Source organism: Helicobacteraceae bacterium (assembly GCA_031258155.1).
Taxonomy (GTDB): Bacteria; Campylobacterota; Campylobacteria; order Campylobacterales; family SZUA-545; genus JAIRNH01.
Genome location: JAIRNH010000003.1, coordinates 1 through 56190, shown reverse-complemented (window position 1 = coordinate 56190; position 56190 = coordinate 1). Strand labels below are relative to the sequence as shown.

General features: G+C 50.6%; 60 protein-coding genes and 4 tRNA genes (1 of these 64 only partly in view). 38 read left to right on the top strand and 26 right to left on the bottom strand.

The window, feature by feature from the left end:
* The 15 genes from LBF86_00670 to rpsB form a co-directional block, all read right to left on the bottom strand.
* On the bottom strand, positions 1–300 hold the 5' portion of the coding sequence (locus LBF86_00670; protein ID MDR0664026.1) for an SPFH domain-containing protein. 846 nt of this gene lie to the left of the window's left edge; only the first 300 of its 1146 coding nucleotides appear in the window; its start codon is at positions 298–300; the stop codon falls past the left edge of the window.
* 256 nt (positions 301–556) lie between these two features.
* Positions 557–2839: a DUF87 domain-containing protein gene (locus tag LBF86_00665; protein ID MDR0664025.1), complete on the bottom strand. Its 2283-nt coding sequence runs from the start codon at positions 2837–2839 to the stop codon at positions 557–559.
* A 287-nt stretch (positions 2840–3126) separates the two neighbouring features.
* On the bottom strand, positions 3127–4215 hold the full coding sequence (locus LBF86_00660) for an MBL fold metallo-hydrolase (protein ID MDR0664024.1): 1089 nt from the start codon (positions 4213–4215) through the stop codon (positions 3127–3129).
* A gap of 4 nt (positions 4216–4219) precedes the next feature.
* Positions 4220–5068: a flagellar motor switch protein FliY gene (fliY, locus tag LBF86_00655; GenBank protein MDR0664023.1), complete on the bottom strand. Its 849-nt coding sequence runs from the start codon at positions 5066–5068 to the stop codon at positions 4220–4222.
* Positions 5068–6132, bottom strand: coding sequence for a flagellar motor switch protein FliM (gene fliM, locus LBF86_00650; GenBank protein ID MDR0664022.1), 1065 nt, complete (start codon positions 6130–6132; stop codon positions 5068–5070). The genes fliY and fliM overlap by 1 nt, the downstream gene beginning before the upstream one ends.
* Positions 6133–6831, bottom strand: a complete 699-nt coding sequence (locus LBF86_00645; GenBank protein MDR0664021.1) for an RNA polymerase sigma factor FliA — start codon at positions 6829–6831, stop codon at positions 6133–6135.
* A complete protein-coding gene (locus LBF86_00640) occupies positions 6828–7166 on the bottom strand; it encodes a hypothetical protein (GenBank protein ID MDR0664020.1) in 339 nt (112 codons plus the stop codon). Before LBF86_00640 ends, LBF86_00645 begins: the two co-directional genes overlap by 4 nt.
* A 14-nt stretch (positions 7167–7180) precedes the next feature.
* Positions 7181–8050 carry a MinD/ParA family protein gene (locus LBF86_00635; protein MDR0664019.1) on the bottom strand — a complete coding sequence of 290 codons (870 nt, stop codon included), beginning with the start codon at positions 8048–8050 and terminating at the stop codon, positions 7181–7183.
* Positions 8047–9384 carry a flagellar biosynthesis protein FlhF gene (gene flhF, locus LBF86_00630; protein MDR0664018.1) on the bottom strand — a complete coding sequence of 446 codons (1338 nt, stop codon included), beginning with the start codon at positions 9382–9384 and terminating at the stop codon, positions 8047–8049. The genes LBF86_00635 and flhF overlap by 4 nt, the downstream gene beginning before the upstream one ends.
* Positions 9381–9866, bottom strand: a complete 486-nt coding sequence (folK, locus tag LBF86_00625; GenBank protein ID MDR0664017.1) for a 2-amino-4-hydroxy-6-hydroxymethyldihydropteridine diphosphokinase — start codon at positions 9864–9866, stop codon at positions 9381–9383. The genes flhF and folK overlap by 4 nt, the downstream gene beginning before the upstream one ends.
* Positions 9863–10897: a M24 family metallopeptidase gene (locus LBF86_00620; GenBank protein ID MDR0664016.1), complete on the bottom strand. Its 1035-nt coding sequence runs from the start codon at positions 10895–10897 to the stop codon at positions 9863–9865. Before LBF86_00620 ends, folK begins: the two co-directional genes overlap by 4 nt.
* 79 nt (positions 10898–10976) lie before the next feature.
* On the bottom strand, positions 10977–11774 hold the full coding sequence (locus tag LBF86_00615) for a bacteriocin family protein (GenBank protein ID MDR0664015.1): 798 nt from the start codon (positions 11772–11774) through the stop codon (positions 10977–10979).
* A gap of 12 nt (positions 11775–11786) precedes the next feature.
* Complete coding sequence (locus LBF86_00610) at positions 11787–12143, bottom strand: ferritin (protein MDR0664014.1); 357 nt, start codon at positions 12141–12143, stop codon at positions 11787–11789.
* A 121-nt stretch (positions 12144–12264) separates the two neighbouring features.
* Positions 12265–13170, bottom strand: coding sequence for a translation elongation factor Ts (tsf, locus tag LBF86_00605; protein ID MDR0664013.1), 906 nt, complete (start codon positions 13168–13170; stop codon positions 12265–12267).
* Complete coding sequence (gene rpsB / locus LBF86_00600) at positions 13170–13964, bottom strand: 30S ribosomal protein S2 (protein MDR0664012.1); 795 nt, start codon at positions 13962–13964, stop codon at positions 13170–13172. The genes tsf and rpsB overlap by 1 nt, the downstream gene beginning before the upstream one ends.
* A 190-nt stretch (positions 13965–14154) precedes the next feature.
* On the opposite strand from rpsB, the gene LBF86_00595 reads away from it, so the two are divergent.
* The 4 genes from LBF86_00595 to LBF86_00580 all read left to right on the top strand — a co-directional run bounded on the left by LBF86_00595 (position 14155) and on the right by LBF86_00580 (position 17773).
* Complete coding sequence (locus tag LBF86_00595; protein ID MDR0664011.1) at positions 14155–14604, top strand: hypothetical protein; 450 nt, start codon at positions 14155–14157, stop codon at positions 14602–14604.
* A gap of 54 nt (positions 14605–14658) precedes the next feature.
* Entirely contained in the window at positions 14659–15957 is a 1299-nt protein-coding gene (hisD, locus tag LBF86_00590) for a histidinol dehydrogenase (GenBank protein ID MDR0664010.1), read from the top strand.
* Between the two features lie 77 nt (positions 15958–16034).
* Positions 16035–16199 carry a histidinol dehydrogenase gene (locus tag LBF86_00585; GenBank protein ID MDR0664009.1) on the top strand — a complete coding sequence of 55 codons (165 nt, stop codon included), beginning with the start codon at positions 16035–16037 and terminating at the stop codon, positions 16197–16199.
* 188 nt (positions 16200–16387) lie between these two features.
* Positions 16388–17773, top strand: a complete 1386-nt coding sequence (locus LBF86_00580) for a hypothetical protein (protein MDR0664008.1) — start codon at positions 16388–16390, stop codon at positions 17771–17773.
* Positions 17774–18346: 573 nt separating this feature from the next.
* Here the strand turns inward: LBF86_00580 and fusA are convergent.
* Genes fusA through rpsL form a run of 3 tightly spaced genes read right to left on the bottom strand, consistent with a single transcriptional unit; the run spans position 18347 to position 21322 of the window.
* Positions 18347–20428 (bottom strand): elongation factor G, encoded by a 2082-nt coding sequence (gene fusA, locus LBF86_00575; GenBank protein MDR0664007.1) that lies wholly within the window; start codon positions 20426–20428, stop codon positions 18347–18349.
* A 9-nt stretch (positions 20429–20437) separates the two neighbouring features.
* Positions 20438–20905 (bottom strand): 30S ribosomal protein S7, encoded by a 468-nt coding sequence (gene rpsG / locus LBF86_00570; GenBank protein MDR0664006.1) that lies wholly within the window; start codon positions 20903–20905, stop codon positions 20438–20440.
* Positions 20906–20917: 12 nt separating this feature from the next.
* On the bottom strand, positions 20918–21322 hold the full coding sequence (gene rpsL, locus LBF86_00565) for a 30S ribosomal protein S12 (GenBank protein MDR0664005.1): 405 nt from the start codon (positions 21320–21322) through the stop codon (positions 20918–20920).
* Positions 21323–21662: 340 nt separating this feature from the next.
* Between rpsL and LBF86_00560 the strand changes: the two genes are divergently transcribed.
* The 17 genes from LBF86_00560 (at position 21663) to LBF86_00480 (ending at position 35990) form a co-directional block, all read left to right on the top strand.
* The gene (locus tag LBF86_00560; GenBank protein ID MDR0664004.1) at positions 21663–23174 is read left to right on the top strand and encodes a hypothetical protein; all 1512 of its coding nucleotides are present in this window, start codon (positions 21663–21665) and stop codon (positions 23172–23174) included.
* A gap of 2 nt (positions 23175–23176) precedes the next feature.
* Positions 23177–23722, top strand: coding sequence for a hypothetical protein (locus LBF86_00555; GenBank protein MDR0664003.1), 546 nt, complete (start codon positions 23177–23179; stop codon positions 23720–23722).
* 8 nt (positions 23723–23730) lie between these two features.
* A complete protein-coding gene (locus LBF86_00550; GenBank protein MDR0664002.1) occupies positions 23731–24273 on the top strand; it encodes a hypothetical protein in 543 nt (180 codons plus the stop codon).
* A 124-nt stretch (positions 24274–24397) separates the two neighbouring features.
* The gene (locus LBF86_00545) at positions 24398–25246 is read left to right on the top strand and encodes an amidohydrolase family protein (GenBank protein MDR0664001.1); all 849 of its coding nucleotides are present in this window, start codon (positions 24398–24400) and stop codon (positions 25244–25246) included.
* An 80-nt stretch (positions 25247–25326) separates the two neighbouring features.
* A complete protein-coding gene (locus tag LBF86_00540) occupies positions 25327–25749 on the top strand; it encodes an ABZJ_00895 family protein (protein ID MDR0664000.1) in 423 nt (140 codons plus the stop codon).
* A gap of 74 nt (positions 25750–25823) precedes the next feature.
* Positions 25824–26060: a hypothetical protein gene (locus LBF86_00535; protein MDR0663999.1), complete on the top strand. Its 237-nt coding sequence runs from the start codon at positions 25824–25826 to the stop codon at positions 26058–26060.
* A gap of 127 nt (positions 26061–26187) precedes the next feature.
* Positions 26188–27324: an FMNH2-dependent alkanesulfonate monooxygenase gene (ssuD, locus tag LBF86_00530; protein MDR0663998.1), complete on the top strand. Its 1137-nt coding sequence runs from the start codon at positions 26188–26190 to the stop codon at positions 27322–27324.
* Between the two features lie 13 nt (positions 27325–27337).
* The gene (locus LBF86_00525; GenBank protein MDR0663997.1) at positions 27338–28294 is read left to right on the top strand and encodes an aliphatic sulfonate ABC transporter substrate-binding protein; all 957 of its coding nucleotides are present in this window, start codon (positions 27338–27340) and stop codon (positions 28292–28294) included.
* The gene (locus tag LBF86_00520) at positions 28291–29247 is read left to right on the top strand and encodes an aliphatic sulfonate ABC transporter substrate-binding protein (protein MDR0663996.1); all 957 of its coding nucleotides are present in this window, start codon (positions 28291–28293) and stop codon (positions 29245–29247) included. The genes LBF86_00525 and LBF86_00520 overlap by 4 nt, the downstream gene beginning before the upstream one ends.
* Complete coding sequence (locus tag LBF86_00515) at positions 29244–30200, top strand: ABC transporter substrate-binding protein (protein MDR0663995.1); 957 nt, start codon at positions 29244–29246, stop codon at positions 30198–30200. Before LBF86_00520 ends, LBF86_00515 begins: the two co-directional genes overlap by 4 nt.
* Positions 30201–30221: 21 nt before the next feature.
* Complete coding sequence (locus LBF86_00510; GenBank protein MDR0663994.1) at positions 30222–30956, top strand: ABC transporter permease; 735 nt, start codon at positions 30222–30224, stop codon at positions 30954–30956.
* The gene (locus LBF86_00505) at positions 30947–31714 is read left to right on the top strand and encodes an ABC transporter ATP-binding protein (GenBank protein MDR0663993.1); all 768 of its coding nucleotides are present in this window, start codon (positions 30947–30949) and stop codon (positions 31712–31714) included. The genes LBF86_00510 and LBF86_00505 overlap by 10 nt, the downstream gene beginning before the upstream one ends.
* 79 nt (positions 31715–31793) lie before the next feature.
* Complete coding sequence (locus LBF86_00500; GenBank protein ID MDR0663992.1) at positions 31794–32018, top strand: hypothetical protein; 225 nt, start codon at positions 31794–31796, stop codon at positions 32016–32018.
* Positions 32019–32115: 97 nt separating this feature from the next.
* The gene (locus LBF86_00495; protein MDR0663991.1) at positions 32116–32583 is read left to right on the top strand and encodes a hypothetical protein; all 468 of its coding nucleotides are present in this window, start codon (positions 32116–32118) and stop codon (positions 32581–32583) included.
* 405 nt (positions 32584–32988) lie between these two features.
* Positions 32989–33477 (top strand): hypothetical protein, encoded by a 489-nt coding sequence (locus tag LBF86_00490; protein ID MDR0663990.1) that lies wholly within the window; start codon positions 32989–32991, stop codon positions 33475–33477.
* Positions 33474–34721, top strand: a complete 1248-nt coding sequence (locus LBF86_00485; protein ID MDR0663989.1) for a hypothetical protein — start codon at positions 33474–33476, stop codon at positions 34719–34721. Before LBF86_00490 ends, LBF86_00485 begins: the two co-directional genes overlap by 4 nt.
* Positions 34722–34730: 9 nt before the next feature.
* Positions 34731–35990, top strand: coding sequence for a hypothetical protein (locus LBF86_00480; GenBank protein ID MDR0663988.1), 1260 nt, complete (start codon positions 34731–34733; stop codon positions 35988–35990).
* A gap of 462 nt (positions 35991–36452) precedes the next feature.
* On the opposite strand, the gene LBF86_00475 is transcribed toward LBF86_00480, so the two are convergent.
* The gene (locus LBF86_00475; GenBank protein MDR0663987.1) at positions 36453–37730 is read right to left on the bottom strand and encodes a PLP-dependent transferase; all 1278 of its coding nucleotides are present in this window, start codon (positions 37728–37730) and stop codon (positions 36453–36455) included.
* A 242-nt stretch (positions 37731–37972) separates the two neighbouring features.
* Between LBF86_00475 and LBF86_00470 the strand changes: the two genes are divergently transcribed.
* From LBF86_00470 to LBF86_00445, 6 genes are all read left to right on the top strand, one after another.
* Positions 37973–38380 carry a DUF805 domain-containing protein gene (locus LBF86_00470; GenBank protein ID MDR0663986.1) on the top strand — a complete coding sequence of 136 codons (408 nt, stop codon included), beginning with the start codon at positions 37973–37975 and terminating at the stop codon, positions 38378–38380.
* Positions 38381–38557: 177 nt separating this feature from the next.
* On the top strand, positions 38558–39223 hold the full coding sequence (locus tag LBF86_00465; GenBank protein ID MDR0663985.1) for a metallophosphoesterase: 666 nt from the start codon (positions 38558–38560) through the stop codon (positions 39221–39223).
* A 126-nt stretch (positions 39224–39349) separates the two neighbouring features.
* Positions 39350–39425: transfer RNA gene (locus LBF86_00460), tRNA-Lys, on the top strand.
* A 21-nt stretch (positions 39426–39446) separates the two neighbouring features.
* Positions 39447–39522, top strand: a tRNA-Glu gene (locus LBF86_00455).
* Positions 39523–39550: 28 nt separating this feature from the next.
* Positions 39551–39626, top strand: a tRNA-Val gene (locus LBF86_00450).
* 15 nt (positions 39627–39641) lie between these two features.
* Positions 39642–39718, top strand: a tRNA-Asp gene (locus tag LBF86_00445).
* 663 nt (positions 39719–40381) lie between these two features.
* On the opposite strand, the gene LBF86_00440 is transcribed toward LBF86_00445, so the two are convergent.
* Complete coding sequence (locus tag LBF86_00440) at positions 40382–41302, bottom strand: methylenetetrahydrofolate reductase (protein ID MDR0663984.1); 921 nt, start codon at positions 41300–41302, stop codon at positions 40382–40384.
* 108 nt (positions 41303–41410) lie between these two features.
* Between LBF86_00440 and serB the strand changes: the two genes are divergently transcribed.
* Positions 41411–42037: a phosphoserine phosphatase SerB gene (serB, locus tag LBF86_00435; protein MDR0663983.1), complete on the top strand. Its 627-nt coding sequence runs from the start codon at positions 41411–41413 to the stop codon at positions 42035–42037.
* A gap of 39 nt (positions 42038–42076) precedes the next feature.
* On the opposite strand, the gene miaA is transcribed toward serB, so the two are convergent.
* Positions 42077–42973 (bottom strand): tRNA (adenosine(37)-N6)-dimethylallyltransferase MiaA, encoded by an 897-nt coding sequence (miaA, locus tag LBF86_00430; GenBank protein MDR0663982.1) that lies wholly within the window; start codon positions 42971–42973, stop codon positions 42077–42079.
* A gap of 114 nt (positions 42974–43087) precedes the next feature.
* On the opposite strand from miaA, the gene LBF86_00425 reads away from it, so the two are divergent.
* Positions 43088–43708, top strand: coding sequence for a tetratricopeptide repeat protein (locus LBF86_00425; GenBank protein MDR0663981.1), 621 nt, complete (start codon positions 43088–43090; stop codon positions 43706–43708).
* 179 nt (positions 43709–43887) lie between these two features.
* Here LBF86_00425 and LBF86_00420 read toward each other — a convergent pair whose 3' ends face one another.
* Positions 43888–44208 carry a cytochrome c gene (locus tag LBF86_00420; GenBank protein ID MDR0663980.1) on the bottom strand — a complete coding sequence of 107 codons (321 nt, stop codon included), beginning with the start codon at positions 44206–44208 and terminating at the stop codon, positions 43888–43890.
* A gap of 50 nt (positions 44209–44258) precedes the next feature.
* Here LBF86_00420 and folD point away from each other — a divergent pair, with 50 nt between their 5' ends.
* From folD to LBF86_00395, 5 genes are all read left to right on the top strand, one after another.
* Positions 44259–45107 (top strand): bifunctional methylenetetrahydrofolate dehydrogenase/methenyltetrahydrofolate cyclohydrolase FolD, encoded by an 849-nt coding sequence (folD, locus tag LBF86_00415; protein ID MDR0663979.1) that lies wholly within the window; start codon positions 44259–44261, stop codon positions 45105–45107.
* 20 nt (positions 45108–45127) lie between these two features.
* Positions 45128–46009 carry a signal peptidase I gene (gene lepB, locus LBF86_00410; protein MDR0663978.1) on the top strand — a complete coding sequence of 294 codons (882 nt, stop codon included), beginning with the start codon at positions 45128–45130 and terminating at the stop codon, positions 46007–46009.
* The gene (locus LBF86_00405) at positions 46006–46659 is read left to right on the top strand and encodes a site-2 protease family protein (GenBank protein MDR0663977.1); all 654 of its coding nucleotides are present in this window, start codon (positions 46006–46008) and stop codon (positions 46657–46659) included. Before lepB ends, LBF86_00405 begins: the two co-directional genes overlap by 4 nt.
* Positions 46660–46661: 2 nt before the next feature.
* Positions 46662–47633, top strand: a complete 972-nt coding sequence (rsmH, locus tag LBF86_00400) for a 16S rRNA (cytosine(1402)-N(4))-methyltransferase RsmH (GenBank protein ID MDR0663976.1) — start codon at positions 46662–46664, stop codon at positions 47631–47633.
* Between the two features lie 93 nt (positions 47634–47726).
* Positions 47727–48554 carry an NAD(+)/NADH kinase gene (locus LBF86_00395; GenBank protein MDR0663975.1) on the top strand — a complete coding sequence of 276 codons (828 nt, stop codon included), beginning with the start codon at positions 47727–47729 and terminating at the stop codon, positions 48552–48554.
* A gap of 344 nt (positions 48555–48898) precedes the next feature.
* Here LBF86_00395 and LBF86_00390 read toward each other — a convergent pair whose 3' ends face one another.
* From LBF86_00390 to LBF86_00380, 3 genes are all read right to left on the bottom strand, one after another.
* Positions 48899–50173, bottom strand: coding sequence for a hypothetical protein (locus LBF86_00390; GenBank protein ID MDR0663974.1), 1275 nt, complete (start codon positions 50171–50173; stop codon positions 48899–48901).
* Positions 50174–50377: 204 nt separating this feature from the next.
* Positions 50378–51817 carry a type I glutamate--ammonia ligase gene (gene glnA, locus LBF86_00385; protein ID MDR0663973.1) on the bottom strand — a complete coding sequence of 480 codons (1440 nt, stop codon included), beginning with the start codon at positions 51815–51817 and terminating at the stop codon, positions 50378–50380.
* Between the two features lie 67 nt (positions 51818–51884).
* Positions 51885–52682: a histidinol-phosphatase gene (locus LBF86_00380; protein MDR0663972.1), complete on the bottom strand. Its 798-nt coding sequence runs from the start codon at positions 52680–52682 to the stop codon at positions 51885–51887.
* A 71-nt stretch (positions 52683–52753) separates the two neighbouring features.
* On the opposite strand from LBF86_00380, the gene LBF86_00375 reads away from it, so the two are divergent.
* The 4 genes from LBF86_00375 to LBF86_00360 all read left to right on the top strand — a co-directional run bounded on the left by LBF86_00375 (position 52754) and on the right by LBF86_00360 (position 55594).
* Positions 52754–53422, top strand: coding sequence for a chemotaxis protein (locus LBF86_00375; GenBank protein ID MDR0663971.1), 669 nt, complete (start codon positions 52754–52756; stop codon positions 53420–53422).
* A gap of 109 nt (positions 53423–53531) precedes the next feature.
* Positions 53532–54146, top strand: a complete 615-nt coding sequence (locus LBF86_00370) for a hypothetical protein (protein ID MDR0663970.1) — start codon at positions 53532–53534, stop codon at positions 54144–54146.
* 5 nt (positions 54147–54151) lie between these two features.
* Positions 54152–55165, top strand: coding sequence for a DNA-protecting protein DprA (locus LBF86_00365; GenBank protein ID MDR0663969.1), 1014 nt, complete (start codon positions 54152–54154; stop codon positions 55163–55165).
* Between the two features lie 135 nt (positions 55166–55300).
* Positions 55301–55594, top strand: a complete 294-nt coding sequence (locus LBF86_00360) for a hypothetical protein (protein MDR0663968.1) — start codon at positions 55301–55303, stop codon at positions 55592–55594.
* Between the two features lie 347 nt (positions 55595–55941).
* Here LBF86_00360 and LBF86_00355 read toward each other — a convergent pair.
* Positions 55942–56190 (bottom strand): PepSY domain-containing protein (locus LBF86_00355; GenBank protein ID MDR0663967.1); only part of this gene is annotated, 249 nt, incomplete at its 5' end.

The following is a 56190-nucleotide window of genomic DNA, read 5'->3' as shown; positions in this document are numbered from 1 at the left end:
GCGATAGGTAATCTGCCCTTGTATCGTGATCTCTTGAAAATCGGCGGAGGTATCCGAAAGCATAAAAGGCGCGTCCTCGCTACTGATAGGCACCGCGACGAGCGAGGTCGATGGAGCGAAATAGAAAAACGCCAGTCCCGCTCCCTCCGAAACGATCTTTTTGCCTTTATAGCGAAAGACGTAACGATTTGGCGCGAATTTCGCAAAACGCACGAAATTGCGGATCAACGCCTTAATAAACCAAAGCGCCAGCAAACCGCCGATTAGCGCCGCCGCCGTTTTCCATATTACCTCTACCATCGTTCTTTCCTCTCGTCAAAAATAAGTGTCGCAAAGTCTGCCATTGTAGCGCCAACGCAATAAAAAGAGCTAACAGGCGCGGAGAGAGGAGGGCGTTAAATTAAAAAGTTAAGGAAGCGCGTTTTCGGTTTTTTGCCCAAAATACCGTATTTGTAAATTGACTTCCTTATCGAAAACGCAGATCATCTTGAATATTCTAGATTGGTTAACATAATAGTTATTCTCTTGAATTTTCAAGAGAGCGCTCGCCCCAGCTTTATTTCTCTTTCCATAGCACAAACAAATCCTCGTCGTATATATCAGTATTTTTAGGATATAACGCAATCTCTTCAAAATCTACTTTTGATATGTCGTACTTCTCTTTCAACTCTTGAATTTTTATCTCTAATTCGTTTGACGCGTTATTCGTTTCTCGCTCAAGCTCGAAAAGCTCTCGCTCTACCAATCTAACGTCATTCTGCTCTTTGATCGTTTTGCCAGCGCTTTTAATACCGCTTGCCGCTTTAGCGACGCTTCCCAACTTGCCCTTTGAAAACAGCGCGCTCAAAATACCGCCGCCAATCGATACGACGGTATCCAGCGTTTTGTTGCGCGCGTCGGCTTTTTCTTTATCGAGTTTTAGCGCCAAGCGCGATCGCCGATCCTCAAGCGTTTTTCGCTTCTTCTCGTAGATCGATTTAAGCCCTTTACTTTCTTGTTCAAACAATTCGTCCAGTTTCCGCTTAATTCTCCACCTAAACTCGTCTTCGTTTTCTTCTTGGCGCGCTTCCATTTTCAGCGCCGGCGCGCTTAAAACGCAAAGTTTTTTCGCGCGTCCAGTATATGCGATAGCCTCTTTTTTAAGCGCGTTCAATCTTTTTTGATCGTCGATGAAAACGGATATTTTGTCAAAGCTACTATTTTTGCGCGCGACGGCTTCAAGCGGCGCCGGCGCTTCCATTAAGCGCCACTCTGTTTGTTCGCCCTTAGCAAACGCCGTTTCCGCCCAAACTGCCGTCTTAAGATCGATAGATAGTTTTGCGTTAATAAATATAGCTTTCGCGCTACAAACCAAATACGGGGTTAAACGATAAGAGTCGCTTTCGGTTTTATAATAAAAACGTTGTTCCATATACGGTATAAGCGGCGTATCAACTTTGTTAACAAGCGGCGTTTTATTTTTCGATAGATTACTTTGCGTAAGCGATTTTATCTGATCTCGCGAAAGCGGACCTTTAAGATACGACAGCGTCCATCGGGTTTGAAATACTACAAGTCCGTCTTGATTGACGTTTTTTAATAAAAAATTACGCTTTTTCAAGCCAGAAATAGCTGCGCCGAGCTCACTTTTATTAACTGTCGCGCCATTTAAACCTATCAAACCGTCCAATACGCGATCTTTGTCTTGCGCCGTTTGCAACCTGCCTATAAACCAGGCGCCTATATTCGATAGCCCCTTATAATCGAGATCGACAGGATTTTGCGTAGCGAGAATTACGCCTAGCCCAAACGCGCGAGCCTGTTTTAGCAGGGTTAGCATAGGCGTTTTTGAGGGCGGATTTCCGTTCGGCGGGAAGAAACCGAAAATTTCGTCCATATATAATATAGCGCGAAGCGACGGCGATCCCTCTTGTAATCTCATCCAAGCGACGATATTGTTAAGCAATACGGTTACAAAAAACATGCGTTCGCTATCGTTTAGATGAGCGATATTAAATATCGAAACGCGCGCCTTTCTTTCTTCGGTAAATAACAATCGATCAATATCTATATCCTCGCCCTCAAGCCATGTCGAAAAAGATATATTAGCGACAATCGCGTTTAGCTTCATTGCCGTCTCCATTCGCTTATCTTTAGGCATAAACGCTTCCGTAGAGAATACCCCTACTTTTTCAAAAGGCGGATTGATGATCGCCGCTATTAACGCCTCCATTTCACAATCTTGAGCGCGCTTATAAAAATGAGCGATAATAGTAGATACAAGAATATGCTCTTTACTGGATAACGGATCAGAGTTTATGCCTATCAGATTTAGAATACTCGCCGTCGAAGAGGCGATCATAGAGTTTAGCGCGTCGGTATCGTTCGCCAGCTCCGACGAGGGCGCTTTAAGACCGCTTAATATATTGATCCGTCTGCCGTGCGACGCGCCCGGAGTATAAATAGAAAACTCCGCGCCGTTTTTCAGCGCCTTGATCCGCGAAACGTCTTGTCCCCACTCTTTCAAGCCGTCCGCCCACAGTTTTGCCTCGCTTTTTGCAGCCTCCTCTACGCTTTGATTCTTGCTCGCCGCTTCGGAGGGATCGATCCACGGCAAAAAATCTTCGGCGGCAAGATGCGGAAATGTCAGCAACAAATTGCCCATATCGCCTTTTGGATCGATAACAATAGCGGGTATAGCGTCTAGCGCCGCCTCCTCGATTAAGCCGATACCCAAGCCCGTTTTGCCGCTACCCGTCATTCCTATGATAAGCGCGTGCGTCGTTAAGTCCTTGCTTTTATAGAGCGTATCCGCGCCGCCCTCTCTTCCTAGATAAAACAGCTTATTTGACTCTTGCATCGCCGCCTCCGCCGCAGTGTTAAGCGTTGCCGTATTGTAGCGCGTCGAATAAAAAACTAGATCGCCCTACTCTATTTTCTATCTGTTTTGCTCGGTTTATCGCGCTTGATCGCCGCGTTTGGCGGCGGCTTTGAAGATGAGAATATGAATTTCCCGTATAAAACGCAACCTTTACAGCCAGGATCGCACTGTTTTTTTAATAATACGCACCGATCAGAACTATAATACCGACAAGAAAACGACAAGTTTTATCCTTTCAGCGCCAATTCGCCTCGATAACCGCGATCTTACTCGATTATAAAATATTCGCCTACCCTCATGACTTTTACTCGTTTAGACAACGCTTCGTCGTCTTTAACGCGAGAGGTAATATCGTGGAGCGGATACAGAGTGTGTTCGTCGCCAAGCCGTATAACGCCTAAGTGCATAGGTATCGCCACTTTCGCGTTAAGCTCTTTTGCCGCGAGAAAAAATTCATTTACATTAAGGTGTTGATAGTGCATAAACCATCTTGGCTCGTAAGCGCCTACGCCGATCAAAGCGTAGTCGATCAAATAGCACCTTCCAAACTCTTCAAAACCTCTAAAATATCCGGAATCGCCCGAAAAATATATCGTTTTGCTTCCCTCGATTAAAAACCCGCCCCAAAGCGTAGAGTCAACGCCCTGCCCCGCTCTTAACGACCAATGTTGCGCGGGTAAAAAAGTATATGTAACCTTGTCGATCGTTACGCTTTGAAACCAATCTAATTCGTATATCTTTTTGGCGCCTAAATCTTGGAAATAGCCGCCCATATTAAGACCCGCGATAAATACCGCCTTTTTTTTGATCAGCGCGTTTATGGTTTGCGTATCTAAATGATCGTAGTGATTGTGGCTTATTAAAACGACGGGATTTTGCGGGACTTTGTCGAAATTAAACGGTATTTTTACCTCTTTAAGCGCTAATCCGGCGCGATCGGAAAGCAAAGGGTCTAAAAAAATAGTCGCGCCGTCGAGCTTAATTATAAACGAGGCGTGTCCGACAAAAGAGATAGAGTTTGCGCTATCAGAAAGGTATTCGTAGCTATTTTCAATATGCCGATAATTTTCTATCGGAAAATCCGGAGTTTTATAGCTTTTCGCGAAAATTTTGCGAACGGCTAAAGTAAAAAGCGAAGGTCTAGCGAGCCAAGGATTAAAAAACTTGCCGTTTTCGTCCGCATGATCGGCGTAAAGCAGAGAAATATCGTAAGATTTTGTCTGTCTTAGCCACGTTTGCTCGTCAAATTCGGGCTGTGTCGCACGCCCTGCCAGTATAATCATTACCGCGAGCGCTCCCGCCGCTATAAATTTGAGACGCTTTCGTCCGCCGATTAAGCGCGAAAGGCGGCTCATAAAATCAGCTTTTGAGCTGCTCTAAACGCTCGCGCTTTGTGCCTATAGCGGTGATCTGCACGCCAAAGTTTCCATCGACGATCACCACCTCGCCTTCCGCGATTTTTTTACTGTCCACTAAAATATCCAACGGTTCGTTGGCAAGCTGATCAAGCTCTACGATCGAGCCTATATCCATATTGATCACGTCGCGCAAAAGCATCTGTTTTTTGCCTATGCGCACGCGCACGACCAAATGCACGTCCATTAGCAACTGAATGTTTTTATTCTCTTCGGGCGTAAGAGCCAAATGCTCGCGTTGAGAAGCGCTCGCGGAGCGCGGGGCGATAGCTTGCGGCGCGGCGGTTTTGTTTAGCGCCGCCGCGACGGCTTGATCGATCGCGAACATCATTACGCTTTCGATCGCGCCGATCGAGAAACTAAACGTATACATTTTGGCAAATTGACCCAACTCGGCTAAGCCGCCCGAATCAATAAACTTCGCTTCGCCGGTTTTGATAGTAAATTTCGCGATCTCGTTTTGCGCGGCAAGCGAGCTTGAGAGCGCTCCAAAAATCTGCGAAACAATCTCTTTCGTAGCGTCGAGATCGTCGTTTTCCATAGTTTCTTTGCTTTCGCCGGAGCCGCCAACCATCATATCCGCCAGCGCGGTAGCAAGTTGCGGCGGCATAATCGCGCGCCCAGCGCCGAACGACGCTCCAGAAAATTCCAAATCGATCGTCGCCGCCGGAAGAGCGACGACGGAATCGGCGCTAAGCGCGCTTTCCTCCTTTAGGCTAACCGTTGGCGTAGAGCCAAGCAAGCCGCTTACCGTAGCGATCGTCTCTTTTTGCAGTAGTTCGATAAAATTCATTACGCTTCGCCTTTGAACGCTTGTATTTTCTTGTGCCGTTCTTCTTCAAGACGGGTCAAAACCTCTTTCACGTCGTCGTGTTCCGTGCGTATAACCTCTTCAACTTTGACGGTTTTGCGAAATCTGCTCAATCCGAGTTTGGCGACAAACTTATCCTCGCCGTCCACGCACAGCACCGCCGTGTCGTCCGCCGGACGGTTTAAAATTAAAATATCGCCCCTTTGCAGTTCAAACAGCTCGCGTAATGTTAGCTTAGCGTCGCCTATAATCGCCTCCAAACCGACGCGCGCGCCGCCGAGCAACGTCTTAAGCTCCCTATTGCGCGATTTTCTCGAACTCGTGTCGCTGATCATAATATCTCGCGCCGCGAGTTTGGGCAAGATCGGTTCCAGAGCGATCACGGGATAGCACACGTTCATCATTCCGCTGGTATGCCCGATAATAATCTCCATCACCACCATCACTACAATCTCGTTTTGCGCCACGATCTGTATCACGTTTGGGCTAGATTCTTTGGCTTCAACCAGCGGATAGAGATCGGTTACGGGCGCCCACGCGTCCTTTAGGTTTTGCATGATAACGCGCAAAATGGTGTCTAAAAGGTTTAATTCTATATCGGTAAAGTCGCGGTTCGCGTCGTATGCCTCGCCTTTGCCGCCAAGCAACCGATCGACCATAGGAAAAGCGATCGCAGAGTTAATCTCCAAAACGCCGCTGCCCTCCAAAGGTTTCATGGAAAAGACGTTGAAACTGGTAGGAGAAGGCAGGCTCATCAAAAACTCGCCGTAGGTCATCTGATCGACCGAGTGCAGTTGAATCTCCACGATCGAGCGCATTACCGACGAAATTTGCGAAGATAAAGAGCGCACCATTTTATCGTGGATCGATCTAAAGGCGCGAAGCTGCTCTTTGCTAACGCGGTTTGGGCGCTTGAAATCATAAAGCGTAACCTGACGCTGCTCGACTCTTTTTTCTTTCGTGAGCAACCGATCCGGCGTGGTTTCGTCCTCGTCGACAGCCTCCAATAACGCGTCAATCTCTTCTTGACTTAGAATATCAGCCACTTACGTAACCCTTTCGCGAATTTTGCGCGTAACGTTTTTGATAATCTGCGAGATGCGCGATTCGGTTATATTCAAAACGTCGCTAATCTCTTTTAGATTTAGTTCGTCGTAAAAATATAGCTGGATAATCATCTGTTCGCGATCGTTCATTTGCGATAAAACAAACGTGATCTGCTCGATCGCCTCGTCCCTTAACACCTTTTTTTCCACGTCTTCCGCGCCAAACAGTTGTAGCTGCTCGTCAAGCGGCATTAGCGCCCCCACCTCTCCCGCGTCGCGCGCCTTTTGAATTTTCGATATATCCTCGTTCAAAGTTTGCGATAGGTATTCGTCGCTTGGCTCCTCGTCGTGTTCTCCAAAATACGCGACGATGATCTTTTCCACGTCTTTGATCAGTTTGCGATCGCCGCGGCTTAGCGTATCTAGGCTTCTTAGAAAATCCAGCATCGCGCCGTGAACGCGCTTTTTGGCGTAGCCCCAGAAGCTATCGTTTATCTCCGCGTCGTAGCGACGGGCGAGTTTAATTAACTCTTCGGCTCCGATCGATATTAAATCGCCCGCGTCAACGCTCGCCGGCAACCGTTCTTTCAGCCTATGCGCCATCGCTTTTACGGCGGGTAGATACCGCACGGCGAGATCGTTTAACGCCTCTTTATGCTGCGCGGCGTAAACGTCTATCGCGCCTTGACGGGGGATCATACGGGCTCCTCGTTTCTAACGGCGTTAGTTTCCTTTTCAAGCGCTCTGATAAAGCCGATGGAATCGCGGATATATATCTCTCGTTTCTCGATTTGCGAACGAGCTTTGTCAAGTTGAGTTTCGTAGTATTCGGAGCCTAATTTATAGGCGATTTTTATGTCGGCATAGCGGACAAAAAACGCGCTCGCGCCAAGACCTATCATATAAAAAATAAAGGTGATCGCCACGCAAACGCATACCAGCAAAAACGGCTCAAAATCGGCTAACAACGCGAAGATAAGCCCTATAAAAAAGCCGCTTACCGTAAGAAAAAAGATGAAGTTATCCGCTCGCATCGCCATTTGCTCTTTCAAAACTGATCGAGTAGCCGTTTGAAAAATCTGCTAAAACCGCTTCCCTCCTTCACGTCAAGCACGCCGCGTTCCATAAGCCGCAACAGCCTGTCTAATATCTCGTCTAATCGAGAACTAGACCTGCCGCCGACGATCGCCTTTGAAAAGAGGTATCGCCCGCGAACGCTTTTGGCTATGTCGTTATCGCGCGGTAATACTCCTAATAACCGCAATTCGACGTTGGGGAGATTTTTCGACGCGACTTTACTAATCTTGTCAAAAACCAACTCCCCTTCGCGATCGCTTTGCGTTTGATTTATGATTATCAACAGACGCCCGCGCGAAGCCGACAAAACTTTTAGCATAGCGTACGCGTCGGTGATCGCGGCGGGATCGGGCGTGGTAACGATTATGGTTTCAGTGGCGGCGTTAAGAAAGGTTTGGACGCTTTCGCCAATACCCGCTCCGGTATCCACGACGAGATAATCCAAAAAGTCTAGCTTTTTAATTTCCTCGTAGAATCTCTCCAGCGCGTATTGCCCGCCGAACTTAAGTATATCGCCGCCGCTTTCGCCCGGAATTAGATAGAGCGTCTCGTCAAGCCGCATCAAAATATCTTCCACGCCGCACTCGCCGCGCATAAGGTTTAAAATTGTTTTTTCTGGCTTAACGCCTAACATCACGTCTAGGTTGGCAAGCCCTATATCCGCGTCAAACAGCCCGACCTGATAGCCTTTTTGCGCCAGAAGCCAGCCAACGTTGGCGCTGATCGTCGTTTTGCCCACGCCGCCTTTGCCGCTTGTTATCGCGATAAATTTTGTGATCGCGTTTTTATCGACGTTTTGCGAGCCTACAAGCTCGGCGAGTTTATGCGCTTGATTGGTCATATCGCGACCGCTTGCGGTTTATTAAAGCCGTCAAACAGGCAGGAGATAAAATAATCTCCGTTTGCGGCGATCAGATCGTCGGGAACCTCTTGACCGACCGAAAGATACGAAAGCGGTTTTTGGCGCTCGTAAGTAAAGCTGAAAAACGATCCTAACGAGCTTGTTTCATCAAATTTCGTGGCGATAATCGTGTCGACCCCAAGCGAACTGTAGTTTTTATAAATATCGCGCAGATCGTCTAGCTTGCTTGTAACGGACATAACCAGCGAAACGTCTATCTTCGTCTGTTTTTCCGCGTCGAGACACTGCTGAATATACGCGATCTTTTCGCGATCGCGCTGACTTGATCCCGCCGTGTCGATCAGAATAATATCGCAATGCCTTAGCGACGAAAGCGCCGCGCCAAAATCGATTGGATCGCGCACCGTTTCTATGCCAAGCCGCATCATTTTGGCGTAATAGCTTAACTGCTCCACCGCGCCTATACGGTAGGTATCCACAGTTATAATCCCCACTTTGTATTGCTCCGCCGACTTATGCGCGTAACGCGCCGCGAGTTTGGCTAAGCTGGTAGTTTTGCCTACGCCTGTCGGACCGACTAGCATCATCACTTTTTTATTGGGGCGGCTTAATCTGCTTTCAACCCTTATTGGAATCATCTTGCGTAGCAACATCTTGAAATATCGGCGCACCGTTTCGCCGCTTTGGCGCATATATAACGGCATCTCTTTGAGCGTTTGACGCATAATCGCGTCGAAATGCTCGGCGCTCATACCGCTCTGGCGGCTTACGCGGTAGATTTCGGCGAATTCGGGGGGAATGAGACTTTTCGGATCGACGACGCTGCTCCAAATCGCGTTCTGTATTAGCTCCACGCGATCGGCGAGCTTGGCTATCTCTTTGTTTATCATTTTCAAATCGGCGGCTTGCTCTTTGACGAGAGAAGGATCGATCGCCGTCTTGGTTGGCTCGTATGCGGTCGTTTTTGGCGTTTCGGTCGCGGCGGCTGGTTTCGGCTTCTTGGGCTCGTCGGCTAACCCCGCCATCTTCATGATTTTTTCGATCTCTTTCGCCGCGCTCGATATTTCCACCAAAACGTCGTCGTTTTTATCGCTACCATTATTGGTCGGCTTTGCGCTCGCGCTTTTCGATTTAACTTTCGCGGCGGCGACGGCGTCCTCTATGCCGACGACGATCTCGTAAATCGCGCTCTGCCCCAACGTTTTTTTGCGGATCTCTTTACTGCTTACGACAAGCGCTTCCTCGCCCCAGTCGGTTTCGATCTGCTTGAGAGCTTCGGAGGGCGTTTCGCCCGTATAGGTGATGAGCTTCATTTAGTTCCTTGCAAATGCAACATCGGCGTTACCGCGCTCGCTCGCTCGCGCCACTTCGGGTGCGGCAATAGCAATTTAGGATTATAGCTTCGTTTGGTTTCAAAGAAAATTATATCCAGATCAAGCGTTCGCGGCGCGTTCTTGTACGGACGGGTTCTACCAAAGCGCGCCTCCACGCGGCGCAACCGTTCCAATAAAGCAAAAGCGGATAAATTAGTCCTGATCACGATCGCCGCGTTAAGGTAGAGCGGCGCGTCTTTAGCGGCAAAATCCGGATTCAACAGCAGAGGCGAGGTTTTGACTATATCGATTGCGCCGTCGTTTAGCAGGCGCGCGAACACGCGATCAAACGTCCTTTTAACGTCGCCAATGTTGCCCCCAATCCCAAGCAACGCCTGAAAGCGTTTAGCCGATCTGATCGTTTTAGACGGATAGCGCGCCCTCCAAATAATCGCGTTTCGCGAGTCCAGATCGCGCCTCATAACACTCTCGCGCCGCCCTTTTCAAGCGCGACTATATCCTCTATCCTGACGCCAAACTCGCCGGCAATATAAATGCCCGGCTCGATCGTAAATATCATTCCTTCCTTTAACGTCGTCTCGCTACGCTTGTTGATAAAAGGCTCTTCGTGAATATCCAATCCAACGCCGTGTCCAAGCGAATGCTTAAACGCTTCGCCGTAGCCGCCGCTTGCTATAACTTCGCGCGCTACGCGATCAAGCTCGCTAGCTTTCATGCCAATCCTAGCCGCCGCGATCGCCTTATCATGCGCCTTTAAAACCAGATCGTATATCGCTTGTTTTTTAGGATCGCCAAAGCGCTGATCCATCTTAAAACTAACGCCGTTTTTGTCAAAAACCGCCGTTCGCGTTCGATCGGAGCAGTAGCGGCGGTATTTTGTCCCCGCGTCGAATAAAATCGCCGATCCGCTTTTAAGTTTGTCGTTGGTCGGCAAGGCGTGCGGCTTCGCCGCGTTAGCGTCGATTGCGAATATAGGCTCGAAGCTAAGATCGCGCGCGCCGCTATCGCTTAAAAACCGCTTCGCCTCAAACCAAAGCTCTTTTTCGCTTTTACCGCCGCCGCTCTTAGCTATAAAGTTGGCGAAGCGGTCGAACGCCTCTTGATTTTCTTTAACGGCGTTTTCGATTAGCGCGATTTCTGAAGCGCTTTTTACCGCGCGAAGTTTTTGATGAAAATTAACCTTTTCACAAAAGACGAAATTGGGTAGTTTTTTTCTCAGCGCATCGCACTCTTTGGCGCTCCATTCGCTTGGATCGACCACAAACCGCTTTTCGCCGCTCAAACGCAACAGTTTTCTGGCGTCGGCTATTAGATCGTCGCTTTCGATAACCTTCGTTTCTTTGGCGTTTTCGCGCGCCTCCGTCGTATAACGCCCGTCCGTTATAAAATACTTTTCGTCTCCAAACGTTAAAACAATCGCGTTGTCGCAACTAAAATTGGTTTCATAAAACTGCGCGCTTTCGCTTTTAATAATACGCGCCGACTTAATCATATCTTCCGCTTTAATCCGCCAAATCGCGCGCTAGGTTCGCATAAACGCGACGCGATCGGGCGGTTTGCCGTCGGTCGGATTATTGCCACTGCAACGCGACGGCGGCTTCCGGCGTATTAACGCGGAATGAAAGCGTTTCAAAGAAAAACAGCTCCGCGCCTTGCGCGTTCTCTTTTTCAAAGCCGAGAGAAATATCAACGCCGCCTAAAATCTCGTAATCGCCGCCGCGCAGACTGATTACAAGCGCGCCGCTTTTGATAGCCGTAGAGCCTAGCGCCTTGCCGCCGTCTAGCAGTTCGCTCAACCTCTTTGTCAGCGGATAGCCGTCGCCTATGGAGAATAGTTTGCCGTAGTATTGTTGCTGAACGACAAGCGCGTAAGGACCCTCTACGCCTTCGTCTCTTAACGCTCTGATCGCTTCGGCTACGGCGGGCAGTATATCGTCGCCCTGCGCTTTGACGGGTTTTTGCGTTAAAGAGGGCAAAATGCCCGCTATCCCCTCTTTTTTAAAGCCGTCGAAAACGATTGCGTTTTCCGCGTCGCTAAAAGCGCGGGCGGCTTCCGCGATCGCGCTATTGTCAAACGCTTTTGCGCCGCGCTCGATAAGATCAATGTCTTCGCGCTTTAACGTAAAACTCGTTTTAAGCTCCAATGCCTTCAAAACTTCGCGCGCGCCGATCGAAACGCCGCCTAGCTTCTCTTTTAATTCCGTCGCCCTACCCGTCCCTACGGCGGCAAACTCCAAACCCTTCGCGCCTTCGTAATCGGCTATCTTGCGGCTTGTCAAACGGCGGCTGAAAACCTTCTTAGCCTCGTCCTCTAGCGCCTCCCACACATTGTCGCCAAACGGCGCCAATCCTCTTTTCAAGATACTCATATCGCCCTCCCCTCACTTCAAAGAACCGACGCCGAGCGAACCGCTAGACGACTTCGTTTTCTCGCCCGAAGCGCCGCCGCTGAACGCCGCTTCCGCTTCGGTAATCGCGCCTTCGCTGAACAAAAATCCGCGCAAAGCCTCGTCGAAAACCTTGTGTTTTCGTCTAAGCCACTCGACGTTCATGGCGAAATGCTCGATCTCCTCGTCGCGGTTATGCTCGAAAATCGCTTTCGCCTCGCCGTCGCTCGTAACCGCCGCGCGTTGATGATACCAATCGACCGCCTCTAACTCCTCGATCGCGCTGGATAAAACGCGGTGAAAATCTTTAACGTCGTTTGGCAGGTTTTCCTCTTGATAAGCGCTTGCCATAATAGCCGCCTCCTTTTTCAAATATAGATGGCTAAAAGGTATCAAAAAATAGCTTGAAAATGCGGCTAGAAGGAGCAAACGCGCCCGATTTTGATTAAGATCGGGCGCGACGAAAAGGGATTTATCGCTTTGTTTGCGCGGCGACTTCCGCGGCGAAATCGCTGGATTTTTTCTCTATGCCCTCGCCTACTTCAAAACGAGCGAAAAAGACGATTTTCGCGCTCGCGCCTCGCGCTTTTGCCGCGTCGTTTAACGCTTGGACGACGCTTTTTTTATCGTCCTTGACAAACGCCTGACCCTCTAACGTGTTATCTTGAATAAACTTTTTTATCTTGCCTTGCGCGATCTTATCTAGCATCGCTTCGGGCTTGCCCTCTTTTCTAAGCTGCTCTATCGCGATCTCGCGCTCTTTCGCGATCGCCTCGCTAGGAATGTCCGCCTCGTTAAGATATAGAGGCTTCATCGCCGCCGCGTGCATAGCTATGTCGCGGGCGAAATCCGCCAGATTTGCGGCGGTTTCAATCGCCACGATCGCGCCCACGCGGGAGTTTGAGTGTAGATAACCGTTGATCGCGCCGTTTGTTAGCGAGTAATTAGCAAAGCGGCGAATATCGATCTTCTCGCCGAGTTTGGCGATCGCCTCGCCAACGAAATCGGCGTAACTCTTGCCGTTGATCGCGCCGTTTTTTAGATCGTCGATCGTTTTGAAATTTGAACTATGAACGCCGCCGACGGCTTGCGCCGCGAAAGATTTAAAGTTCTCGTTCTTTGCCACAAAGTCGGTTTCGCAGTTAATCTCCGCCAGCGTCGCTTTTTTGTGATCGTCGCTTATTTTAAGCGCGATCGCGCCTTCCGCCGCCACTTTATCGGCGACCTTCGCGGCTTTGGTCAAACCTTTTTTGCGTAGCCACTCCGCCGCCGCGTTTATATCGCCGCCGCTCTCCTCAAGCGCTTTTTTACAATCGAGTATTCCCGCGTTGCTTGCTTCGCGCAGGCGTTTGATCAGTTCCGGAGCAACGCTTGCCATTAGACGTTCTCCTCGCTAGAGTCCGCTTCTTTCGCCGCCTCTTCTAAAATATCTTGCAACACGGCTTCGGAGTCGTCCTCTTGAGGAACCTCTTCGACTTGGACGCTGTCTTTCGCCGCTAACTCCTTGCCCTCGATCGCGGAATTTGCCATCTCTACGCAAAAAAGCTCGATGGCGCGAATCGCGTCGTCGTTGCCCGGAATCGGATAGTCGATCAGATCGGGATCGCAGTTGGTATCCAGCGGCGCGACGATAGGAATGCCAAGCCGTCTAGCTTCGGCTACGGCGATTTTTTCTTTCACCGCATCCAACACAAATACTAGATCGGGTAGCGTTTTCATATAGCGAATGCCGCCTAGATATTTTTCTAATTTTTCTCGCTGTCTTTCAATAAGCAACGCCTCTTTTTTTGTCAGCAGTTCAATTTTGCCGCTGGCTTTTAGCTCCTCGATCACCTCTAGTTTGCGGATCGATAGTCGGATCGTTTTATAGTTGGTAAGCATGCCGCCAAGCCAGCGGTTATTCACGTAAGGCATCGAGCAACGCTCGGCTTGTTGCGCGATGATCGAGCTTGCCTGCTTCTTGGTGCCGACAAACAAAATCGTCTTGCCCGCCGCGACGGCGTCGCGCACTACGTTTGCGGTGTAACGAAAATAGCGCAGAGTTTTCTGCAGGTCTATAATGTAGATGTTCTTGCGAACGCCGAAGATGAATTTTTTCATTTTCGGATTCCAACGGCGGGTTTGGTGTCCAAAATGCACGCCGCACTCAAGCAGGTCTTTCATGGTTACCATGAAGTTTATCCTTTGTGTAAAATTGGGTTTAGCCTCGGCGCCCGTTAGTTTTCTTATGAAAACAACCCATTAAGGACTGACGCCTGTGAATTAAAGGCGCGGGTTTATACCATAAACGCGCTTAACGGCGCTAAAAGGCGTTTCGCGAACGCTTTTACATTTTTGGCGCGATTTTTGCTTTTTCTCCGATATGAGGCGCGTAATTATTACACTTCTATTTGCTTCGTTGGCTTTAGCTGACGACAGGCACGTTTCGCAACGCGATTTCGCAAACTTTTACCTTTCCGAGAAGGCAAAAGAGGAGTTCAAAGCGGAGATTATCGCCGATCTTAACCTTTCGTTTGAATCGGCGAAAGCGGAACTGCTAAATATGGTTAAATCGGAAAACGAGCGTTTGCGCCAGCTACGCGCGACGCAAAACGACGAGCTTTTCAGCGTAATATCCAAACTAAAAGACGAGGTCGAGTTTATCCGCGAGTTGGCTGTGGACGCGAACTATATGCGCAACTCGAACGACGATATTATCGCCGGTTTGCAAAAGCGTATCGACGAGCTAAGCGAACGAGTAAAGGCGCTTGAAGCGACGATTAACAACAAAGAGCCGCAACCAGAGATCCCGACGGGCGGGCGCAAACTATAGCGGCGGCGCCCTTGCGTTATAATGGCGCTTATTTTCATCAAAACGGAATAATCTATGAAACTGCTAACGACGAAGGATAGCAATTTCGCCGACGAGTTCAGAGTTTTGCTATCGCGCGGAGAGACGGACGTCGCCGCCGTTACGCCGAAAGTTCAGGCGATTTTGGACGAGGTTAAACAAGGCGGCGATCGCGCGCTGCTAGATCAAATCGCGCGTTTCGATCGCTGGAATCCAAAATCTATCGACGACGTTATAGCTACCGGCGAGGATTTCGACGCGGCGTGGGAGGCTACGGCGCCCAATCTGCAAGCCGCGCTTACGATCGCCTACGATCGTATTAAAAGATTTCACGAAAAGCAGCTTCCAAAAAGCTGGATCGACTTTAGCGCTCAAGGCTGGTTAGGGCAGAAGGTCTCGCCCGTAGATCGCGCGGGGCTGTATATTCCGGGCGGCAAGGCGGCGTATCCTAGCAGTCTTTTGATGAACGCGATCCCCGCGATCGTAGCGGGCGTTAGCGAAATTGTCGTCTGCTCCCCCGCGCCAGAGGGAGCGATCAATCCGCTCGCTTTGGCGGCTGCGCGTCTGTGCGGCGTTAAACGGCTGTTCAAAGTCGGCGGCGCGAGCGCGATCGGGGCGCTTGCCTACGGAACCGAGACTATCCCTAAAGTTGACGTGATTACGGGACCGGGCAATATCTTTGTCGCGACGGCGAAAAAGCTGGTTTTTGGCGAAGTTAATATCGATATGATCGCGGGACCTAGCGAAATAGGGATTATCGCGGATAGTAACGCCGACGCGCAAATGATAGCGCTCGATCTGCTAAGCCAAGCCGAGCACGACGAAATGGCTTCGTCGATCCTAATTACGACCGACGGCGATTTGGCGCGGCGCGTAATTACCGAAACGCAAAAACGGCTGAAAACCCTTTCGCGCGGCGCGATCGCGGCGCGATCGATCAACGAGCGCGGCGCGGTTATAGTGGCGGGCGATCTAAGCGAGGCGCTTAGGCTGATGAACCAAATAGCGCCCGAACACCTAGAGATTTTGACTAAAAATCCGTCGGCGCTTTTAGGCGAAATCAAACACGCGGGCGCGATCTTTTTAGGCGAATACTCGCCCGAAGCGATCGGCGATTATGTCGCGGGACCAAACCACACCCTGCCGACGGGCGGCGCGGCGCGTTTTTCTAGTCCGCTTGGAGTTGAAAACTTTCTGAAACGAAGCTCGATTATTAGCGTGAGCAAAGAGGGTTTTGCGGAGTTAGCCGCCGTCTGCGCCGATCTGGCAAACGCCGAAGGGCTAGAGGCGCACGCGCTAAGCGTAACTAAACGCTTGGAGTTGAAAACTTTCTGAAACGAACGCGCCGATCTGGCAAGCGCCGAAGGGCTAGAGGCGCGCGCTAACCAAACGCCTATCCTGAAAACTCCAGAATAGCGCTCAAGCAATTATGGATTTTGACTAAAAATCCGTCGGCGTTTTTAGGCGAAATCAAACGCGCGGGCGCGATCTTTTTAGGTGAATACTCGCCCGAAGCGATCGGCGTATATAGCAAAAGCGCGCCCTGCCAACGCGCGGCGCTCAATCGGCGTTTCTAGGCTTACCAAACGCCGCTACGCTACATTAAGCTCTATTTCAATTCAAGTCTCGTCTCTTAAAACCTAATTTTAAGTCGCGTTTCGTTGGCAATGTTGCGTTTTGCTTTCGCTGGGCAAGAAAGCTAATTTAAGCCGAAACGATCTAGCATTCATAAATTTTAATTTCGTCAGGAAAAGAGATTGTTGCAATGCAATTCGCTCGGTTTGGCTCGATCCTTAATCGCGTTATCGGGGGCCAAAAAAAGATTCCTCTCATTATCTTTCTACTCTCCGTAATTAGCATAACCTTTCTAATGTTGTTAGCGGGCGACAATAAGCAAAAGTCTCCCCCGACAATCGAATGGCAAATATCGCTTGGCGGTAGCGCCGATGACAAGGCTCGTTCCATCCAACAGACAAAAGACGGCGGCTATATTATCGCAGGCTATAGCCGCTCTACCGACGGCAATGTAACGCAAAACCAAGATAGCGCCGACTATTGGATCGTAAAACTAAACGCAAACGGCGCTATCGAATGGCAAAAATCGCTTGGCGGTAGCAGCTATGACGAGGCTCGTTCCATCCAACAGACAAAAGATGGCGGCTATATTATCACGGGTGAAAGCTGGTCTATCGACGGCGATGTAACCGGTCGTCATGGCGCCGCCGGTAAAGCCTACTATTGGATCGTAAAACTAAACGCAAACGGCGCTATCGAATGGGATAAAACTCTTGGCGGTAGCGGCAATGACTACGCTAATTCCGTCCAACAGACAAAAGACGGCGGCTATATTGTCGCGGGTTCTAGCCGCTCTACCGACGGCGATGTAACGAAACGCTACAAAAAAGCCGACTACTGGATCGTAAAATTAGACGCAAACGGCGCTATCGAATGGGATAAAACTCTTGGCGGTAGCGACGATGACGAGGCTCGTTCCATCCAACAGACAAACGATGGCGGCTATATTGTCGCGGGCTATAGCCGCTCTACAGACGGCGACGTAACGGAAAACAAAAGCTGGAGCGACTATTGGATCGTAAAACTAAACGCAAACGGCGCTATCGAATGGCAAAAATCGCTTGGCGGTAGCGCTGGCAACTACGCTAATTCCATCCAACAGACAAACGACGGCGGCTATATTGTCGCGGGCTATAGCCGCTCTACCGACGGCAATGTAACCGGTCGCCATGACGCTGCTAGCGACAATCTTGACTACTGGATTGTAAAATTAGACGCAAACGGCGCTATCGAGTGGGATAAAACTCTTGGCGGTAGCGCCGATGACTGCGCTACTTCCATCAAACAGACAAACGACGGCGGCTATATTATCGCGGGTTCTAGCGAATCTAACGACGGAGATGTAACGGAAAACAAAGGCTGGAGCGACTATTGGATCGTAAAATTAGACGCAAACGGCGCTATTGAGTGGGATAAAACTCTTGGCGGTAGCGATATAGACTGGATTTATTCCATCCAACAGACAAGAGACGGCGGCTATATTATCGCGGGCTATAGCCACTCTATCGACGGCGATGTAATCGGTCATCATGGCTCTACCAAGAATTCCGACTACTGGATCATAAAACTAAAATAACGCCGCGTAAGGAGACGTAACAACGCCAATTCGCCCTTCGCGTCTTTCCCGCGTAAGCCCCCGCGCGCAAAAGAGTGCGTGGGAACGCGAAAATCCACATTCTTGTCATTCCAGCGCGGAGCGATAGGGCGGTTTACCGCCCGTAATCGCGGAGGCAAGCGGAAATCCATCTCTTTCACGTCTTTGGCGTATATGGATACCCGGTTTTCACGGGACGGATAAAGGGCGCGTTGCGCAAAGAGGGTTGCCATCCCCGTAATGCGCGTAGGAAAGCAGGAATTCATCTATTTCACGCGGCATATGCGGTTAGGGATTCTTGCCGCAAACAAAAAAGCGATATAAAAGCGCGGCGTTTATTTTTTAACGATTCAAATGTGAAACTAACAAATGCGGAGCGACTCGGAGGCTTTAATCGCAAAATCGACAGACGGCAAGAAAAAAGCCCCCGCCCCTTGCGCGAAAGAAATGGTTAAAGTTGCGCTTCGCCCGCCGCCCGCATACGCTCGGCGAAAACGTTACAGCGCCAAAAAACGTCGCTCTCGGCTTGCGAGAGCGACGCGGTCTTGCGATAAATTAACCGTTGCGCTTTTTAATAACCTCGTCCGCCACGTTGTTTGGAACCTCTTCGTAGCGCTCGAATTCCATAGAGTATGTGCCGCGCCCCTGCGTCATAGACCTTAGATCGGTCGAGTAGCCAAACATCTCCGAAAGCGGCGCTAAAGCGGTTACTTTTTTCACGCCAAAAGCGTCGTCCATAGCCTGAATCTGCCCGCGTCTGCGGTTTAGATCGCCGATTACGTCGCCCATATACTCTTCGGGCATTTCCACCTCGACCTTCATCATCGGCTCTAGCAGGCACAGCCCCGCTTTGCGCGCGCCCTCTTTGAACGCCATCGACGCGGCGAGCTTGAACGCCATTTCCGAGCTATCGACTTCGTGATAACTGCCAAAGGTTAGCGCCACCTTTACATCGACGACGGGATAACCAGCTAAAACGCCGTTTTTAAGCGTCTCTTCCACGCCTTTATTGACGGCGGGAATATACTCGCGAGGCACTACGCCGCCTTTGATCTCGTCAAAGAACTCGTATCCTTTGCCCTTTTCGTTCGGTTCGATTCGCAAAAACACGTGTCCGTATTGACCGCGTCCGCCTGATTGCTTGGCGTATTTATGCTCCTGTTCGACTTTCTTTTTGATCGTCTCTCTATACGCCACTTGCGGCTCGCCGACTTCCGCTTCGACCTTAAATTCGCGTTTCATACGATCGACGATAATCTCTAGGTGCAATTCGCCCATGCCGCCGATAATCGTCTGTCCGCTCTCCTCGTCGGAGCTAACGCGAAACGAGGGGTCCTCTTCGGCTAGTTTTTTGAGCGCTATGCTCATTTTTTCCTGATCGGCTTTGGTTTTCGGCTCGACGGCGACGTTGATCACCGGTTCTGGAAATACCATTCGCTCTAGGATAACGGGCTTGTCGGGATCGCAAAGCGTATCGCCGGTGAGCGTATCTTTCAAGCCTACGATCGCGCCGATGTCGCCCGCGTAAAGCTCCTTGATCTCCTCGCGTTTATTGGCGTGAAGTTTCACGAGCCGCCCAACGCGCTCTTTTTTGTCCTTAGTGGAGTTATAGACGTAGCTACCCGCCTCCAGTTTGCCGCTATAGACGCGCGCGAACACCAACTGCCCCACAAACGGGTCGGTCATAATCTTGAACGCCAACGCGCTAAACGGGTGATTTTCGTCGCTTGGCACGCTCACTTCCGTATCGGTTTTCGGGTCTAGACCCTTGATGTTTGTAACCTCTGTCGGCGAAGGCAGATAATCCGTTACCGCGTCAAGCATAGTCTGAACGCCTTTATTCTTAAAGGAGCTGCCGCACAGCATAGGGATAAAGGTCATCTCATGGCAACCCTTTTTGATCGCCGCCATAATCTCCGCTTCCGCGATCTCCTCTCCTTCAAGATATTTTTCGGTTAGCGCGTCGTCTATGCTGGTTACCGCGTCAAGCAGTTTCTCGCGGTATTCCTCCGCTCTTTGCTTTAGATCGGCGGGGATTTCCTCTAAATGGTAAGCCGAGCCTAGCGCCGCCTCTTTATCCCACACGACCGCTTTCATCTTAACAAGATCGACCACGCCCTCAAAGTTATCCTCCGCTCCAATTGGCAACTGAATAGCTAGCGGTTTTGCCTTTAGACGCTCTACGATCTGCTTTTCTACCTTGTAAAAATCCGCGCCGATTCTGTCCATCTTATTTACATAGACGATTCGCGGAACGCGATATTTATTCGCCTGCCGCCAGACGGTTTCCGTCTGCGGCTGAACGCCGCCCACCGCGCAGAAAACCACCACCGCGCCGTCTAACACGCGCATAGAGCGCTCTACTTCGATCGTGAAATCGACGTGTCCGGGCGTGTCGATAATGTTGATCTGATAGTTGTTCCAAAAACAGCTAACGGCGGCGGCGGTGATCGTAATGCCGCGCTCTTTCTCCTGCTCCATCCAGTCGGTCGTCGTAGCGCCGTCATGCACTTCGCCGATCTTATGCTGAACGCCCGTGTAGAACAGTATTCGTTCCGTCGTCGTGGTTTTACCCGCGTCGATATGCGCGACGATACCGATATTCCTTACTTTTTCAAGCGAAGCGCTTCTTGCCATCGGTTATCCTTACCAGCGATAGTGGGCAAACGCTTTGTTTGCCTCCGCCATTTTGTGAATGTCTTCTTTTTTCTTAAACGCCGCGCCGCGATCGTTGGCGGCGTCCACAATCTCGCCCGCAAGCCTATCGATCATAGTGCGCTCGTTGCGTTTGCGCGCCGCGTCAATTAGCCAGCGAATGGATAGCGACTGCTGACGTATCGGACGAACCTCCACCGGCACCTGATAGGTGGCGCCGCCGACTCTTCTCGATCTGGTTTCCACAAGCGGCTTAACGTTTTCGAGCGCTTTTTCAAACAGCTCTATGCCCTTTGCGCCGCCTTTTTTCTCCGCCACCTCTAGCGAACGATACATCACCTTTTGCGCGACGCTCTTTTTGCCGTCAAACATAAGCGCGTTGATGAACTTGGTAATAACCTTGCTACTGTAAATTGGATCGGGTAATATCTCCCTAACGGGCGCTTTTTTTCTTCTCATCGGTAACTCGCTTTATTTTTTCTTGCCAGCCGCCGCGGGGGCGCCGACTTTGGGGCGTTTTGCGCCGTATTTGGAGCGGCTAACCGTGCGTTTTGCAACGCCGGCGGTATCCAACGCGCCGCGCACGATATGGTATTTCACGCCGGGCAGGTCTTTTACGCGCCCGCCGCGCACCAGCACAATCGCGTGCTCTTGTAGATTATGCCCTTCGCCCATAATGTAGCTGATCACCTCGAATCCGCTCATCAAGCGAACTTTGGCGACTTTTCTAAGCGCCGAGTTTGGTTTTTTCGGCGTGGTGGTATAAACCCTAGTGCAAACGCCGCGTCGTTGCGGACACTCCGCGAGCGCGGGCGATTTGGACTTGAAGGTTATTTTCTTGCGACCCTTGCGAACCAATTGGTTAATGGTTGGCATATATCTCCTTTTGTTAGTCTAGGCGGTTTTACGCCCGTAAAGGGTGAAAAAAGCTCGTGATTATAGTAAAAAACGCTTAAACGCTTCAAATCGCCGTTGAAACGCCGTTTAACCAAAGCTAAGATTTGTTTGGGTAAAGTTGCGCGATTTGGTTTTCTCCGCCCAAGTCGGCGACGAAGGGGTTTGAATGCGTCTCTCTTTTGATTTTGATAAAAAATCTTGCGCCGGTTGCTTGCCGCGCGATCGCGGTTTGCTTTACGCGGCAAAATGCCTAGTCGCCGCGCTGATTTTAGCTTCCTCGCCGCTAAACGCCGAGAACTAAACCGATAGCAGAACTCCGTTGCCGTTTGATCAAAATTCGTTTATGCGGTTTAATCAATCGGGCGGCGAGATTACCGTAGAGATTGCGCCTCTGCCAAGAAGCCGTTATTTAGGCGCTCTTGATCCTTTGGGATGGATCGTAGCGCACGCCAAAGAGAGTGTGCCTGAGTTCTACGCGAGCGTTAAATTCGTTCGTAATAATTCGGCTCCAAACTCCGATCTCAAAATATACAACCTCAAGCGCGAAGCGGGCGATCTAAGCTTATACGAAACGATTGGTCTTGATATCCTGTCGATTGACGAGGCTACGCTTGCTTACGTAAAGTCAAACAGCGCTAGCGATGAAGAGAACAGGCTAGTTGTGTTTTACAGAGGATATAGCAGAATCAATCAAGACGCCGTTTATATTGGCGTTTTCTTGCCTTACCCACAAATTGGTGAGTATATATACTATCTAAACGACGAGTATGCGCTAGACTATAATCCAAGCGCTAATCTGGAGTATTGCCTGCCGTTATCCGTCAAAGACGAACTTCAACGCTACGCTGACGACTTTTGGTTTTCTCAAGGCTTTCATCTGCCAGAGGATACCTATTGCGGCGGCAAATGCGACGAAGGTATGCTCTTGGACAAAGAAACCGGCAAATGCGAATGCGAAGAGGGCAAATACTACCACGACGAGCTAAAAAAGTGCGTCCAGAAAACCACAAAAACATTCTATATTAACGGGGCGTACGAGACAGACAAAAAAGCTGGAAATACGTTAGATACTATACGATTAGAGTTCCGCGAGCCGTTTGATTCCAAAGAGACCTCCGAATTTGAAGTTGGATATAACTACACGGCAAACGCCTTTATGGACTTTTGGGAGGTTATAGAGCAAAAACAAAAAGCCGACGGGCTTTCCAAAGACGCTATGGAGATTCTAGCCTCTATTATTATGTTGGCAAGAAGCGGCAAGCCTACCGCGGTTTATGTTAATCGTATTCCTAAATCTGCCCTGCAAGAGATTTTGGATAAAACCAAATCCGCGGACATAGAAGATGTTATCGCGTGGGGTTTAGAAAATATTTCGCAATTAAAAGCGCTGGAAAGTATTAACGCCGCGACAATCAATAGCCAAATATCCTCTAGTCTCGCGTCAAACAAGCGGGTTATACTGATAACGCACGGTCAGGGCGCGCTTTTTGGCGCCCAGGCTATGAAAAAATTCGGCGTTTCGGGCGAATTCGTAGATAGCGTAGGCATGATAAGCGCGGGATCGTTATCGGGCGATTCGTTTGCCAAACATTTTTATTATCAAACGGCGTTTGACGATAGGATAGTCAATCTGTTTCGAGTCGCCTATAACGTATTAAGCGCCAATATCGACAATAACGTCTTTTTCTTAGACCATAGAGGCTTTACCAACCATGATTTTTACTTTGGGTATTTTAATAACTATCAACCGCTTCCAAGCTATACGAATATAGCCGCCTTTTATAATAAACTAAAAGCCGAGCTTAAATATCCTCGTCAATCAAAGGAGTAAAAATGAAAACGCTCAAGAGTTTAACCATAGCCGCTTTATCGGCGCTAATTATCGGTTGCGGCGATAGCGGCGGCGGTTCTGATTCACCCAAGAAGTATGTCCCGCCTCCCGATCCTAGCGAGGCGGGCAAAGCTACGCTAGAAGGGATCGATAGCAATAATAACGGCATAAGAGACGATATCGAGATCGCCATCTACGAATACAAACCAAAGCCGGAGCAGCTTAAAGAGCGCCAAAGTTTAATTCAGTCGGCAAAGGCGTATCAAGCCGCTATCTTAGCGGGAGACTCGAAAGACGAAGCGGCGATAACGCAAGCAAGCAAAGCGACTATGCGCATTATTAGTTGCAAAAGAGAAACCTATATAGGCGACGATCGCAAGGACATAAACAAACGTTTGGCTATGGAAGAAGACTCCGCTTTTCTTCAGATCGCCGCGTTTAACACTAAAGAGCGAAAGAAGGCGTATTGGGAGTATAACCAAGCGCTAAGCGGGAGAATACTATCGCTCTACGATGGCGACAACCCATGCGACTATATCGGCGACTAAGTCGCGCTTTGAACAATATAGCAAAACCGCCGATTACCGCTCTTGTCGCTCTGGCGGCGTTAATTATTAGCGGTTGCAATTCATCTTCGCTAAAAAGATACAATCTGCCTCCCGATCCGGGCGAGGCGGGCAAAGCTACGCTAGAAGGGATCGATAGCAACAATAACGGCGTTAGGGACGATATCGAGATCGCCATCTACGAATACAAACCAAAACCAGAACAGCTTAAAGAGCGCCAAAGTTTAATTCAATCGGCAAAGGCGTATCAAGCCGCTATCTTAGCCGGAGCCTCAAAAGACGATACGGCTATCATGCAAGTAAGCGAAACGATTGATCGCGTCGTTAGTTGTGAAAGAAAAACGTATATAGGCGATGACCGAAAGGATATAAACAAATATTTGGCTAAAGAAGAAGACGACGCTTTTCTTCAGATCGCCGCGTTTAACACTAAAGAGCGAAAGAAGGCGTATTGGGAGTATAACCAAGCGCTAAGCGGCAAGTTTTTTCCATATAAAGAGTATCCCAACCCATGCGACTATATCGGCGACTAGGATTTGCGCCTAGCGCTGAGGCGCAATAAACCCGAAATATAAAAGCGGCGAGATTGCCGATACTATCTTGAGTAATTCGATAGATAAAATATGATAGGCTTGCGGCATAAAAAAAGGAGAGCTTATGAAAATTATCGACGCGCGTTGCCGCCCCGCGTTTTTGCACCCGTTTTTTGGGGCGCAAGACGACACAATCGAGTTTGAGACCGCCAAATGGTTAAACAGGCGCGTAGGGACGCGAGGAGACGCGGCGCATTTTGTCAAATCGCGCACGCAAGAGGGCTTTCTAAACGAGGCGCGATCGGCTGGGCTGACCTACGCGATCGTCGTAGGGCGCAGAACGCCCGCGCAGCGGATCGACAACGCTTTTTTAAGCCGTATCGTAACGCCGCACAAGGAACTTCTAGGCGTTGGCGGGATTGATCCCGCGCTTGACGGCGCCGACGAAACGATAAAACAGATCGATTACGCGATCGATACGCTGAAACTAAAGGCGATCAATATCGAGCCGGGCTTTGCCTCGCCGCCGCGCCACCCCGACGATAGGCTTTACTTCCCTATCTACGAACATTTGTCCAAACGAAAAATTCCGCTAACGCTGATGAGCGGTCCCACCACGCCCGATCTAACTTTCAACGATCCCGCGCGTTTGAGCCTCGTCGCCGCAAACTTTCCAACGCTTCCGATCGCGGTCTATCACGGCTATTATCCCAATACCGCCGGATTAGTAGGCGCGGCGTTTCGCTACGAAAATATCTTTCCCGTCCCCGATATGTACGGATTTATCGCGGGCGGCGAAGCGCTGATTAACGCCGCGAAAACCTTTCTGCAAGATCAGTTTTTATTCGGCAGCTCCTATCCGTTTCGCCCGATCAAGCAGTCGATCGAGGACTTTTTAGCCTTTGGTTTCGACGAGACGGTTCTGGAAAAGCTACTGTTTAACAACGCCGCGAGAGTTTTTAACGTCGAGTAACCCCAAAAGAGCGATCGCGCGCGTAGAATCTCTTGTCAAATAACAAGCTATGATAAGATAGCGAGCAAAAAGGGGCGATTATGTGGAAATACGCGGCGATCTATCAGGTTAGCGTCGTTCTTATAGCCGCTATATTAAGTCTTATCGAATACGCGGCGGATATTAGCTTGTCGTCGTCGGCATTTACAGCCGTTGGCGCGGTAGTCGCGGCGATACCCGCAAAGTTCTTCGTCAATGATTTCAAAGAGCCGCCGACAAAAAGCCAAACGAACCGCTTTGCGCTCGAGGTCATCGCGATAGAGGCGGCAATAATAGCGTTTTACGTAGCGCTATTCAAAGACGAGTTATTAAGCGAGTTTTCCGACGTATTAAACGAGTTAAGCGTTTCGGCGATAATAACAATTATCGTCATAGCGCTTGCGATTTCATATTTATTGCTCTATTTTACTTTTTCGCTGTTTGCGAAACACTACGCAAAAGAACAAAAAGACAAACAAGAATAAAGGCGCGAATCGGATCGCTTCTCGCGCTACTAGATAAATGACTCGGCGGCGCTTACGCCGCTTTCAGCTTTGCTTTGCTTGTTTTAAGCGCGAAATATTCGTCGTTCTGCCGCGATTTTTTAGGCTTGCCCTACGAAATCCGCCGACAATTCGCCGTCTGGCGCCTCGATAGTTATCGCGCCGCCAAAGACGCTAGATCAGTCAAACGTCTCTGCCCCAAAGGCGCGGTAAGCGTCAAAGGCATGGTTGCAAACCAGCCGCTAGACGCTCTTGCGGATATTCAGCTGAAACGCTTTCTAGCTTTAGTTTAATGTTTAGTAATTCAATCAACATAATTTTAATTTAAGGAAACGATCGCTAGGATTTCAAACTAAGTTGATATACAAACTAAACATTATGCGGTTTGCATAGCAACAAATCCAAGTTTGGAGTTCCTAAATGGCTTCCGAAATTTTCTGGTTTCTACCGACAGGCGGCGATAGCCGCTATCTTGGCAAGAGCGAATACGCTCGCCCCGTTACCAACAAATACCTTAGGCAGATCGCTACGACCGCCGAAACGCTAGGTTACGACGGGTTGCTTATCCCGACGGGTAGCGGCAATTTCGACCCGTTTCTTACGGCGGCGACGCTGGCTAACGTTACAAGCAAGATCAAACTGCTTGTCGCGCTTCGCACTTCGGCGGAAGGCTCGCCGACCGTTTTCGCGCGAAAAACCACGACGCTAGACGAGGCGTTAGACGGACGGCTGATCCTAAACGTGGTGCCGGGCGCTTGGCCTGAGGAGCTTGAAGCCGACGGCGTGTTTTTAAGCCACGACGAGCGCTACGAGCAAGCCGACGAGTTTCTTACGATCTGGAAAAAGATACTTGGCGGCGACAAGGTAACGCACAACGGCAAATATTACCGCGTTAAAGACGCGATAAATCTTTTCTGGGGACCGCAAAAACCGCGCCCGCCGCTCTATTTCGGAGGCTCCTCCGACGCGGCGCACGATCTTACGGCAAAGCATATCGACGCTTACCTAAGTTGGGGCGAACCGCTAGAGCAGGTCGCCGAAAAGATCAAGGACGTAAAAGCCCGCGCTAAGAAACTCGGCAGAGAGGTGCGAATCGGCATTCGCCTGCAAGTAATCGTCCGCGAAACGGAAAAAGAGGCTTGGGAAGCCGCCGATAAACTCATCAGCAAACTAGACGACGAGATTATCCAAAAGGCGCAGCATATTCAGAACGTCTCCGATTCCGTAGGACAGCATAGAATCACCGATCTGCACAAAGGCGACAGAAGCAAGCTGACGGTCGCGCCCAATCTCTGGGCGGGCATAGGGCTTATTCGCGGCGGCGCGGGAACGGCGCTTGTGGGCGATCCCAAAACAGTCGCCGAACGGCTTAAAGAATACGAGGCGCTAGGAGCGGATACCTTTGTGCTATCGGGCTATCCTCACCTCGAAGAGGCGGTGCGCTTCGCCGAGCTTGTGTTTCCGCTACTCGACGGCAAAAAACCCATTACGGTTAGCGACACGGTAACGGGCGGCGCGTTTGATACCAACTTGCTAAATCAGCATTTTGCAAACTAGGAAAGGAACAACGATGAAAAAACTGTTTTTTGCGTTTTTAGCTATGACGAGTTTTGTTTTCGCCGATCACGATCACGGCTCCAAAGCGGAGTTAAGAATCGGCGCTCAACCATACCCGCTTTACGCGCCGATCTGGGCGGCGAAAGAGCTGGGGTATTTGGACGAGGAGTTCAAGAAGATAGGCGCGACCTATACGTGGAACGTTTTCGGCAACGGACCGCTGGTCAATGAAGGGGTGCGCGGCGGTAGCATTGATCTAGGAATGATGGCGGACTTGCCCGCGATCATCGCCAAATCGGTCGGGCTGGACATCGTGATATTCGCCAATTTCGGAATCGGCGAAAAGGCTTTGGCGCTGATCGTCCCTATCGATTCGCCCATAAAAGAGGTAAAGGACGTCAAAGGCAAAAAGATCGCCTACGGCAAAGGCACATACGCGCAACACCTGCTGGCGTTACTGGTCAATAACGCGGGGCTGAAAAACGGCGATTTTGAGCATATCAATCTAGCCGCCGGCGATATTCCAACCGCGATCATAACGGGGCAGATCGACGGCGCGGTGATCTGGGAGCAGTATATTAGCCTGCTAGTCGAGTCGGGTCAGGCGCGCGTGGTAGCCGACGGAACGGGGATTAAACTCGGCAACAACATCTCCTATATCAAGCGAGACTTCGCGGCTAAACACCCCGAAGTTTTAGCGGCGTATATCAAAGCGATCGAACGCGGCTCGCAATACATCAACAAAGACAACAAAGCGGCGGCAAAACTGCTCTCGCCGACCTTCAAAGTTACGCCCGAAGTATTAGAAAAGGTCTTTTCGCACTTTGAGTATTACGCCAAATTCCTGCCGCGCGACGTTAAAGAGATCGAGACGGTCAAAAACTACGTGCTTAAAGAGGGGATCATCAAAAAAGACGTAAATATAAAAGAGTTCGTAACGACAAAATATATCGAAGCGGCTGGGATATGAGACGCTTTGGTTTTACGGCGCTCGCCGCGATCGCGCTACTGGCGTGCGATCTATCTGGCGCGGATAAGCCGACGCTACGGATCGCCGCGCAAAGAACGCCCGCCTACGCCTCGCTCTGGGCGGCAAAGGAGCTAGGCTACTTTGACGAGGAGTTTAAGAAAGTCGGCGCGGCATATACGTGGAACGAGTTTGCGGCGGGACCGCTGGTAAATGAAGCGCTAAGCGGAGGCAGCGCGGATTTGGGCGTTTCAGGCGATCAGCCCGCGATCACCGCTCGATCGGCGGGGCTGGACATAATCGCGATCTCCAATTTGGGATCGGGCGAGCGCACGATTGGGTTGATTGTTCCGCCAAATTCGCCGATCAAATCCGTTAAAGATATAAAAGGCAAAAAGATCGCCTACGGCAAGGGATCGACGGTGCATCACCTGCTCGATCTGCTGCTCAAGGCAAACGGATTAGGTAAAAGCGACATAGATCACGTCAATCTAGGCGCGGAGGATATTGGCGCCGCGCTCGATCGCGGCGACGTGGACGGCGCGCTGACATGGGATCACACCTTAACCAAGCTGATCGCGGAAGGCAGGGCGCGGCTAATCGCCGACGGCGTTGGACTGAAGCTGACCAACCGAGTAAGCTATGTAACGCGATCGTTCGCCGAAAAACACCCCGAAGTCGTCGCGGCGTATATTAGAGCGATTGATCGCGGCGCGAAGCGGATCGAGGGCGATAAAGAGGCGGCGTATAAGCTACTCTCGCCGATTTTCAGGCTCGATCGCGACACGTTTATCAAGGTATTCGGCAACCAAAAGCTATACACGAAATTCAACGAGCGCGACATAGCCGAAATCCGATCGGTTAAAGATTACTTGCTTAAAGAGCGACTGATCCGAAACGACGTGGATATCGACAAGTTCATTACCGCCGAATATATCGAAAGGGCGGGGATATGAGGCGCTTTGGCATTGCGGCGCTCGCCGCGATCGCGCTACTGGCGTGCGATCTATCTGGCGCGGATAAGCCGACGCTACGGATCGCCACCACGCCATACCCGCTTCACGCGCCGCTCTGGGCGGCGAAGGAGCTGGGGTATCTGGACGAGGAGCTAAACAAAGTCGGCGCGACCTATACGTGGAACGTCTTTGAAAACGGTCCGCTGATCAACGAGGCGGCGCGAAGCGGCGATATAGACGCGGCGATTTTGGGCGATCAGCCCGCGATTATCGCGCGATCTGTGGGGCTTGACATAGTGGCGTTCGCCAATATCGCCGCGGGCGAAAAGGCGATGGCGCTGGTCGCGCCGATCGACTCGCCAATCAAGAGGTTCGAGGACATAAGAGGCAAAAAGATCGCCTACGGCAAGGGAACCTACGTGCAACACTTGCTCGCGCTTTTGCAAGAGAAGCACAATGTGAAAAGCGAGGAGTTCGAGCATATCAATCTAGGCGCGAACGAGATTCCGATCGCGCTGGAAAACAAGCAGATCGACGGCGCGATGACTTGGGAGCATTACATCAGTCTGCTTACGCTCTCCGGTAAAGCGCGGGTGGTAGCCGACGGCGAGGGGATAAAACAGGGCAACATTATCGCCTACGCGAGAAGCGGTTACGCCGAGAAACACCCTGAGGTTTTGGCGGCGTATATCCGCGCTCTTGATCGCGGCGCGAAATATGTAAGCAACCGCACAAAAGAGGCGGCAAAACTACTCGCGCCCGCATACAAGCTGCCTCTTGACGTAACCGCCGCGTCGCTTGCGCGAATGGATTTTCACATCAAATTTACGCCGCGCGATCTAAAAGAGATCGCCGACGTCGCAAACTATCTGCTAAAAGAGAAAATTATTCGCAAAAACGTGGATATTGACGCGTTTGTCAGCGAGAAATATATCGATCTGGCGGGGATTTAGATTATGTTGCGACGGGCTGGTTTGGTAGCGCAATATCTAATTTTGCCTCTGGCGCTGATCGCGGTATGGAAGGGAGCTGATTTGGCGGGTTGGATTCAGCCCTACACAATGCCGCCGCCCGAAGACGTGGTGGCTACGGGCGTAGAGTTCGTCGAGGACGGGACGCTCTGGCAACACACGAAGGCAAGCATAATCCGCGTCTTGGAAGGCTTTGCGATCGCGCTGGTTCTCGCTTTAACGCTTGGAATCGTAATCGGGCTATCGCGCGCGGCGGAGCGGCTAACGGAAGGAATCTTGCAGGTAATCCAGCCGATCCCGCCGATCGCGTGGATACCGCTGGCGATTTTGTGGTTTGGCATAGGCGAGGGATCGAAAATCTACATTATCGCGATCGGCGCGTTTTTTCCTATCCTAATAAACACGGTGGAGGGGATCAAAAACATCGATCCAAAATTTCTGGAGCTTGCCAAAGTCTATGAAACCTCGCGTCGGCGCGTGATCGCCCGCGTGATCTTGCCGGGCGCGCTGCCGTTTATTATGGCGGGCATTCGTTTGGGGCTTAGCATGGCGTGGATATGCGTCGTAGCCGCCGAGCTGATCGCCGCTCAAGCGGGGATCGGCTATATGCTGATGGACGGGCGATCGCTCGCTCGCCCCGATATGGTGATCTTGGGAATGCTGATTATCGGCGTGATCGGCAAACTGCTAGACGATCTGCTTCGCAAGATCACCAAAAAGGCGATCAGGTGGCAGTAGAACTGATTTTGCAAATTCGCGATCTAAGCAAGACGTTTTCAAAAAAGGGCGCGGAAAACCGCGTTCTGGACAAGGTCAGCTTGAGCGTCGATCGCGGGGAGTTCGTATCGATCATAGGCGCGAGCGGTTGCGGCAAATCGACGCTTCTTAGGATTATCGGCGGGTTGGAGACGGCAAGCGGCGGCGAGGCGATCTTCGAGGGCAAACCGGTGGGCAAACCAAGCCGCGAGCGCGGCTTTATCTTTCAAGATCACCGCCTGTTGCCGTGGCTGAACGTGATCGACAATATCAAGTTCAGCTTGCCGCCCGATACGCCAAACGCAAACGAGATCGCGCGAGAAAAGCTGGCGCTAGTAGGACTAAGCGGCGCCGAGCGACGCTATCCGCGCGAGCTAAGCGGCGGCATGTCGCAAAGAGCGGCGATCGCTAGAGCGCTCGCCAACAGCCCGAAACTGCTACTGCTCGACGAGCCGCTAGGCGCGCTTGACGCGATCACCAAAATCCGCCTGCAAGAGGAGATTTTGCGTATATGGAGCGCCGAAAAGATCACGATGATCCTAGTAACGCACGATATAGACGAGGCGGTCTATCTAGGAGAGCGCGTGGTGGTGATGGGCAAGGGCGGGATCGAGGCGATTCACCGCATAGAGCTTAGCTCGCCGCGCAACCGCGTTAGCGCCGAATTCGCGCGGCAAAAATCGGCGATCTACAAAGCGTTTTTCGGCGATCTCGACGCGCCGTTTAGTTATGCGATCTAAAGTTTTGGGCGCTTTGCGCGTTAAAAGAAACTTTGCTTGCGTCCGATTTGGATCAACGGATAACTTTAAGGAGCGTCTAATGGGCTATTTTAATCCTCTCTCGGCGGCGCTCGGCGCGCTTTGGCAAAAACCGCTTAATTACGCCGATACGTTGAGAGTTAATAAAGGCGCGGAGGAAACTTCGCGCCCAAACGGCGCCGAGCCGAAAAAAAAAGACGGAAAGCCTAACGCTTATCGCGCGACAAAGCGAAACTTATATCGCGCCGATCGATACGATCGCCGAAGCGGAAAATCCATCCGTTGATCGACAGAGCGAAATCGATCAAACCTACGCGCCAAAAACTTACGCGAATTCGTATGAAGCGAGGGTTGCGAATAAAGAGGCGGTAGTCGAGCGGGCTATGAGCGATTTTGGATTTTCAAAAAGGGTCGCGCAAAGTTTTGTATCGGCGCGCGGCGCGTTATCCGAAAAAGCGGCAAAGACGTTCGCGCAAACCGCGGACGCTTTTTTTAAGGAGTTTATAGACGGTCGGAATCTGACTGAAACGACTATGAACTACTTGAAAGCGCTTAACGTATTGTTATTGCCGTCTTATGTTGAGAACGACCATCCGGTAGGCATACCGCCGGCGGGATATTTGAGATTAGAAGACGTTCCAGCGAGCGCTATCCCAGCTCCCGCCGCGCCTAAAACCGCGCTTATCTCCGATTATTTGCGCGCGCGGATCGAGCTTCGCGACGTCGGTAGCCAGTACTATACGGATTTTATTCGCCCTTACGCGGGCGAAAGCGAAGATTATTTTGCCCAAAGAGTTGAAGGTTACCGTCTAAAGGCGCGAATTAGAAAAACGGCTGCTTGCCGCTTTTGAAAAAGCTATAGCCGCTTCGCCGGAGAAAGCCGAGCTTTTCAACGTCAAGTTTGCCGCGCTGTAAGGTTGCGCGCCATTAGGAAAACTATGGTTTATTGCTGGCGGCAAAGAAAAAGAGGCGACGCTTATAGAGCAAAGCGTCTTGGTAGATAACCTGCCTTCGGCGGCATTTACGGCGGATAGAAAACCGCTTGCAACAAATACGCCAAAGCATAACTACGCAAAAATGAAAGCTCCGATAGTTAAAGAGACGTCTATTCGCGCGAAAGACGCCTATCAGCCAGGTGATAATACGCTAAACAAGGCTAAAGCTACGCCCTCTATATTGTTGCGTTGCATTTTTGAACCCATTTAAGCAACTAAAGTGTAGTATTCCGCTTTGAAATATCAACAATAAGAAAAAAAATGAGCCGTGCGAAAAGTAACGACGCGCTTTTACAAGAGGCGTTGTCGCGTTTTAACGAGGAGGGGGCGATCAAAGTCCTCACGACGCTGGACGAAAACGGCGCGCCGCATTCGGTATGTAAGGGATCGCTACGTTGGAGCGGCGAACTGATCGAATCGTGGGAGATTTTGGAAAGCTCCGAAACCAACCGCAATTTAACCCGCGCGATCTGGTTTGACAAGCCGATCGCGATTTTGCTAATTACGCCCGATAAAAAGACCTATCAGTTCTCCGTCAAAGCCTCGCGCAACATTGTTTCGGGCAAGGAGTTTACCCGCGCCTACGAAGCGGCGCAAGAGCGCTACGGCGGACGCGCAATCGCGGGCGTGTGGCGCTATGAGATCGTTAGCGTCAAGGACGAAACGCCCTCTACGCGAATCGCCGAGGAACAGGCGGCGCGCCCGTATTTTGTCCATCTAGATCAGCTTGCTAAAAAGGATAATCTATGAGCGTTCAACGAAGCGAGCTAACCTTTGACGAGGTAGCGGCGAAATATCCCGATTTCCCCCGTCTGCCGCTGCTGAAAATCGATATTCAGCGGCGCGGCGTGCTATATTCCGACGCGGCGTTGGAGCTGTTCGATCCCGCCGTTCATCAAGGCGGAGGCACGCATATTTTCGGCAACCGCGACGGCAAAATCACGGGACGACCCGAAGGTATGTGGCTACGCGACGGAACGTCGCTGGTCGTTACCACCGCGCCTATCGAGCAAAACCCATACATAATAGACGCGATCGACGGCAAGCTATACGTCGCCGATCAGGGCAAGCCGATCGAAGAGGTCTTTTATTGGGAGAAGCCAGATTACTACGACAAAAAAACAAGCGGCGGGATCGCTATGCAAAACGTGATCAGCGCGCGCCCTCAACGGCTGTCGCTCTCGCCGTATCGTTACTGCTGGTTCTGGAGCGACGAGGGCGGCGGCGGGTGTAAGTTCTGCGATATAGTGAGCAACTTAAAGCAGGCGAAAAACGAGGTCGCTATGCCGACCAAGCTCGATTTAACGGACATAAGGGAGACGTTAAACGAAGCGCTAAAAGAGCGCGGGCGATATACGGCGATCTGCGTTACCGGCGGCAGCGACATTCGCGGCGAGACCCCGTTCGATAGCGAGGCGGATTACTATATCGAGGCTTTGCGGGCGGTGGGCGAAAGTTTTAGCGCGCCTAAAATCCCCATTCAACTAATCTGCACGGCGATGAAAAAAGATCAGCTTCAACGCATTTACGACAACACGCCCGTATCCAGCGTTACTATGGATATAGAGACGCTAGACGAGGAGCAGTTTAACCGCGTGTGTCCGGGCAAAGCCAAATGGATCGGCTATAAGGAGATGAAGCGCCGACTATTCGACGCGGTAGAGGTGTTTGGCGAAAATCGCGTCAATACGGGAACGGTGGGCGGCGTGGAGCTTGCCGAGCCTACGCGCTTCAGGAGCGAGGACGAGGCGTTGGAGCGGTATCTAAGCGAAGCGGACGATCTAGCGGCGCATGGCGTGAGCGCTATTCACTGCGTATGGAATCCCAATCAGGGATCGGCGTTCGCGGGGCGCCGCAACGGATCGCTGGAGTATTACGTCCGCTTAGCGCAAGGTTTGCAGGAGATTCGGCGGCGGCATAATCTGTTGATCGATTTTGACGACTACCGTAGGTGCGGCAACCACCCCGACACCGATCTTGCTCGCGTATTTTAAGGAGAACGTATGAGCGCCAAAAAACGCGAATTGTCGTTTAACGAAGTCGCGGCGAAATATCCGAATTTTCCGCGCTTTGTGGCGCTGAAAACCGACGCGCACAGACGCGGCGTGGCATATACGAGCGGCGCGCTTTCGGCGTTTGATCCCGCGAAACATCAAAACTTCGGCACGCACCTTTTTGGTTCTAGGGACGGCAGAATCGACAAACGCCCCGAGGCGCTCGTTATGCGAGACGGCACGTCGATTATCGGACTGCCCACGCCGATCGAAAACAACCCGTATGTGGTCGATCTGATCGACGGACGGCTCTTTATAACCGATAACGGCGAGCCGATCGAAGAGGTTTTTTACTGGGAGAAACCCGACTATTACGACAAACGCGCCAAAAGCGGCGCGATTATGCAAAACGTGATCAGCGCGCGCCCTCAGCGCCTTTACGTGATTCCAAATCGCTATTGCCATTTCTGGACGGCGAACGAGGGCGGCGGCGGGTGTAAGTTTTGCGACATAGTAAATCACCTCAAGGCGCAACGCGAAGAGATAGCAATGCAAACGCGCGTGAAGATCGACGACGTGCGCGAAACAATCGGCGAGGCGCTAAAAGAAAAAGGCAGATATACGGCGATCTGCCTCTCTAGCGGCAGCGATTTTCACGGCGAAAAGCCGTTTGATAGGGAGGCGCGGTTTTATATAGAGGTATTGCAAGCGATCGGCGAAAACTTTAATACGCCCAAGTTTCCTTCGCAGCTGATCTGCTCGGCGCTTACTAAAGAGCAGTTAAAGACGCTATACGACAACACGGGCGTATCTAGCCTCACTTGCAATATCGAGGCGTTAAGCGAAGAGCTGTTTAACCAATACTGCCCGGGCAAGGCAAAGTGGGTGGGCTACAAGGAGTGGAAAAAGCGGCTTTTCGACGCGGTGGAGGTGTTTGGCGAAAACCGCGTCAATACGGGTTTTGTGGCTGGCGTGGAGCTTGCGCGTCCGCACGGCGTAAAAAGCGAGGAAGAGGGGCTAAACCTTGTCCTGAACGAAGCGGAAGATTTCGCGCGGCACGGCGTTAGCGTGATCTTTACGGTCTGGCAACCGCGACCGGGCAGCGAACTTGGCGCCCGCCATAATCAGACAAGCGGATCGCTGGAGTATTACGTCCGCTTAGCGCAAGGTTTGCAGGAGATTCGGCGGCGGCATAACCTGCTGATCGATTTTGACGACTACCGCAGGTGCGGCAACCACCCCGACACCGATCTCGCCCGCGTATTTTAAGCAGAACATATGAGCGCCAAAAAAAAACGCGAATTGTCGTTTAAGCGGCGAAATATCCGAACTTTCCGCGCTTTGTGGCGTTGAAAACCGACGCGCGCAGACGCGGCAGTTGCTCTACGCACGGGGAGCGTTAGCGCCGTTTGACGCTTTGCCGTGCCGGCGAAGCCGTTCAATCACGCTCGTCGTCGTTTGACGCTTTTGCGCGAGCGGTCATTGTCGCTTACCGCAGAGGCGGCGCTTTGCGCCGTTTCTTAACTAAGATAGTTGATTGCGCGGTAATTTTCCTCGCGCAAGCCGTTAGCCAACGGGCGGCTTAATTCTAAAGCTAATGAACATCAAATTGATAATTGAGATAATTATATTTTCGCCATACAAATTGGCGGGGCGTTTTTAACGACTCTTTACCCTAACGCGGGTAAGCCTAATTTCCCGCGCTTAAGAGAGCGCGGGTAGCGGCGCAATTTAGACGTTAAGCGCCCGCTCCAAATCCGCAATCAGGTCTTCCGGCGCTTCCAAACCGATCGACAACCGCACAAGTCCCGGGGTGATTCCGCAATCGGCTTGCTCCCGTTCGGTCAGTTGCTGGTGCGTCGTGCTGGCGCTGTGCGTGATGATCGACTTACTATCGCCGATATTAACGACGCGGCTGAAGATTTTCGTCGTATTAAGGATATGCTTAGCAAACTCCAGATCGCCCACCTCAAAGCTAAGCAGTCCGCTCGCGTAACCCGTAAGGTATTTTTTGGCGTAAGCGTAGTTTTTGTCGCCCTCTAACAGCGGGTAATTAACCGACTGAACCTTTTTGTGCGTTTTTAGCCATTTGGCGACGGTAAGCGCGCTTTCGCTGTGGCGCTTAATCCGCAAATTAAGCGTCTCTAGCCCCTGCAAAAATAGCCACGCTGCGAACGGCTGAGCGATCGCGCCAATATCCCGCGCCAAACTAAGCCGCGCCCTAAGCGTAAAAAGCGGAAACGGTAACTGGGCATAAACTAGCCCGTGGTAACTATAATCAGGCTCGTTAAAGTGCTTGTAGCGCGGATTGCCGATTAAAAGCTCGTTTAACCCTTTGCGCTCTACGATAATGCCGCCTATGCCAAGCCCTTGCCCGCTCGTATATTTGCTAAGGCTATGGACGCTTACGTCAACGTCCCAATCAAACGGGCGGAACAGATAGGGCGTGCCGACGGTGTTATCGACGATCGTGGCGATCTTATGCTTTTTGGCGATCGCGACGATCGGCTCGACGTCGGCTATATCAATCGAGGGGTTGCTGATGGACTCAAAGATAATCGCCCGCGTTTTATCGTCGATAAGCGGCTCGATCGTCTCCGGTTTTTGCGGATCGAATATGCGCGTTTCAATCCCAAAACGTTTGATCGTGTATTGCGTCAAGCTAAGCGTGCCGCCGTAAATCTTGTTGGCAAGCAAGATATTTTCGCCCGAAGCGGCTAGATTGGCAATCGAATAGAAAACCGCCGCCGCGCCGCTAGATGTAGCGAGCGCCGCCGCGCCGCCCTCCACTTCGGCAAAACGCCCCTCCAAAACGCCGACGGTCGGGTTGTTTAGCCGCGTGTAGATATTGCCAAGCTCCTTCAGCGCGAAGCGGTTTGCCGCCGTTTCCGCGCTGCCAAACTCGTATGCGGTGGTTTGGTAGATTGGCACCGCCATCGTCCCCTCGCCGCTCTTGTTGTCGTATGCCGCGTGAATGGCGGCGGTCTCCGGTCTCCAGCTTTCGCTCATAATTTCACCTTTGTAGATAAAGTTACTCAAGAATTAAATTATATTAAGTTTACGCTTATTTAAACGGTCGAGTTTTACGCGCTCCTTAAACTTCCATAAATTTAGAAAATAGCAAACGCCGTTCGCGGCAAGATTTTTATCCCTTAACCTCGCCGCTCCATCTTATTTTACGCTAATTTTTAAGCGCATTACGGATAGAATTCGCGATTGTTCCTACACAAAACTATTTAGGGGGAGTTAGAATGGAGGCAGTTAAGGGTTGGTTTCAGGTATGGCTTAGCTATATCAAGGAAACATACGGCGCTTTGTCTAATCGCGAAAAGGCGCTAGAGGGAGGCGCGTTCGCCGGTCGAATAGGAAGGCGGCATTTTTGGACGATTGCGTTAGTAACGATTGCTATTTCAATCGTCTTGAGCGTAATTGACTCCGTTATCTTTATCGTCGTCTTAGGCGTTCCGGTTACGCCGTTATCGTCGCTGTTTGGGCTATTTACGCTGATCCCGTTGATAAGCGCGGAAATTCGCAGATTGCACGATATTGGTCAGGTCGGCTGGTGGCTTTTGGTCCCGTTATATAACCTCTACCTATGGGCGCAAAAGGGAGACGAGGGCGAAAACAAATACGGAGCGGCTCCGTCCGTCGCCCCTTAAACGGCTAAAAGGCGTAATTTACCTACGAAATCGCCGTTTTGCCGCGATCGCGAACGACGCGCGATCGCGGCTCTCTTTATCCGCTTTGGATTGCTGCTAGCCGCTTTACCAATCTAGCTCGTCGGCGATCGTAAGCCGCTTTCTTCTTTTGCCGCCGCAATTAGCTAAACTTCGCTTATGGGACGAATCGTAATTTACGGCGATATTCACGGCTGTTTGGACGAATGGCGAAAGCTACGCCAAAAGATCGGCGTAGGCGCAAGCGACTGCGAGATTAGCGTGGGCGATCTGTTCAGCAAAGGACCAAAACCGCTAGAAACGCTTAGATACGCTAGAAACGAGGGCGTAATAACTATTATAGGCAACCACGAGGAGAAACTGCTCGATATTGCGGCGGCGAAAAAAGCGGGCGAGCCGATCGAATCGAACGGATATTTGGAATTCTTTAATAAACTGAACGCGAACGACGTCGCCTATATTTTTTCGTCGCCGCGATTTTTAAGAATCGCCAATATCGTCGTAGTTCACGCGGGGCTTACCAATTCGATGCGTTTAGATTGCCTAAACGACGATCAGTTATCCATACTAACAAGGTTGCGCTATGTCGGCGCGGGCGCGATGGATTATCGTTTCTGGTCCGAGCTGTATAATGGCAATCAAGGTTTCGCGGTGTATGGACATACGCCGAGCGACATACGAAGGGATAAGCACGCGCTTGGAATCGACACGGGTTGCGTCTATGGCTATAAACTTAGCGCGGCAATTTTTAAACGGCGCGGCAAGCGGTTTGACTTGGATACGGCGGAGATCGCGCAGGTGGACGCGAAGGAGCGCTACGCGTGAGATCGCGCCCGTTCGCGAAACCTATATGCGCGCTTAAACGCGAAATTTGGTGAAAAAGCTAAAAAATCGGCGTTTTTTATTGACGCTAAAGGCATTTTTTACTAGTATTGCGCCTCGCGATTTTTGGATCCGTTAGCTCAGTTGGCAGAGCATCTCACTTTTAATGAGAGGGTCGTTGGTTCGAATCCAACACGGGTCACCAGAAAATAGCGCGGACGGTTAGGTCCCCATCGTCTAGCGGCCAAGGACCCCGTCTTTTCGAGGCGGCGACAGAGGTTCAAATCCTCTTGGGGACGCCAAAGAACTAAAACGCTAAAATACGATTGCGGTCGCTTAGCTCAGTTGGTAGAGCGCCACCCTTACAAGGTGGATGTCATTGGTTCGAGCCCAGTAGCGACCACCAGTTCTAAAATTGCGTGGTTCGGTAGCTCAGTCGGTTAGAGCGCCGCCCTGTCACGGCGGAGGTCGCGGGTTCGAGCCCCGTCCGGACCGCCACGCTATAAAATGGCGGCATTATTAGCTTCGACGTTTTTTTAGACGGCAAAAGAAAACAAAACGCCTCGCCTCTTTGTCGCGTAGCGACGCTTACAGAACAAGCCTTTGTTATACAAACGTTTCTTTTTTTTGGCGCGCGACAAACGTTAAACAAACATAAGGAGTTTAACGCGTTCGCCTCGCCCCTTTTTGACGCGCCCATTTGTTATATGTAATACAACGTCGTTTAGAACAAGCCCCCTTTATATTGCGCAAACGTCCTTTTTTGGAACGCGACAAGCGGCGCGCTTGCCTTGGATTGCGCCGCCAGCTCCCGCTTTTTTGGCGCGTAATAAACATATCGCTAAAAATTACTTTTAGACGAAAATACGCGCGATAAGCCGCGCCTATGCGTTTTCGCGTTTTAGAGGCGTAGCCAAAATGGTTTAAGTTTATCGATCGCGTTTAATTTTATATTTGGCGGCGCTTACAAACGAAACCTTATCGCGCAAACTAAAAGACGTTCCGGCGCGGTTTTCATAAATATAAGACAACAAAAAACCTCGCGTCCGATTTCCCAAAACGCGAGGCTTTTAGCCGCCCGAGCTACGCCGCTTTATCGATAGACTTGCCATGCAATTCGCGTTTGGCTATAAAATAGGCTTGAGCAAGTTTGGATCGTTGCTACGCCGCGTAGTCGATTAGCTGCGCGGCTAACTCAAACTTATTCGCGCTCATAATATGAACGGGCAGATTTTCCTTGCGCATGGCGCGTAAAAGCTCCGCGCTCATCTCGAAACCCGCCCTGCTTTCCTCCTCTTCGCCTTTAGCGTTAGCCGCAAAGAGCGCGTCGATCCAGCGATCGCCGACGCGAACGCCCGGAACGCGCGACTGCAAAAATTGCGCGGTTTTTAGGCGCGCAAGCGGAAAAAAGCCTACAACCAGCCTAGCGTTTGCGCGTTCGTCGTCAAACTCGGCGCGCGCCTCGTCAAACAGCGCTCGCAAAAAAAGCGCGTCCTCGATCGAAAAAACGGGTTGCGAAATCACGCCGATCGCCGACGCGCCTATCTTTTTGGCGATCTTGCGTTTAAGACTCGCCGCGTTTTTCGCGTAACTATTGCAGACGGCGAACGGATAAATCTGCTTTGGCGCGGGCGCGATCGTTTTGCCGGCGTAATCGATCCCGCGATTAAAAAAATGCGCTATTTTCAGAAACTCGACGCTGTTCGCCTCAAAAACGCCCTTCGCGCGAGGCTGATCGCTCATGCTCGCCGGATCGCCCGTAACGCTCAAAAAAGCCCTAACGCCCGCCTCGTTCGCGCCTAGAATATCCGATTGAATGCCGATAAGATTGCGATCGCGCATGCTGATTGTGGCGATCGCGGGCTTGTTAAACGCCGCCTGAAGTTTAATAGCCGCAAAAATAGAGCCGTAACGAAGTTGCGACAACGCGTTATCGGTAACGCTCCAAGCGTCTATTTTTTTGTCAATCTCCAACTCGGCAAGTTTGTCGATTATCGGTTGAAAGCTGGCGCTCTTAGCGGGGTTTGTCTCGAGCGTAAGCCAACTCCCCTCTCGCAATTTTTCTATCAATGTTTCAAACATACGCTAAGCCCGTTCCTTAATTTGTTGCGATCTTAGCGAATTTTGGCGCTAAAAGCGACTTGCGGCAAGCCGCCGCTTTGATAGGATTACGAACGCGAAAGGAGCGAGATGAAACTCTGCGTTTTTGATTTTGACTCTACGTTAATGGACGGCGAAACGATCGATATTTTGGCGCAAGCCTTCGGCAAAGGCGAGGAGATCGCCGCGATCACTCGCGAAGCGATGAACGGCGAAATGGATTTTTACGAGGCGATCTCGCGCCGCGCGTTGGCGCTAAAAGGAATGCGCTACGACGAAGCGGTAAAAATATGCGAAAACCTGCCGCTGATAAACGGCGCGATCGAGTGCGTAACGGAGCTAAGGCGGCGCGGTTATAAGACGGTTATTTTTTCGGGCGGCTTTCATATAGCCACAGACCCCGCCGCCAAAAAACTCGGCGCGCTCGCGTCGTTCGCAAATATACTTCGCCATAAAAACGGCGTTTTAACGGGAGAGGTCGGCGGCGAAATGCTCTTTGGTTTCTCTAAGGGCGACATGCTTCGGCGCCTTCAAAGCCTGCTTGGAATAGACGCTAAGGACACTATCGCCGTTGGCGACGGGGCGAACGATCGCGCGATGTTCAAATACGCCGCGACAAAAATCGCCTTTTGCGCCAAAGAGGTCTTGAAAAAAGAGGCGAACGTCGTAATCGACGAAAAAGATATGAGGCTAGTTTTGAAACACGCGCGCGACTAGATCGGTATCGAAGCGTTAAACGCTATTTGGCGGCGGCTCTCATCGGGCAAGATAATTGACGGCAAAAGTTTCCAGCTCGCGCGCCTCAAGCGCGATCGCGTTTTTGAAGCGCCCTTTGTCGTATGTCCGCTGCCGCTTGGCAAACTGCGCGGTGTGGATATTGATTAGATTTTCAAGATCGCCGACGGTTATTTTCCCGTCGATATAATCAATCGTCTCTTTTACGCCGATCGCCCTCATAGGTTGCGCGTTTCGCGGCGCTATCTTAAGCAGGTTTTCAATCTCGCCGATAAGCCCGTTTTTTAGCATCTGTTTAGTTCTGTGTTTGACGCGCTCGCGCAAAGCCTCGATCGCAAGCGTTAAAATCGCCGCTTTCGCGTCTGGCAAGATCGGCTTGGGCGGATATAGGCTAAACCACTCGCTAGGCGGCTTGCCGCTTGATAGCGCGATCAAAAGCGCCTTTTCAATACGATAGCGATCGTTTGGCGCAATCTTCTCCGCATAAGGAGGATCGATTGTCTTCAATAGCGCGTAGGCGCCGCGAACGTCCAGCAGCGTTTGGGCTACTTGCGCTTTGATCCGCGGCGTTATTTTTGGAATCGGCGAAAGCCCGAACGTTAAAGCGCTAAGATAAAAACCGCTGCCGCCCACAATAATTAAATCGCGATCATTAGCTTCGCAAAAGGCTTTGGCGCGTAAGAACTCGGCGACAAACTCGTCCGCGCCGAATCGATCGCGAGGCTCCACAAGGTCTAATCCAAAATAGATCAAATTTTCGCGCTCCAGCTTGGTCGGCTTTGCCGAAGCGATCTCTATTCTTTTATACGCCGCGAGCGAATCCATAGAGAGTAGCGCGGCGTTTGTTTTACGCGCTATTTTATGCGCCAGATCGCTCTTGCCCGACGCGCTTTGCCCTATTATCGCCAGCGTTTTCACGACGATATTTTAGCCGCCCCCATTTTTAACGACGCGATATAATGGGTTTTGACTTTTATAATCATTGCGTCTAATGCGCGTTTTGTCATAATCTCGCTTTTGTAAGGAGAAAATATGAAACTAGTTAAATCCGCGGCGATCGTCTGTTCGCTGATCGCGGCGATAGCCGCTACGGATACGCTCTCGGCTCATTCGCACTCTATGGAAACAACCGCAAGCGGCGATTCTAACGACGAAACAGATCGGCTTACGCGCGCGATCGAGCGCAATCCAAAAGACGCGGAGGCTTACGTCGCGCGCGGAAATATCCGCCGCGAGCGCGGCGCTTATTCCAGCGCGATCGCCGACTACGATCAGGCGATCAAACTCGATCCAAAAAACGCCAAAGCCTATAGCGCGCGAGGCGTAGCGCACGCGCAATGGGGCGACTACGAAAAGGCGATCGCCGATTTTGGCGAAACGATTAAACTCGATCCGAAACAGAAGAGCGCTTACAACAATCGCGGATTCGCATACGCATATTCGGGCGATTATGAAAAGGCGATCGCCGATTTTGGCGAAACGATTAAACTAGAGCCAAGCGACGGCGGCGCGTATAATAATCGCGGAAACGCCTATAAAGACCTAGGCGATCTAAAAAACGCCGAGTCGGACGCGATAAAGGCGTGCGAGCTTGGCGTATGCAATCTAGCGCGAGCGATGGGTTTAAACAAAAACGTTCATTCGCATCATTAACGCGCAAGATATAGCCGAAGCCGCGCCGCTCGCTTTTCGCCGATTATTCGCGCGGATTAGAAGCTAGTCGGCGGCGGTTTTTCGGGCGTTTCGCGCAAACGAAACTCAACCGACGACGATCGCGCGGATTTGGCTTTTGTCGCGCGAGTAAAACGCGGGCGCGAAACGCCAAACAAGGCTTAATCGTCCTTTAGATACGCGGCTAAAGCCTTAAACTCGTCGTCGCTCAAATAATACGACGGTCCAAAGCCGTGTTTGGATATTCCTTTTTTTAGCTCGTCGCCTCTTAAATTGCGCAGTTTCGGCGCGTAGATCGCCTCTAATTTGCGTTTTCGCTCGTAATAAGCCAGCGTTTTGCCCTCCGCGCTCTCTCCGTGGCAGTCGGCGCACGAAAGGGTTTCGTATCGTTTGTATATAGCTTCGCCATACTCCTTAGTCGTAATAAACGGCTCGTCGCCAAATAAAGCGGCGGCGGCGAGCAAACCTATAAACAGACGCATAAAAAACCTCGCAATTTTTATCGCTATTGTAAGAGCGCTATAATTAACCGATGCAATTACTCGACGGCAAGAAACTATCGGCGCAAATCAAAGAAGATTTAAAAAAAGAGACTCTCCGCCTCAAAGAAACGCGAGGAATTATACCCGGCTTGGCGGTAATTCTGGTAGGCTCCGACGCGGCAAGCGAGTTGTATGTGCGAATGAAAGCTAAGGCGTGCGAGGAGGTCGGGGTGTATTCGGTCGTTCACGCAATGCCGGAAAACCTCAAACTTCAAGAGATTATCGACACGATCAAGATGATGAACGCCAATCCGTTTTTAGACGGCATTCTTATACAACTTCCGTTGCCGCGACATATCGACGCGAGCGAACTGTTGGAGAAAATCGCGATTGAAAAAGACGTGGACGGGTTCCACCCGCACAATTTTGGACGGCTTTTTACGGGGCTGGATAGCTTCGCGCCATGCACGCCGATCGGCGTTATGAAATTGCTGGAGGCTAACGGCATAGAGGTCAAAGGATTAAACGCCTGCGTGGTGGGCGCGAGCAATATCGTCGGCAGACCTATGGCGGCGTTGTTGTTAAACGCCGGAGCTACGGTAGACGTCTGTCATATCTTTACTAGCGATCTAGCCGAACATACGAAAAGAGCCGATCTTCTCGTAGTCGGCGTTGGCAAAGCCAATCTTATAACCGCCGATATGGTAAAAGAGGGCGCGATCGTAGCGGATATAGGCATCAATAGAATAGACGGCAAAACGCGCGGCGACGTCGCCTTTGAGGAAGTCGCGCCTAAAACCTCGTGGATCACTCCTACGCCGGGCGGCGTGGGACCAATGACGATCGCTATGTTATTATCAAACACGATCAAAGCCGCCAAACGGCGCAAGATTCAATAATCCGCATTTAAGAAAGAGCTATGAGCAAAATAAAAACCGCGTTAATTAAGCTATACCGTTTTAGCAACTCTTGGACGGGAACAATAGTCATCGTGCTGCTTGCCATTTTCTTTTTCGCGCAGGCGTTCGCGATTCCAAGCGGCTCTATGAGAAGCACTCTACTAGAAGGCGATCACCTGATCGTTAAAAAGTTTGTTTACGGCGTTCCGACTCCGCATATTCCTTGGCTGGAGATCGCCGTTTTGCCCGATTTTGACGAAGACGGACATCTGATCGTAGGAGAAGGACCAAAGCGCGGAGACGTTGTGGTGTTCCGCTATCCGATAAATCCGAAATTGCATTATGTGAAGCGGTGCGTGGCGCTTGGCGGCGACGGCGTAATGGTGCGCGGCGAAACGCTATACATACGTCCAAACGAGGGCGAAGCGTATATTCGCGCCAATTACGCCGAAGATCAAATAGAGACGTTTGGCGACGAGCTATGGGTGAAAAACCCGTATAAAAACGAGCATAAAGGCGTTCAATACGACCAAACGTTGCGCGCGCGCGGAGCGCTTCAGCCGGAAATGTACGCCTTTGGTCCGATCACTGTGCCGGAGGGGCGCTACTTTATGATGGGCGATAACCGCGATCGTAGCGCCGATAGCCGTTATTGGGGTAGCGTGTCTTACGATCTAATCGTCGGTTCGCCGTGGTTTTCCTACTTTAGTTGGGAACCTAGAAGCTATGAAAGTATGGTGAAAGAGGGTATATTCCAAAACGAATACGAAGCTCTGACGGCAGTTTGCGGCGATATAGACCCAAGAAGCGCCAAATGTAAGCAAAAGTGGGATAGAGAGCGTTATAAAGTGCGCTGGGATCGCATTGGATTGACGCTTAAAGGGCTTGAAAATCTCTTATGAGCGGCTTTCTGGACAGGTTCGATCCGCTTAACGTTTTGGCGATGATCGGCGCGCTGTTGATCGCCGTGATCGGACACGAGATTATGCACGGCTTGGCGGCGTATATGTTTGGAGATTCGACCGCTAAAAACGAGGGGCGATTGAGCCTAAATCCGATCAAGCATATCGATCCGATCGGCACTATCGCTCTGCCGCTTTTACTTGTGATAAGCGGTTCTGGATTTCTATTCGGCTGGGCAAAACCCGTGCCGATCGACGTTTATCATGTTTTAAAGCGCGGCGGAAACAAGGCGATGATCGTCGTCTCGCTGGCGGGCGTGGCTTATAATTTTGCTCTGGCTTTTTGCGCGGCGATTTTAATTAACGTTCTATTTACGGGCGCGGACGAGGCGAATTTTCTATTTTTTTTGCTTTTTTATCTGGTTACGTGGAACGTGGTTTTGGCGGTTTTCAACCTGCTGCCGATCCCTCCGTTAGACGGCGCAATCGCGATCGCGCATTTGGCGGCGATATTCGGGTTTAACTTGGCGCGATATTTTAATCGTATCGGCGCTTGGGGTTTAGTCGTTTTAATCGTCGTATTGGCGACGGACTTAAAAAAACCGCTATTAGGCGCAATGAACGCGATCATAAGCGCGATGATAGGTTGAAAATGCAGCGCGAAAACGGCGAAGTTTCGCGTTTGCGAATTGGCGCGGCAAACGAACGCCAAAGCCCGCATACTCCCGTTTTGACAAACGAGGTTTTCGGGCTTTTTGGCGATCTTAAAGACGGCGTTTTGGTAGATTGCACGCTCGGTTACGGCGGACACGCTTTTGAGGCGCTTTCGCGTTATCCAAAGATCGCGTATATCGGCATAGATCGCGATCAAACGGCGCTTGATTATTCCGCCAAGCGGCTTAAAATATTCGGCGATCGGTTCAGGGCGATCCGCGCCGAGTTTGCCGACGAGATAGCGACGATAAAAGAGCCGATCGCGGGCGTTTTAGCCGATTTAGGCGTTAGTTCCTTGCAACTTGACGACGGCGATCGCGGTTTTGGCTTCAATTCGGATTGTTTGGATATGCGCATGGATCAAAGCTCGCGTTTTAGCGCGATCGACGTTATAAACGGCTACGAGGAAAGCGAGTTAAGCCGCCTATTTTTTGAATACGGCGAGGAGCCGCGCGCTAAAGCTATAGCGTCGCTAATTATAAAAAAACGTCCGTTTTATAGCGCCAAAGCGCTATCGGGTTTGATCGCCGCTAACTTTTCGCGAGGCAAAATCCATAGCGCCACGCGGGTTTTTCAAGCGATCAGAATCGAGGTCAACGGCGAGTTAGATCAGCTTGGCAAACTGCTCGATAGCCTCGAAAATATAAAGCCAAGCGGCGCGGTTATAGCCGTTATCTCTTTTCATTCGCTAGAAGATCGCATGGTTAAAGATCGTTTCAAAAAATGGGCGCGCGAGTGCGTATGTCCGCCAAACGCGCTTCGTTGCGAGTGCGGCGGCAATCGCCGATTTGGAGAGGTTTTGACCAAAAAACCGATAACGGCGAAAGCGGACGAATTGCGTTCAAATCCTAGAAGCAGAAGCGCGAAACTGCGCGGTTTTAGGTTTATTGCAAATCAAAACGTCCGATAAAGCGCCGCGCGGTTTAACGATCTGTCGGGTAAAATCCACAACATGTTGAGCGTAAACGAACGAATTGGAAAAATTAAAACCGTCGGCGCGCGTTTGAGACCTAACTCGCCGCAGCTAAGAGATTACTTTCTTGAACTTAGGCTCTTTTTGGATTCTTTGGGCGTGGAAACGCTTATAGGCGAGGAGTGCGCGAAGATGATCGGGTTAAACGGCGTGGATGATTACGCGCTTTACAGCCGATCCGATTTTCTTATCAGCATAGGCGGCGACGGCACGCTGATCGCTCTAGCGCGCAACAGCTTCAAATACGAAAAACCGATTTTGGGCGTAAATATGGGAACGCTAGGTTTTTTGACCGACGTGCAGTCTAGCGAGATTAAAGGCGCTATCGAAAGAATTTTAAAGCACGATTACGAGATTGAAAAGCGCATGATTATCCAGATCAACGCGGAGATCGACGGCAAAAAGCAGGTTTTACACGCGATTAACGATCTGGTAATCCGCCATCAAAAGATGCGTATGATACATATCGATCTGATTGTGGACGGGGCGTTAGCCAATACTTATAACGGAGACGCGCTGATCGTCGCTACGCCTACGGGGGCGACGGGCTACAATCTGTCGGCGGGCGGTCCGATCGTGTATCCTTACGCTAAAAACTTTATTTTTACGCCGATCTGTCCGCACTCCTTGAATCAACGATCGCTTGTTCTGCCGACAAATTTTGATATAGAGCTACGCATTAAGGAAAAAGAGGGCGTAATGATTATCGACGGGCAAGATATGACGCCTATCACCCTGCGCGATCGCGTCGCGATCTCAATGAGCGACTCTTTTGTTAAGATGATCTGTCGTCCCGAACGTAACTTTTTCAGCGCGATACGCGCCAAATTAAACTGGGGCGAACTGAACAATTATTAGTTAAACCTCTTGAAAACGGCGAGGGTTAGCGAGCGCAAAAAGCGACTTGCGAAGAAAAACAAGACGCGGCGCGACGAAGAAGCGGCAAACGGGGTCAAAAGCCGACAAACTCGTATTATAAATAGCTTTCCGTTTTCCGTTAAGTTTTTTATTTGCCCCTTTAAAAGAAGCGGCGGCAAAAAGGCTTTTAAGCCTCCTGATGGTATCGGCAAAGGTAACGAATTTCGCAACATAAAACTCGCCGTCGATACAATTTCTCGGCGCGCGTATTTAAACGCCGCGCCGTCAATATAATATTAAATCTTGCCAAGAACAACCGCGACTTACGCGAGCGGCAAGGCGGTTTAAGCCTCCACAAAACGTTTAGCCACGCGATAAAGCCGCTCTACGCTGGGCAGAAATACCCGCTCGCGATCGCTGTGCGGAAACTCGATCGTAGGTCCGATCGACGCGCACTGCGCGTTTGGCGTCTTGTCTATAAGTATCCCGCACTCTAACCCCGCGTGTATCGCGCCGATTTTTGGCGACAAACCCTCCGCTCTCATCAGCGTTAGCGCCAGATCGCTAAGCGGCGTTTCAACCGCGCTCCAACTAGGATAGCGTCCAAGCCGAGAAAGGGTAAAACCGCCTAGTTCGGCAAGCGCCGCTATTTGCGAATCCGTCGCGTCCAGATCGTTTTCGCTTCCGCCTCGCGCGAAAAGCGTTAGCTCCAACCGATCGCTTTCTGTTTTTATCGTAGCTAAATTATTGCTACGCGAAGTTACGTTATAACGCGCGTCGTAGCCTAAAACCCCGCTTGGGACCAGCGTAAGCGCGGATAAGATCGCGCGACTGTTTATCATCGCGTTAAATGACGCGTTAAAGGGCGCAATCTCAATAAACTCGGCGTTTTTCGGCGCGACTTCAATCGGAAAAAAGGCGATCGCTTCGGCGTTTTTGGCGATAGAGTTTAATCGTTCGCCGCCGTTAATCGAGGCGAGTTTTGCGCCGTTATTGAACAGATAACGGCAGATTTCGACAATCGCGTTTGGAATACCGCGATGAATATCGACGCCGCTATGCCCGCCGACGCATCCTTTTGCCGCTACCCTATAAGCCCTGAACGCTTTTTCGTCGATCGGTTCAAGCGAAAAAGGCAGGCTTAACAAATAGTCCGCGCCGCCCGCGCAACCAATCGTAATCGCGCCCTCCTCTTCGCTGTCCAAATTGACAATTTTTGTCGCGCTTGGAAAAACGCGGAGATTATTAGCGCCGATCAGTCCAATCTCCTCGTCGTTCGTAAAAAGATAATCGCCCTCGCAACCTTCCTCAATCAGAGCGAGCATAAGCGCCGCGCCGATTCCATTATCCGCGCCCAACGTTCCGTTCGCGGCTCTTAGCCAATCGCCCTCGCGCAGTATTTTAGGCGGGTGTTCGCCGATAACCACCATATCGTAATGCGATTGAAAACATATTTTCGGCGCGCCGATCGAAGCTAATATATTGCCCGCCGCGTCGCTTGACGTTTTCGCGCCGGTTCTAGCGCAGAAGCCGAGCAAAAACTCAAAACCCTCTTTTGTTTCGCCGCTACCGCGCCTATATTTGCTTAGTTCCTTAAAAAGCTCTAGCGTTCTGCTCATAATACCGCTCCTAACGCGACCGCGCGCGAACTTGTCGTTTGGAAATAATACAGTATTTGTTTGTTTCGGATATAAAAAGGCGGCGAACGCTTGCCGTTATCGCTAAAAACGGCTAACAAAAGCGTTTGGCGAAACGCGGCTTTAGAAGCGCGCGCTCGCCAAATGTCAAGCCTTCGCCGAGAAAACGGCAAAGGTTTGACGTCGTTAGCACGAGTAAGTCGTCTTAAACTCGTATGGGTGAGGTCTTGCCTCCCACGGCCAAATTTCGGACTGGAACTTGTAGTGCTGATAGTTTTGGATAAACTCTTCGGTAAATACGCCGCCCTCTTTCAGGTAGCCGCGATCGGCGAGCATGCACTCGATCGCCTCGCGCAGGGTGTGCGGCATTTGCTGAATGCCCTTTTCGCGAATTTCGTCCAGCGAAAGCTCGAAAAGGTCCATCTCCATAGGCTCGCCCGGGTTGGTTTTGTTCTTAATGCCGTCGATACCCGCAAGCAACATCGCGGCAAAGGCTAGATACGGGTTTGCGGAGCTATCGGGGAAACGAAACTCCGCGCGTTTAGCGCTAGCGCCGCTTACGTATGGAATGCGGCAGGAGGCGGAGCGGTTTTGCGCCGAATAGGTGAGAATGCTCGGCGCCTCGAAGCCCGGAATTAGCCGTTTGTAGCTGTTGGTGGAGGCGTTGGAAAACGCCGCGATCGACTGCGCGTGCTTCAAAACGCCGCCGATGTAGTTAAGCGCCTCGTCGCTAAGTTGCTGATACTTATCGCCCGCGAAAACGTTTTTGCCGTTCTTCCAGATTGATTGATGGCAGTGCATGCCGTTGCCGTTGTCGCCGTAAAGCGGCTTGGGCATAAAAGTAGCCGTTTTGCCGTTTAGGTGCGCTACGTTTTTGACGACGTATTTCAGCTTTTGCACGTTGTCCGCCGCCTCTACGATCGAGGCGAATTTCACGCCGATCTCGCCCTGCGCGACCGCGACCTCGTGGTGGTTGATATTGATTTCAAGCCCTACGCTTTCAAGCGTTTTGACCATTTCGGCGCGCAGATCGACCATGCTATCGACGGGCTGAACGGGGAAATAGCCGCCTTTGACGGCGGGGCGATGACCTGTATTTGGGCGATCGTCGAACTTCTTGGCGCTGTTCCAGTTGCCCTCCTCGCTGTCTAGCTCGTAATACTGACAGTTGGAATCGTCGCGGATAAACAACTCGTCAAACACGAAAAACTCGTTTTCGGGACCGAAATACGCCGCGTCGCCTATGCCGGTGGATTTGAGATACGCCAGCGCCTTTTTTGCGATGGAGCGCGGATCGTGTTCGTATGGTTGATTTTTGTAAATATCCCACACGTCGCAGATAACGACGGCGGTCGGATCGGCGGTAAACGGATCGACAAAAACCGTCGCCGCGTCGGGAACTAGCAACATATCCGATCGGTTGATCGGTTGCCAATTGGGAATCGAGCTGCCGTCAAACGGAAGCCCGTTTTCAAAGGTTTCTTTCGTGATCGATTTGCTCGTGAAAGAGACATGGTGCCACACGCCCTTAATATCGGTGAAGCGAAAATCGACAAACTCGATCTTGCTCTCTTTTACGACGTTCTGAAATTTGGCGAAATCCTCCGCCTTAACCGAAAAACTCATTAAACTTTCCTCCCCGAAGTGTGATAAAGATTTGGAATGATAACCCAATATAGATTGTCATGAGCGCCTATATTTTCATCATTTGCTTTTTTTTGTCCTTAAAAACCGCCGCCTCTTTGTAGCCGACCGATCGCGCCAGCTCGTAAGCCGCCGCGCGTTTGTATCCGATATGATCGACCGCGTGCGCGTCGCTACCAAAGGTGATTGGTATATTTAGCGAATAAGCTAGTTTTAAGATTTCTATCGACGGATACTGCTCATTTACAGGCTTACGCCAACCTGAAGCGTTAATCTCAATCGCCATATCCGCCTCTTTGATCGCCGCTAGCGCCTTCTCAACCGCGTCGTCGGATTTTTTGCCCTCGTAATGCCCAAAAATTTTGATCAAGTCCAAATGCCCTACTATGTTAAACCGCCCGCTTGCCGCCATATCCGCGATCGCGGCGAAATACGAGCGCCACACCTCGTCTAGCCCGCGCTTGCTGAACTCGTCCGATCCGAACGCGTCAAAAACGCTTTCGGGGTCGTCGAAACCCCACAGATCGACAAAATGCACCGAACCGATCAGGTAATCGACTTCGCGCTCAAAAACCCGCTCGATTGTTTTCGTCGGCAGATAGTCCGCCTCGTAGCCCAACAGCAGCGTTATTTGATCGGCGTATTTTGCTTTCAGCGTGAAAAACTCGTTTTCGTAAGCCTCCATTTCGTCCGCGTCCATTCGGTGTTTATCGTCCCAATTTAGCGGCGCGTGATCGCTAAAGCCGAAAATTTTGACTTTTTGCTTGATCGCCTCCAAAACGAACTCTTCCATGCTTCCTTTGGCGTGGTTGCAACGCGGCGTGTGATTGTGTAAATCGATGATCACTTTATTGGCTCTTTAATTGTTGATTGGCTAGGATTATAGCTTAAAGCGGCGTTTTTATAAGGATAACTACGATGACGCAAGAAGAACTTGATTCGCTTATGAACGAGGATTTAAGCGGCGCGACCGAATCGGATCAAACGCAAGATGCGACGGAAACCTCGTATGAAGAGTTAAATTACCGACCCAAAGCGGGCGTTGTGTGGCCTCCCCCGCCGCCTTCGGCGGAACACCGCGTGGTGCATCAGCTTGACGACGTGGCGCGCGAGGGCGAAGAGAAGTCCAGCCAGATATTTGATATTTTAGAGGCTATCGGTTTGGACGCGTCGGAGACGGAAAACCTCGCGAAGGGGTGCGGCGAAGCGCTTACGCGGTTCGCCTCCGTCTTCGAGCGGCTACAACTACGTTTTCCGCAGGTTCAAACCTTTGCGGCGCAACTTGAGCTGTGCGGCGACTTGCAAAAACGAATCGATCGGATAACGCAGATCGCTCAAAAAACCAACGATCAGGTAATGGTCGCTATGGACGTAATGCAGTTTCAGGATATTCACCGCCAGAAAATCGAGCGGGTTATCAATGTAATGCGCGCGCTTTCGCGCTATATGAACTCGTTGTTTGATACTAAAGTCGCGGATGAAAAACGCGTCAGCTCCGCCGTGCATATTTCGGGCGACGCGACCGACGACGTAGTGGATGAAGAGGATATAGAGGCGTTGATCGCCGCTTTCGGCGGAAAGAAATAAACTTTGCAAAACAAGCGGCGCCAGCGAGACTTAGGATTCGCGCGCAGACGCGGGCAAGTTAAGTTCGACGATAAAAAGCCTCGCTCGGCTTTCGTCGTAAATAGCGATCATGCGTGAGTTCACAATTCAAGAAAACAGGTATTTAAGTCGAGATATTACCGCTTTTTATCATTCGGAATATGTTGGATACAAAAAGCTAGGCAATCCAGATTATATCAATACGCTAAAAAATACCTTTGAAGCGCCCGCTCATAGCTTACAAGCCGCAGTCAAAGAGTTGGAAAAAGTTCTGCTAGAAGATTTGCCTCAAGTTTATAAATTATTAAAACTGAAATCGCCGACAATATGCGTTGTTCCTCGCGCGAAAGTGAATTATCGCCCCGATCAGCTATTGTTTAAGTCAACCGTTCGCGCCGTAATAAAAAAGTTAGATTATTTTCGCGACGGCGCGAATTACATTGTTCGACGTATCGATACAAAAACTACCCATTTAAAAAACGTTGATAATATCGATAACGATGGACCAACGCCATATCCGGGCATTACAACTGAAACTTGCGCAATTTCAAGTAACGCGATAAAAGGCAAAGATATTTTATTGATTGACGATATATATACTAAAACGATAAATATAGACGAAGACGCTATCCAAGCGTTGCTAGACAACGGCGCAAAATCGGTCGCCTTTTACGCGGTCGGTCGCACAAGCAGACTAAAGGAATAAGTAAAATGATCTATTCGGATAACGCAATCAATATTTTGGCGGCAACGACCTACAAAAACATCGGCAACGCATGGATAATTAAAAATCTGAAAGATCGCAAGTCTATAGACGCTATTGCGTTTTTGTTAAGTAAAGACGCTAAAGAAAATTACTGCGTAACGCGCGAGGACTTTGAAAACAAACGCCAACAAATAATCAATGAAATAGAAAAGTTAAAAGAGTTTGCGGACGGAGTCGTCGCGATCGGCGACAGCGCTTTTCCGCCCTGTCGGGGAAACGCGAAAAATAGCGAACAGCCCGTAGTTATTTTTTATCGCGGTAATATACGCCTGTTAATGGCGGAAAATAGAAATGTAGCCGTAATTGGCTTGCTCAATCCAGATAACGATATAAAAGCGATTGAAGAAGAGACTGTCGCAGAATTAGTAAAAAACGACGTTACGATAATCAGCGGGTTAGCTTTAGGTTGCGACTCGATAGCGCACAGGCAAGCTATGCGCTCAAACGGAAAAACGGTCGCGATTCTTCCAAGTCCGTTAAACAATATTTTGCCAGCGTCAAATATAGAGTTGGCGGATAGAATCGTTAAAAATAACGGATTGTTAATAACCGAATATTATAAGGACGCTAAATCCAGCATGGAATTGCGCGGCAGGTATCAACAACGAGACAGACTGCAAGCTCTATTTAGCGATGGCGTCGTATTATCGGCAAGTTACGCCAAAAATGATCAAGGCAACGATAGCGGATCAAGGCTTGCAATGGAATATGCCTTAAAATACTCTATTCCAAGAGCCGTTATATATAATCGAGTTACAGACGTCGATAACCCGAAATACGAACTGAATAGACAATTGATAAAAGAACATAAAGATATAACGATAATCGAAAAAAACAACTTGCGTTTGTCCGTTGAAAAAATTATATTTAATAGACCTGATGCAGTAAATAATTGGCAGGTGAATAAAGCGGGCTACAATCGACGACAGCTATCGCTTAATTTTGGCGACGTATATTAACGCCCGCGCAATAATTGAACTATTTTTATTAACGTTTATCTAAAGGGCTTTCATAGCCGACGACAAACGCGAGAACTCCGCTAGTTTTAATCGCGACATGATAAATGATCGGCAATAAATAGCAAGGAGGCTTCTATGAAAACATGGTTTATAACGGGAGCAAACGGCGGACTGGCGTATCCGATGCTTGAGATATTGCTCGCAAGAGGCGATCGCGTCGCCGCTACGACGCGCAAACCGCAATCCCTCGACGAGCTACGAAAAAAATATGGTTCAAGTTTATGGCAGGCAAATCTTGATTTGACTGATTCGCCCGCTATTAAACGAAAAGATATAAAAGCGGTCTTAACGTCAAGGCTTGCCGAGTTAGAAGCGCAAAAAGAGTTAGCCTATTCCACCGACGCCTACGATATTGCGAATAATCGATAAACGGCGCGTTAAGATCGCTATCTTTTTATGGCGACGTTATATGCCGCTCGCTAATAGTTTCACGTCATTTGTAAAACAAGCGTTTCGGATCGTGCTGACGCAAGACACCAAAGAAAGCGATCATGCGAACGGACGGGTGATCGCGCCCATATCTACCCGCTTGGGTTGCCAAAAGAGCGTCGCTTATCGGATCGCACAAAAAAATGCGAACGTTCAGATCGCGCGGGCGCAAAAAATCAAAGCGGGCGATCGGGCAAACGAACGCCCATATGTTTATATTGCGCTTAAGTTTCAGAAAGAACGTCGGCGAACGGGCGGGCGAATAAACGACCGCCCATATTTGCCGTTTAGGGTTCCGAAAGAACGTCGCTTGTCGGATTAGCCGCCGATTTGACCGCAACCTGAGAGCTTAGCGTTTCATTGTCTAGCGCGTTTTGAGTTTTCTTGCGTTTTCTTTCGCGCACAAAACGCTCGTAGTAGAGCATATATCCCGTTATGGCAAACAGCGCCATAGCAAGAGAGGATACGCAGTATAGAACGAGCCCTGCGACCCCGAAGAAATCGCCGCTATGCAACGGAAATATACTGCTAATAAA

Excerpts from the sequence above, each read along its gene's own strand:
- LBF86_00665 (MDR0664025.1), bottom strand. The coding sequence starts at position 2,839 with ATGCAAGAGTCAAATAAGCTGTTTTATCTAGGAAGAGAGGGCGGCGCG.
- LBF86_00660 (MDR0664024.1), bottom strand. The coding sequence starts at position 4,215 with ATGAGCCGCCTTTCGCGCTTAATCGGCGGACGAAAGCGTCTCAAATTT.
- fliY (MDR0664023.1), bottom strand. The coding sequence starts at position 5,068 with ATGAATTTTATCGAACTACTGCAAAAAGAGACGATCGCTACGGTAAGC.
- LBF86_00645 (MDR0664021.1), bottom strand. The coding sequence starts at position 6,831 with ATGATCCCCCGTCAAGGCGCGATAGACGTTTACGCCGCGCAGCATAAA.
- LBF86_00640 (MDR0664020.1), bottom strand. The coding sequence starts at position 7,166 with ATGCGAGCGGATAACTTCATCTTTTTTCTTACGGTAAGCGGCTTTTTT.
- LBF86_00635 (MDR0664019.1), bottom strand. The coding sequence starts at position 8,050 with ATGACCAATCAAGCGCATAAACTCGCCGAGCTTGTAGGCTCGCAAAAC.
- flhF (MDR0664018.1), bottom strand. The coding sequence starts at position 9,384 with ATGAAGCTCATCACCTATACGGGCGAAACGCCCTCCGAAGCTCTCAAG.
- folK (MDR0664017.1), bottom strand. The coding sequence starts at position 9,866 with ATGAGGCGCGATCTGGACTCGCGAAACGCGATTATTTGGAGGGCGCGC.
- LBF86_00620 (MDR0664016.1), bottom strand. The coding sequence starts at position 10,897 with ATGATTAAGTCGGCGCGTATTATTAAAAGCGAAAGCGCGCAGTTTTAT.
- LBF86_00615 (MDR0664015.1), bottom strand. The coding sequence starts at position 11,774 with ATGAGTATCTTGAAAAGAGGATTGGCGCCGTTTGGCGACAATGTGTGG.
- LBF86_00610 (MDR0664014.1), bottom strand. The coding sequence starts at position 12,143 with ATGGCAAGCGCTTATCAAGAGGAAAACCTGCCAAACGACGTTAAAGAT.
- tsf (MDR0664013.1), bottom strand. The coding sequence starts at position 13,170 with ATGGCAAGCGTTGCTCCGGAACTGATCAAACGCCTGCGCGAAGCAAGC.
- rpsB (MDR0664012.1), bottom strand. The coding sequence starts at position 13,964 with ATGGTAACCATGAAAGACCTGCTTGAGTGCGGCGTGCATTTTGGACAC.
- LBF86_00595 (MDR0664011.1), top strand. The coding sequence starts at position 14,155 with ATGAGGCGCGTAATTATTACACTTCTATTTGCTTCGTTGGCTTTAGCT.
- hisD (MDR0664010.1), top strand. The coding sequence starts at position 14,659 with ATGAAACTGCTAACGACGAAGGATAGCAATTTCGCCGACGAGTTCAGA.
- LBF86_00580 (MDR0664008.1), top strand. The coding sequence starts at position 16,388 with ATGCAATTCGCTCGGTTTGGCTCGATCCTTAATCGCGTTATCGGGGGC.
- fusA (MDR0664007.1), bottom strand. The coding sequence starts at position 20,428 with ATGGCAAGAAGCGCTTCGCTTGAAAAAGTAAGGAATATCGGTATCGTC.
- rpsG (MDR0664006.1), bottom strand. The coding sequence starts at position 20,905 with ATGAGAAGAAAAAAAGCGCCCGTTAGGGAGATATTACCCGATCCAATT.
- rpsL (MDR0664005.1), bottom strand. The coding sequence starts at position 21,322 with ATGCCAACCATTAACCAATTGGTTCGCAAGGGTCGCAAGAAAATAACC.
- LBF86_00555 (MDR0664003.1), top strand. The coding sequence starts at position 23,177 with ATGAAAACGCTCAAGAGTTTAACCATAGCCGCTTTATCGGCGCTAATT.
- LBF86_00545 (MDR0664001.1), top strand. The coding sequence starts at position 24,398 with ATGAAAATTATCGACGCGCGTTGCCGCCCCGCGTTTTTGCACCCGTTT.
- LBF86_00540 (MDR0664000.1), top strand. The coding sequence starts at position 25,327 with ATGTGGAAATACGCGGCGATCTATCAGGTTAGCGTCGTTCTTATAGCC.
- ssuD (MDR0663998.1), top strand. The coding sequence starts at position 26,188 with ATGGCTTCCGAAATTTTCTGGTTTCTACCGACAGGCGGCGATAGCCGC.
- LBF86_00525 (MDR0663997.1), top strand. The coding sequence starts at position 27,338 with ATGAAAAAACTGTTTTTTGCGTTTTTAGCTATGACGAGTTTTGTTTTC.
- LBF86_00520 (MDR0663996.1), top strand. The coding sequence starts at position 28,291 with ATGAGACGCTTTGGTTTTACGGCGCTCGCCGCGATCGCGCTACTGGCG.
- LBF86_00515 (MDR0663995.1), top strand. The coding sequence starts at position 29,244 with ATGAGGCGCTTTGGCATTGCGGCGCTCGCCGCGATCGCGCTACTGGCG.
- LBF86_00500 (MDR0663992.1), top strand. The coding sequence starts at position 31,794 with ATGGGCTATTTTAATCCTCTCTCGGCGGCGCTCGGCGCGCTTTGGCAA.
- LBF86_00495 (MDR0663991.1), top strand. The coding sequence starts at position 32,116 with ATGAGCGATTTTGGATTTTCAAAAAGGGTCGCGCAAAGTTTTGTATCG.
- LBF86_00490 (MDR0663990.1), top strand. The coding sequence starts at position 32,989 with ATGAGCCGTGCGAAAAGTAACGACGCGCTTTTACAAGAGGCGTTGTCG.
- LBF86_00485 (MDR0663989.1), top strand. The coding sequence starts at position 33,474 with ATGAGCGTTCAACGAAGCGAGCTAACCTTTGACGAGGTAGCGGCGAAA.
- LBF86_00480 (MDR0663988.1), top strand. The coding sequence starts at position 34,731 with ATGAGCGCCAAAAAACGCGAATTGTCGTTTAACGAAGTCGCGGCGAAA.
- LBF86_00475 (MDR0663987.1), bottom strand. The coding sequence starts at position 37,730 with ATGAGCGAAAGCTGGAGACCGGAGACCGCCGCCATTCACGCGGCATAC.
- LBF86_00470 (MDR0663986.1), top strand. The coding sequence starts at position 37,973 with ATGGAGGCAGTTAAGGGTTGGTTTCAGGTATGGCTTAGCTATATCAAG.
- LBF86_00465 (MDR0663985.1), top strand. The coding sequence starts at position 38,558 with ATGGGACGAATCGTAATTTACGGCGATATTCACGGCTGTTTGGACGAA.
- LBF86_00440 (MDR0663984.1), bottom strand. The coding sequence starts at position 41,302 with ATGTTTGAAACATTGATAGAAAAATTGCGAGAGGGGAGTTGGCTTACG.
- serB (MDR0663983.1), top strand. The coding sequence starts at position 41,411 with ATGAAACTCTGCGTTTTTGATTTTGACTCTACGTTAATGGACGGCGAA.
- LBF86_00425 (MDR0663981.1), top strand. The coding sequence starts at position 43,088 with ATGAAACTAGTTAAATCCGCGGCGATCGTCTGTTCGCTGATCGCGGCG.
- LBF86_00420 (MDR0663980.1), bottom strand. The coding sequence starts at position 44,208 with ATGCGTCTGTTTATAGGTTTGCTCGCCGCCGCCGCTTTATTTGGCGAC.
- folD (MDR0663979.1), top strand. The coding sequence starts at position 44,259 with ATGCAATTACTCGACGGCAAGAAACTATCGGCGCAAATCAAAGAAGAT.
- lepB (MDR0663978.1), top strand. The coding sequence starts at position 45,128 with ATGAGCAAAATAAAAACCGCGTTAATTAAGCTATACCGTTTTAGCAAC.
- LBF86_00405 (MDR0663977.1), top strand. The coding sequence starts at position 46,006 with ATGAGCGGCTTTCTGGACAGGTTCGATCCGCTTAACGTTTTGGCGATG.
- rsmH (MDR0663976.1), top strand. The coding sequence starts at position 46,662 with ATGCAGCGCGAAAACGGCGAAGTTTCGCGTTTGCGAATTGGCGCGGCA.
- LBF86_00390 (MDR0663974.1), bottom strand. The coding sequence starts at position 50,173 with ATGAGCAGAACGCTAGAGCTTTTTAAGGAACTAAGCAAATATAGGCGC.
- glnA (MDR0663973.1), bottom strand. The coding sequence starts at position 51,817 with ATGAGTTTTTCGGTTAAGGCGGAGGATTTCGCCAAATTTCAGAACGTC.
- LBF86_00375 (MDR0663971.1), top strand. The coding sequence starts at position 52,754 with ATGACGCAAGAAGAACTTGATTCGCTTATGAACGAGGATTTAAGCGGC.
- LBF86_00370 (MDR0663970.1), top strand. The coding sequence starts at position 53,532 with ATGCGTGAGTTCACAATTCAAGAAAACAGGTATTTAAGTCGAGATATT.
- LBF86_00365 (MDR0663969.1), top strand. The coding sequence starts at position 54,152 with ATGATCTATTCGGATAACGCAATCAATATTTTGGCGGCAACGACCTAC.
- LBF86_00360 (MDR0663968.1), top strand. The coding sequence starts at position 55,301 with ATGAAAACATGGTTTATAACGGGAGCAAACGGCGGACTGGCGTATCCG.